This is a genomic window from Pseudomonas imperatae, from assembly GCF_057128625.1.
In genome coordinates this window covers 1-55,990 of record NZ_JBSKHP010000011.1, presented here as the reverse complement: position 1 = coordinate 55,990, position 55,990 = coordinate 1, and the positions used below count along the sequence as shown (strand labels likewise).

52 protein-coding genes and 1 rRNA gene (1 of these 53 cut by a window edge) are annotated in these 55,990 nt (G+C 65.0%); 25 read left to right on the top strand and 28 right to left on the bottom strand.

Going from position 1 to position 55,990, the window contains the following annotated elements; all coding sequences use genetic code 11:
- The 3 genes from ACWKWX_RS15460 to ACWKWX_RS15450 all read left to right on the top strand — a co-directional run.
- Nucleotides 1–765, top strand: partial view of a hydrogen peroxide-inducible genes activator gene (locus ACWKWX_RS15460; RefSeq protein ID WP_416421813.1) — the 3' portion only. The gene continues 168 nt to the left of window position 1, outside the view; the window shows 765 of its 933 coding nt (coding positions 169–933); its start codon lies off the left edge, out of view; the stop codon is at nt 763–765.
- Nucleotides 762–2,837, top strand: coding sequence for an ATP-dependent DNA helicase RecG (recG, locus tag ACWKWX_RS15455; protein ID WP_473005049.1), 2,076 nt, complete (start codon nt 762–764; stop codon nt 2,835–2,837). Before ACWKWX_RS15460 ends, recG begins: the two co-directional genes overlap by 4 nt.
- A 128-nt stretch (nt 2,838–2,965) precedes the next feature.
- Nucleotides 2,966–4,366 (top strand): aminoacyl-tRNA deacylase and HDOD domain-containing protein, encoded by a 1,401-nt coding sequence (locus tag ACWKWX_RS15450; protein WP_416421811.1) that lies wholly within the window; start codon nt 2,966–2,968, stop codon nt 4,364–4,366.
- A 34-nt stretch (nt 4,367–4,400) separates the two neighbouring features.
- On the opposite strand, the gene ACWKWX_RS15445 is transcribed toward ACWKWX_RS15450, so the two are convergent.
- On the bottom strand, nt 4,401–4,772 hold the full coding sequence (locus ACWKWX_RS15445; protein ID WP_416421810.1) for a helicase: 372 nt from the start codon (nt 4,770–4,772) through the stop codon (nt 4,401–4,403).
- Between the two features lie 357 nt (nt 4,773–5,129).
- Between ACWKWX_RS15445 and ACWKWX_RS15440 the strand changes: the two genes are divergently transcribed.
- The 9 genes from ACWKWX_RS15440 to ACWKWX_RS15400 all read left to right on the top strand — a co-directional run bounded on the left by ACWKWX_RS15440 (nt 5,130) and on the right by ACWKWX_RS15400 (nt 16,945).
- Entirely contained in the window at nt 5,130–5,819 is a 690-nt protein-coding gene (locus ACWKWX_RS15440) for a GntR family transcriptional regulator (RefSeq protein WP_483828242.1), read from the top strand.
- 74 nt (nt 5,820–5,893) lie between these two features.
- A complete protein-coding gene (locus ACWKWX_RS15435) occupies nt 5,894–6,649 on the top strand; it encodes a thioesterase II family protein (RefSeq protein ID WP_483828241.1) in 756 nt (251 codons plus the stop codon).
- Between the two features lie 532 nt (nt 6,650–7,181).
- Nucleotides 7,182–7,955 (top strand): DUF3050 domain-containing protein, encoded by a 774-nt coding sequence (locus ACWKWX_RS15430; protein WP_483828240.1) that lies wholly within the window; start codon nt 7,182–7,184, stop codon nt 7,953–7,955.
- A complete protein-coding gene (locus ACWKWX_RS15425; RefSeq protein ID WP_483828239.1) occupies nt 7,952–8,881 on the top strand; it encodes a diiron oxygenase in 930 nt (309 codons plus the stop codon). Before ACWKWX_RS15430 ends, ACWKWX_RS15425 begins: the two co-directional genes overlap by 4 nt.
- Nucleotides 8,882–8,896: 15 nt before the next feature.
- Complete coding sequence (locus ACWKWX_RS15420; RefSeq protein WP_483828238.1) at nt 8,897–12,286, top strand: amino acid adenylation domain-containing protein; 3,390 nt, start codon at nt 8,897–8,899, stop codon at nt 12,284–12,286.
- A 27-nt stretch (nt 12,287–12,313) separates the two neighbouring features.
- Nucleotides 12,314–12,784, top strand: a complete 471-nt coding sequence (locus ACWKWX_RS15415) for an SRPBCC family protein (protein ID WP_483828237.1) — start codon at nt 12,314–12,316, stop codon at nt 12,782–12,784.
- Between the two features lie 169 nt (nt 12,785–12,953).
- On the top strand, nt 12,954–13,454 hold the full coding sequence (locus ACWKWX_RS15410; RefSeq protein WP_483828236.1) for a sigma-70 family RNA polymerase sigma factor: 501 nt from the start codon (nt 12,954–12,956) through the stop codon (nt 13,452–13,454).
- Nucleotides 13,444–14,406 (top strand): FecR domain-containing protein, encoded by a 963-nt coding sequence (locus ACWKWX_RS15405; RefSeq protein ID WP_483828235.1) that lies wholly within the window; start codon nt 13,444–13,446, stop codon nt 14,404–14,406. Before ACWKWX_RS15410 ends, ACWKWX_RS15405 begins: the two co-directional genes overlap by 11 nt.
- Nucleotides 14,407–14,491: 85 nt before the next feature.
- A complete protein-coding gene (locus tag ACWKWX_RS15400) occupies nt 14,492–16,945 on the top strand; it encodes a TonB-dependent siderophore receptor (protein ID WP_483828234.1) in 2,454 nt (817 codons plus the stop codon).
- A gap of 81 nt (nt 16,946–17,026) precedes the next feature.
- On the opposite strand, the gene ACWKWX_RS15395 is transcribed toward ACWKWX_RS15400, so the two are convergent.
- Nucleotides 17,027–17,665 (bottom strand): NADH:ubiquinone oxidoreductase subunit N, encoded by a 639-nt coding sequence (locus ACWKWX_RS15395; RefSeq protein ID WP_473005040.1) that lies wholly within the window; start codon nt 17,663–17,665, stop codon nt 17,027–17,029.
- A gap of 174 nt (nt 17,666–17,839) precedes the next feature.
- Complete coding sequence (locus ACWKWX_RS15390) at nt 17,840–18,079, bottom strand: DUF2789 domain-containing protein (protein WP_027980809.1); 240 nt, start codon at nt 18,077–18,079, stop codon at nt 17,840–17,842.
- A gap of 80 nt (nt 18,080–18,159) precedes the next feature.
- Between ACWKWX_RS15390 and ACWKWX_RS15385 the strand changes: the two genes are divergently transcribed.
- Together ACWKWX_RS15385 and ACWKWX_RS15380 are read left to right on the top strand one after the other, a co-directional pair.
- Nucleotides 18,160–18,645, top strand: a complete 486-nt coding sequence (locus tag ACWKWX_RS15385; protein WP_473005039.1) for an NfeD family protein — start codon at nt 18,160–18,162, stop codon at nt 18,643–18,645.
- Nucleotides 18,646–18,648: 3 nt separating this feature from the next.
- Nucleotides 18,649–19,407 carry a slipin family protein gene (locus ACWKWX_RS15380; protein WP_416421798.1) on the top strand — a complete coding sequence of 253 codons (759 nt, stop codon included), beginning with the start codon at nt 18,649–18,651 and terminating at the stop codon, nt 19,405–19,407.
- A gap of 84 nt (nt 19,408–19,491) precedes the next feature.
- On the opposite strand, the gene ACWKWX_RS15375 is transcribed toward ACWKWX_RS15380, so the two are convergent.
- From ACWKWX_RS15375 to iolG, 6 genes are all read right to left on the bottom strand, one after another.
- Complete coding sequence (locus ACWKWX_RS15375; protein ID WP_483828233.1) at nt 19,492–20,928, bottom strand: efflux transporter outer membrane subunit; 1,437 nt, start codon at nt 20,926–20,928, stop codon at nt 19,492–19,494.
- Entirely contained in the window at nt 20,925–21,818 is an 894-nt protein-coding gene (locus ACWKWX_RS15370; protein WP_416421796.1) for an efflux RND transporter periplasmic adaptor subunit, read from the bottom strand. The genes ACWKWX_RS15375 and ACWKWX_RS15370 overlap by 4 nt, the downstream gene beginning before the upstream one ends.
- A complete protein-coding gene (locus ACWKWX_RS15365; RefSeq protein WP_416421795.1) occupies nt 21,815–22,024 on the bottom strand; it encodes a DUF1656 domain-containing protein in 210 nt (69 codons plus the stop codon). The genes ACWKWX_RS15370 and ACWKWX_RS15365 overlap by 4 nt, the downstream gene beginning before the upstream one ends.
- Nucleotides 22,021–24,108 carry an FUSC family protein gene (locus ACWKWX_RS15360; RefSeq protein WP_473005037.1) on the bottom strand — a complete coding sequence of 696 codons (2,088 nt, stop codon included), beginning with the start codon at nt 24,106–24,108 and terminating at the stop codon, nt 22,021–22,023. The genes ACWKWX_RS15365 and ACWKWX_RS15360 overlap by 4 nt, the downstream gene beginning before the upstream one ends.
- Nucleotides 24,105–24,557 (bottom strand): MarR family winged helix-turn-helix transcriptional regulator, encoded by a 453-nt coding sequence (locus tag ACWKWX_RS15355; RefSeq protein ID WP_416421793.1) that lies wholly within the window; start codon nt 24,555–24,557, stop codon nt 24,105–24,107. The genes ACWKWX_RS15360 and ACWKWX_RS15355 overlap by 4 nt, the downstream gene beginning before the upstream one ends.
- A gap of 310 nt (nt 24,558–24,867) precedes the next feature.
- The gene (iolG, locus tag ACWKWX_RS15350; RefSeq protein ID WP_473005036.1) at nt 24,868–25,881 is read right to left on the bottom strand and encodes a bifunctional inositol 2-dehydrogenase/D-chiro-inositol 1-dehydrogenase; all 1,014 of its coding nucleotides are present in this window, start codon (nt 25,879–25,881) and stop codon (nt 24,868–24,870) included.
- Between the two features lie 215 nt (nt 25,882–26,096).
- On the opposite strand from iolG, the gene ACWKWX_RS15345 reads away from it, so the two are divergent.
- From ACWKWX_RS15345 to ACWKWX_RS15335, 3 genes are all read left to right on the top strand, one after another.
- Entirely contained in the window at nt 26,097–28,265 is a 2,169-nt protein-coding gene (locus tag ACWKWX_RS15345; RefSeq protein ID WP_483828232.1) for a PA5441 family protein, read from the top strand.
- Nucleotides 28,235–28,987, top strand: a complete 753-nt coding sequence (locus ACWKWX_RS15340) for a DUF3142 domain-containing protein (protein WP_483828300.1) — start codon at nt 28,235–28,237, stop codon at nt 28,985–28,987. Before ACWKWX_RS15345 ends, ACWKWX_RS15340 begins: the two co-directional genes overlap by 31 nt.
- 101 nt (nt 28,988–29,088) lie before the next feature.
- Nucleotides 29,089–29,424, top strand: coding sequence for a tryptophan synthase subunit beta (locus ACWKWX_RS15335; protein WP_416421789.1), 336 nt, complete (start codon nt 29,089–29,091; stop codon nt 29,422–29,424).
- A 172-nt stretch (nt 29,425–29,596) separates the two neighbouring features.
- Here ACWKWX_RS15335 and ACWKWX_RS15330 read toward each other — a convergent pair whose 3' ends face one another.
- The 3 genes from ACWKWX_RS15330 to ACWKWX_RS15320 all read right to left on the bottom strand — a co-directional run bounded on the left by ACWKWX_RS15330 (nt 29,597) and on the right by ACWKWX_RS15320 (nt 31,405).
- Complete coding sequence (locus tag ACWKWX_RS15330; RefSeq protein ID WP_008366879.1) at nt 29,597–29,872, bottom strand: HU family DNA-binding protein; 276 nt, start codon at nt 29,870–29,872, stop codon at nt 29,597–29,599.
- A 188-nt stretch (nt 29,873–30,060) separates the two neighbouring features.
- On the bottom strand, nt 30,061–31,209 hold the full coding sequence (locus tag ACWKWX_RS15325) for an NAD(P)/FAD-dependent oxidoreductase (RefSeq protein ID WP_483828231.1): 1,149 nt from the start codon (nt 31,207–31,209) through the stop codon (nt 30,061–30,063).
- A gap of 28 nt (nt 31,210–31,237) precedes the next feature.
- Entirely contained in the window at nt 31,238–31,405 is a 168-nt protein-coding gene (locus tag ACWKWX_RS15320) for a rubredoxin (RefSeq protein ID WP_027616797.1), read from the bottom strand.
- 111 nt (nt 31,406–31,516) lie between these two features.
- Here ACWKWX_RS15320 and ACWKWX_RS15315 point away from each other — a divergent pair, with 111 nt between their 5' ends.
- Together ACWKWX_RS15315 and ubiA are read left to right on the top strand one after the other, a co-directional pair.
- A complete protein-coding gene (locus tag ACWKWX_RS15315) occupies nt 31,517–32,116 on the top strand; it encodes a chorismate--pyruvate lyase family protein (protein ID WP_483828230.1) in 600 nt (199 codons plus the stop codon).
- Nucleotides 32,116–33,006: a 4-hydroxybenzoate octaprenyltransferase gene (gene ubiA, locus ACWKWX_RS15310; protein WP_483828229.1), complete on the top strand. Its 891-nt coding sequence runs from the start codon at nt 32,116–32,118 to the stop codon at nt 33,004–33,006. The genes ACWKWX_RS15315 and ubiA overlap by 1 nt, the downstream gene beginning before the upstream one ends.
- 126 nt (nt 33,007–33,132) lie before the next feature.
- On the opposite strand, the gene ACWKWX_RS15305 is transcribed toward ubiA, so the two are convergent.
- Nucleotides 33,133–33,525: a COG4315 family predicted lipoprotein gene (locus ACWKWX_RS15305; RefSeq protein ID WP_416421785.1), complete on the bottom strand. Its 393-nt coding sequence runs from the start codon at nt 33,523–33,525 to the stop codon at nt 33,133–33,135.
- A 149-nt stretch (nt 33,526–33,674) separates the two neighbouring features.
- Between ACWKWX_RS15305 and phoB the strand changes: the two genes are divergently transcribed.
- The 3 genes from phoB to ACWKWX_RS15290 all read left to right on the top strand — a co-directional run bounded on the left by phoB (nt 33,675) and on the right by ACWKWX_RS15290 (nt 37,170).
- Nucleotides 33,675–34,364: a phosphate regulon transcriptional regulator PhoB gene (gene phoB, locus ACWKWX_RS15300; RefSeq protein ID WP_008366891.1), complete on the top strand. Its 690-nt coding sequence runs from the start codon at nt 33,675–33,677 to the stop codon at nt 34,362–34,364.
- Nucleotides 34,365–34,442: 78 nt separating this feature from the next.
- Entirely contained in the window at nt 34,443–35,729 is a 1,287-nt protein-coding gene (gene phoR / locus ACWKWX_RS15295; protein WP_483828299.1) for a phosphate regulon sensor histidine kinase PhoR, read from the top strand.
- Nucleotides 35,730–35,829: 100 nt separating this feature from the next.
- Nucleotides 35,830–37,170 (top strand): hemolysin family protein, encoded by a 1,341-nt coding sequence (locus ACWKWX_RS15290; protein ID WP_416421784.1) that lies wholly within the window; start codon nt 35,830–35,832, stop codon nt 37,168–37,170.
- Between the two features lie 14 nt (nt 37,171–37,184).
- Here the strand turns inward: ACWKWX_RS15290 and ACWKWX_RS15285 are convergent, their stop codons facing one another.
- The 9 genes from ACWKWX_RS15285 to ACWKWX_RS15245 all read right to left on the bottom strand — a co-directional run bounded on the left by ACWKWX_RS15285 (nt 37,185) and on the right by ACWKWX_RS15245 (nt 48,113).
- On the bottom strand, nt 37,185–38,081 hold the full coding sequence (locus tag ACWKWX_RS15285) for a peptidoglycan DD-metalloendopeptidase family protein (RefSeq protein ID WP_416421783.1): 897 nt from the start codon (nt 38,079–38,081) through the stop codon (nt 37,185–37,187).
- Between the two features lie 33 nt (nt 38,082–38,114).
- Nucleotides 38,115–38,456, bottom strand: a complete 342-nt coding sequence (locus ACWKWX_RS15280) for a hypothetical protein (protein ID WP_483828228.1) — start codon at nt 38,454–38,456, stop codon at nt 38,115–38,117.
- Nucleotides 38,457–38,619: 163 nt separating this feature from the next.
- Entirely contained in the window at nt 38,620–39,531 is a 912-nt protein-coding gene (locus ACWKWX_RS15275) for a response regulator (RefSeq protein ID WP_483828227.1), read from the bottom strand.
- 162 nt (nt 39,532–39,693) lie between these two features.
- Nucleotides 39,694–40,452, bottom strand: coding sequence for a phosphate signaling complex protein PhoU (gene phoU, locus ACWKWX_RS15270; protein ID WP_416421780.1), 759 nt, complete (start codon nt 40,450–40,452; stop codon nt 39,694–39,696).
- Between the two features lie 123 nt (nt 40,453–40,575).
- The gene (pstB, locus tag ACWKWX_RS15265; RefSeq protein WP_483828226.1) at nt 40,576–41,412 is read right to left on the bottom strand and encodes a phosphate ABC transporter ATP-binding protein PstB; all 837 of its coding nucleotides are present in this window, start codon (nt 41,410–41,412) and stop codon (nt 40,576–40,578) included.
- A gap of 84 nt (nt 41,413–41,496) precedes the next feature.
- Nucleotides 41,497–43,167, bottom strand: a complete 1,671-nt coding sequence (gene pstA, locus ACWKWX_RS15260) for a phosphate ABC transporter permease PstA (RefSeq protein WP_416421778.1) — start codon at nt 43,165–43,167, stop codon at nt 41,497–41,499.
- A gap of 17 nt (nt 43,168–43,184) precedes the next feature.
- Nucleotides 43,185–45,218 carry an ABC transporter permease subunit gene (locus tag ACWKWX_RS15255; RefSeq protein ID WP_483828298.1) on the bottom strand — a complete coding sequence of 678 codons (2,034 nt, stop codon included), beginning with the start codon at nt 45,216–45,218 and terminating at the stop codon, nt 43,185–43,187.
- A 391-nt stretch (nt 45,219–45,609) separates the two neighbouring features.
- Nucleotides 45,610–46,596: a phosphate ABC transporter substrate-binding protein PstS gene (locus ACWKWX_RS15250; RefSeq protein WP_483828225.1), complete on the bottom strand. Its 987-nt coding sequence runs from the start codon at nt 46,594–46,596 to the stop codon at nt 45,610–45,612.
- Between the two features lie 227 nt (nt 46,597–46,823).
- Complete coding sequence (locus tag ACWKWX_RS15245; protein WP_416421776.1) at nt 46,824–48,113, bottom strand: MFS transporter; 1,290 nt, start codon at nt 48,111–48,113, stop codon at nt 46,824–46,826.
- Between the two features lie 366 nt (nt 48,114–48,479).
- Here ACWKWX_RS15245 and ACWKWX_RS15240 point away from each other — a divergent pair, with 366 nt between their 5' ends.
- Nucleotides 48,480–48,881 (top strand): acyl-CoA thioesterase, encoded by a 402-nt coding sequence (locus tag ACWKWX_RS15240; protein ID WP_008366910.1) that lies wholly within the window; start codon nt 48,480–48,482, stop codon nt 48,879–48,881.
- Between the two features lie 69 nt (nt 48,882–48,950).
- Nucleotides 48,951–49,850, top strand: coding sequence for a D-hexose-6-phosphate mutarotase (locus ACWKWX_RS15235; protein ID WP_416421775.1), 900 nt, complete (start codon nt 48,951–48,953; stop codon nt 49,848–49,850).
- An 83-nt stretch (nt 49,851–49,933) separates the two neighbouring features.
- Here the strand turns inward: ACWKWX_RS15235 and ACWKWX_RS15230 are convergent, their stop codons facing one another.
- The 5 genes from ACWKWX_RS15230 to ACWKWX_RS15210 form a co-directional block, all read right to left on the bottom strand.
- Nucleotides 49,934–50,473 carry a DUF3299 domain-containing protein gene (locus tag ACWKWX_RS15230; RefSeq protein ID WP_416421774.1) on the bottom strand — a complete coding sequence of 180 codons (540 nt, stop codon included), beginning with the start codon at nt 50,471–50,473 and terminating at the stop codon, nt 49,934–49,936.
- Nucleotides 50,474–50,549: 76 nt separating this feature from the next.
- The gene (locus ACWKWX_RS15225) at nt 50,550–50,798 is read right to left on the bottom strand and encodes a GlsB/YeaQ/YmgE family stress response membrane protein (RefSeq protein ID WP_416427510.1); all 249 of its coding nucleotides are present in this window, start codon (nt 50,796–50,798) and stop codon (nt 50,550–50,552) included.
- Between the two features lie 91 nt (nt 50,799–50,889).
- Nucleotides 50,890–51,972 (bottom strand): 5-(carboxyamino)imidazole ribonucleotide synthase, encoded by a 1,083-nt coding sequence (locus ACWKWX_RS15220; protein ID WP_027980846.1) that lies wholly within the window; start codon nt 51,970–51,972, stop codon nt 50,890–50,892.
- A 9-nt stretch (nt 51,973–51,981) separates the two neighbouring features.
- Nucleotides 51,982–52,473: a 5-(carboxyamino)imidazole ribonucleotide mutase gene (gene purE / locus ACWKWX_RS15215; RefSeq protein WP_416421773.1), complete on the bottom strand. Its 492-nt coding sequence runs from the start codon at nt 52,471–52,473 to the stop codon at nt 51,982–51,984.
- A 264-nt stretch (nt 52,474–52,737) separates the two neighbouring features.
- Nucleotides 52,738–53,646: a LysR substrate-binding domain-containing protein gene (locus ACWKWX_RS15210; RefSeq protein WP_483828224.1), complete on the bottom strand. Its 909-nt coding sequence runs from the start codon at nt 53,644–53,646 to the stop codon at nt 52,738–52,740.
- A gap of 168 nt (nt 53,647–53,814) precedes the next feature.
- Here ACWKWX_RS15210 and ACWKWX_RS15205 point away from each other — a divergent pair, with 168 nt between their 5' ends.
- Nucleotides 53,815–55,239 (top strand): aspartate ammonia-lyase, encoded by a 1,425-nt coding sequence (locus ACWKWX_RS15205; protein ID WP_416421770.1) that lies wholly within the window; start codon nt 53,815–53,817, stop codon nt 55,237–55,239.
- 676 nt (nt 55,240–55,915) lie between these two features.
- Here ACWKWX_RS15205 and rrf read toward each other — a convergent pair.
- Nucleotides 55,916–55,990: ribosomal RNA gene (rrf, locus tag ACWKWX_RS15200) — 5S ribosomal RNA — on the bottom strand; the annotation flags it as partial.

The window sequence follows — 55,990 nt, the reverse complement described above, 5'->3', positions numbered from 1 at the left end:
CTGACCCCGGTTGGCGAGGGCATCGTCGCCCAGGCCCAGAAGGTCCTTGAACAGGCCCAGGGCATCCGCGAGCTGGCCCAGGCCGGCAAGAACCAGCTGACCGCGCCCCTGAAGGTCGGTGCCATCTACACCGTCGGCCCGTACCTGTTCCCGCACCTCATCCCGCAACTGCACCGGGTCGCCCCGCAGATGCCGTTGTACATCGAGGAAAACTTCACCCACATCCTGCGCGACAAGCTGCGCAATGGCGAACTGGACGCAGTGATCATCGCCCTGCCGTTCAACGAGGCCGATGTGCTGACGCTGCCGCTGTACGACGAGCCGTTCTACGTGCTGATGCCCGCTGGCCACCCGTGGACGCAGAAAGAGACCATCGACTCGTCGCTGCTCAACGACAAGAGCCTGCTGTTGCTGGGCGAAGGCCACTGCTTCCGCGACCAGGTGCTCGAAGCCTGCCCGACCCTGGTGAAGGGCACCGAAGGCGCCAAGCACACCACGGTGGAATCCAGCTCGCTGGAAACCATCCGCCACATGGTCGCGTCCGGCCTGGGCGTGTCGATCCTGCCGTTGTCGGCGGTGCACAGCCACCACTACGCCCCCGGCGTGATCGACGTGCGCCCGCTCACCCCGCCGTCGCCGTTCCGCACCGTGGCCATCGCCTGGCGCGCCAGCTTCCCGCGGCCCAAGGCCATCGAGATCCTCGCTGACTCCATCCGCCTGTGCTCCGTGGCCAAGCCGACGCCGTTGAGCAAAGTCGCCACATGACCGAGCTGTCCAAGGTAGCGGTCACCGCCCTCAAGGGCATTGGCGAGGCCATGGCCGAAAAGCTCACCAAGGTGGGCCTGGAAAATCTTCAGGACGTGCTGTTCCACCTGCCCCTGCGCTATCAGGACCGCACCCGCGTAGTCCCCATCGGGGCCCTGCGCCCGGGCCAGGACGCAGTGATCGAAGGCGTGGTCAGCGGCGCCGACGTGGCCATGGGCAAGCGCCGCAGCCTGCTGGTGCGCCTGGGTGACGGCACCGGTTCGCTGAGCCTGCGCTTCTACCATTTCAGCAACGCGCAGAAAGAAGCCCTGAAGCGCGGCACCCACCTGCGCTGCTACGGCGAAGCCAGGCCTGGTGCCTCGGGGCTGGAGATCTACCACCCCGAATACCGCGCCCTTACCGGCGACGAGCCGGCGCCGGTGGAACAGACGCTGACGCCCATCTACCCCACCACCGAAGGCCTGACCCAGGCCCGGCTGCGGCAGCTGTCGCAACAGGCCCTGGCCATGCTCGGCCCGCGCAGCCTGCCCGACTGGCTGCCCGCCGAGCTTGCCCGCGAGCACCAACTGGCGCCGCTGGACGAGGCCATCCGCTACCTGCACCACCCGCCGCCCGATGCCGACCTGGAAGAGCTGGCCGTGGGGCACCATTGGGCCCAGCACCGCCTGGCCTTCGAGGAACTGCTGACCCACCAGCTGTCCCAGGCACGCCTGCGTGACAGCCTGCGGGCCCTGCGCGCGCCCGCGCTGCCCGTGGCCAAGCGGCTGCCCAAGCAGTACCTGGCCAACCTGGGCTTCGCCCCTACCGGCGCGCAGCAACGGGTGGGCAAGGAAATCGCCTACGACCTCAGCCAGCGCGAGCCCATGCTGCGCCTGGTGCAGGGTGACGTGGGCGCGGGCAAGACCGTGGTCGCGGCGCTGGCCGCCTTGCAGGCGCTGGAAGCCGGTTACCAGGTGGCGCTGATGGCCCCCACGGAAATCCTTGCCGAACAGCATTTCATCACCTTCAAGCGCTGGCTCGAACCGCTGGGCATCGAAGTGGCCTGGCTAGCCGGCAAGCTCAAGGGCAAGGCGCGGGTCGCCGCCCTGGAACAGATCGCGGCCGGTGCGCCCATGGTGGTCGGCACCCACGCGCTGTTCCAGGACGAGGTGAAGTTTGCCAACCTGGCGCTGGTGATCATCGACGAACAGCACCGCTTTGGCGTGCAGCAGCGCCTGGCCCTGCGCCAGAAGGGCGTGGGCGGGCGCATGTGCCCGCACCAGCTGATCATGACCGCCACGCCCATCCCGCGCACCCTGGCCATGAGCGCCTATGCCGACCTGGACACCTCGGTGCTCGACGAACTGCCACCCGGCCGCACCCCGGTGAACACCGTGCTGGTGGCCGACAGCCGGCGCCTGGAAGTGGTCGAACGGGTACGCGCTGCCTGCGCCGAAGGCCGCCAGGCGTATTGGGTGTGCACCCTGATCGAAGAGTCCGAGGAGCTGACCTGCCAGGCGGCCGAAACTACTTTCGAAGAACTGACCAGCGCCCTGGGCGAATTGCGCGTGGGGCTGATCCACGGGCGCATGAAACCGGCGGAAAAAGCCGAGATCATGGCGCAGTTCAAGGCCGGCGAGCTGCAATTGCTGGTGGCTACCACGGTGATCGAGGTCGGCGTGGACGTGCCTAACTCCAGCCTGATGATCATCGAGAACCCCGAGCGTCTGGGCCTGGCGCAATTGCACCAGCTGCGCGGCCGGGTAGGCCGTGGCAGCGCAGTCAGTCACTGCGTGCTGCTGTATCACCCGCCCCTGTCGCAGATCGGCCGCGAGCGCCTGGGTATCATGCGCGAAACAAACGATGGCTTCGTCATCGCCGAGAAAGACCTGCAGCTGCGCGGGCCCGGCGAGATGCTCGGTACCCGCCAGACCGGTTTGCTACAGTTCAAGGTGGCGGACCTGATGCGTGATGCCGACCTGCTGCCAGCCGTACGGGATGCGGCCCAGACCTTGCTTGCGCAATGGCCTGCGCACGTCGACCCGCTACTGGAACGCTGGCTGAGGCACGGCCAGCAATACGGACAGGTTTAGGAACGCGTCCACCGCGGCTATTTCGCCGCGGTTGCGACGTAACGCTCAAAAAAGACTTGGCACGATGGATCCAGCAGCGCCTGCAAGCTGGGTATACTGTCGGCCATGTAGGAATATGGATACAGACCATGACTGAAGTTGCCCTGGACACCGCAACCCCCCACACCCCGTCTGTCATTCACGATATGCTGGGAAAGCTGGTCATCAGCTATCGCGAGGTGCTCGACCACCCGCAGCTGGACCCTGCGCGCAAGGTCCAGGCAGTGCTGCTCAACGATGCCGTTGGCGCGCTCATGGTGCTGTTCCCGCAGAACCAGCTGCTGGACCTGAACCGTCTGGCCGAGTTGACCGGGCGCCGGCTCACCGCCGTGCCGCTTGATCGCCTGGACAAGATGCTGGCCAAGCACGACCTCAAGCAGCTGCCCGGCCTGCCGGCACTCACCAGCTCGCCTTGCTTGTACGACGAACGGCTGCTGGACGCCAGCGACCTGCTGATCAATTCAGGCCAGCCGGGCCTGCTGCTGGAAATCACGCGCGACGATTTCCGCAAGATGCTCAACAAGGCCAGCGCCGGCAACTTCGGCGAGCCGCTGGGCAGCATCCGCCCCAACCTCGACCGCCCCCACGACGACCGCCAGGAAATCACCCAGGCGGTGCAGGCGTTTACCGCGCGGCGCATCCAGCAACGCCTGGAAGCCACCATCGAGATCCCGCCGCTGGCGGAAACCGCGCAGAAAATCATCAAGCTGCGCGTGGACCCCAACGCCACCATCGACGACATCACCGGCGTAGTGGAGACCGACCCGGCCCTGGCCGCGCAAGTGGTCAGCTGGGCGGCTTCGCCGTACTACGCGTCGCCGGGCAAGATCCGCTCGGTGGAAGACGCCATCGTGCGCGTGCTGGGCTTCGACCTGGTGATCAACCTGGCGCTGGGCCTGGCCCTGGGCAAGACCCTGAGCCTGCCCAAGGACCAGCCGCAACACGCTACGCCATACTGGCAGCAGTCGATCTACACCGCTGCGGTGATCGAAGGCCTGACCCGCGCCATCCCGCGGGCGCAGCGCCCCGAAACCGGGCTGACCTACCTGGCCGGCCTGCTGCACAACTTCGGCTACCTGCTGCTGGCCCACGTGTTCCCGCCGCACTTCTCGCTGATCTGCCGCCACCTGGAGGTCAACCCGCACCTGTGCCACAGCTACGTGGAACAGCACCTGCTGGGCATCACCCGCGAGCAGATCGGCGCCTGGCTGATGCGCTTCTGGGACATGCCCGAGGAACTGGCCAGCGCCCTGCGCTTCCAGCACGACCCCAGCTACGACGGTGATTACGCCCAGTACCCGAACCTGGTGTGCCTGGCAGTGCGCCTGCTGCGCAGCCGCGGCATCGGCTCGGGCGCCGACGAAGGCATTCCCGACGAGCTGCTGGAGCGCCTGGGGCTGAGCCGCGAAAAGGCCGAGGAAGTGGTCAGCAAGGTGCTGGACGCCGAGGTACTGCTGCGCGAACTGGCTTCGCAGTTCAACCACCACTGACCGCGGGGGAGCCGGCTTGCCGGCTCCCCCGGGCTTATTTCTTCTTCGGTTTCAGGTATTTCATGATGCCCTGGAACCAGATCACCAGCGCCGGGTTGCCCTTGATCTGGATGGTCTTGTCCTGGATACCCTGCATGAACGCCAGCTGCTTGTTCTTGGCCTGCAGGGTCTCATAGCCGAAGGCGGCGTCCTTGAAGGCGATGGCGAACGCCGGGTCGGCCACGGTGCCGCCCTTGCTGGTCACGCGCATGTCCTTGACGATGAAATGCCGGGCCACCTTGCCGTCCAGGGTCTGCAGCTGGAACACCAAGTCGCGGTCCTTGAGCTGCTGGCTGAAAGCGGGGTTGGTGCGGCTGGCCCGGGCCATCAACATGCCCATGGCCCAGAGCAGAAAGCGAAACTTCATGTACGCGCCTCGGAAAAATCATCAATAGGGTACGCAGCAGTGTACCGCTATCGCCGCACGGCACCACTACAAAATCATTTTTTAACGATTTTGCCCGCCAAACAAGGTTTTTAGACGCCATATCGGCGAATTATCGGGCTGTCTAAGCAGGCAACACACTGGGCGATTCGCCACCTTTCAAAGTCGAGAAAACTCCGTCACGATAACAAACTAGAACGTGACGGTACGTTTTCAGCCTGTACGAATCAGACCGTACAAAAAAACCATCTGGCCACTCGTTTGACAGCAACACCGGGGCCCACTAGCTTCTATTGGATCCTTTACACATTGCGTTACATTTATGCAGGTAGCCCGATCGTGACAGCCAAAAAGTCGTTGAGCTCCATTCTGGGCACCGAGCAGGTTCCAGCCCACCTGGCTCGGTCAGTTATCGAGGAGAAGCTGCGCAGCGCCATATTGGACGGCCGACTACCCGCGGGCATGGCAGTACGCCAACAGGAGCTGGCCACGCTGTTCGGCGTCAGCCGCATGCCGGTGCGTGAAGCCTTGCGCCAGCTGGAAGCGCAGTCACTGCTCAAGGTGGTCATGCACAAGGGTGCAGTGGTGGCGCCACTGATCGGCGAAGACGCCGTGGACACCTACAACCTGCGCCTGCTGCTGGAAACCGAGGCACTGCGCCAGTCGGTGCCCAACCTGACCGAAGCGCACATCGCCGAAGCGCGCCATTACATCGATCAGCTCGACACTGAGACCAACCTCAGCGAGCTGGGCCGCCTGAACCGCCTGTTTCACCTCTCCTTGTATGCCGGCTCCAGCAACCGCAAGCTGCTGCGGCTGATTGAGCAGGAGCTGAACGAGGAAGAACGTTTCCTGCGCTTCCACCTGTCGTCCATGGGTTTGGGCAAACCCACCCAGGATGATCACATTGAACTGGTGGATGCCGTGCAGGACCGCGACGTCGAACGTGCGATCACCGTGCTGCAACGGCACCTGAACAACGCATCCGCAACCATCCGGCATTATCTCGACACTCGCCAGCCGGATTGAACGGGCGCCGCGCCCAGGGAGGCGGCGCGGCCCCGGTAAGACATGCCCGGCACGGCCCGGGTGGGGGAAAGGCCGTGCACGTTCAAAACAACCCATGGTTGATGGTCGCCAATTCCGGGCAGCCCACGCTGATGCGCCTGATCTGCTTCTCATGCGCGGGCGCCGACCCGGCGCAGCTGTTGCAGTTGGCCGAGGACCTCGAAGACCACATCGAGCTGGTCACGGTTTGCCTGCCCGGCCACGGCGCACGGGCCGACGAACCGGCCCTGGAAGACTGGCCGCGGTTGCTTGAACAGACCTTCGCCCAGCTCAAGCCGCTGCTGGCCGAGCCCCACGCCATGTTCGGCCATTGCCTGGGCGGCAGCATCGCCTACGAAATCGCCAAGCGGGCCATCCGCGCCTTCCCTCGCCAGACCCGCCACCTGTTCATCGCCGCCTGCCGCAGCCCCGATACTTCCCCACGCACTCCGTTGCTGCATCAATTGCCTGGCCGGCAATTATTCCAGGCCCTCGAAGCCCTGAACGCCATTACCTCCCAACAATCGTCCGACCCTCACTTTGTCGCCCAGGTCGAACCCATGCTGCGCCGCGACCTGCAACTGGCTGAATCCTGGTCGGACACGGTCGGGCATTCGCTGCAAGTGCCACTGACGGCCCTGTACGGCAGTGAAGACCCATTGGAACCCATGGCCAACATGCTGCCGTGGCAAGGTTTTACCGCGCGCGAATTCGAGCTGATCGAGCTGCCGGGCGACCATTTCTTCGTACACAGCCAGCGCCAGCGTCTGCTACATATCATCAATACCCATCTGGGCCTGCTCAGCGCCTGACTCTCCGCTTGCTTACCTCCTGTAATCGCCCCCTGATGGCAATCTGACCATTTAACGCCACTCTTTGCCTTGGCCCCAGGGCCGTGACCAGCCCATACAAACTATGGGCCGCCGACAGTCACCCATGCAGGAGCAACGCGCGCCGGGCTTGTCCCTCGACTAAATAAATCCCCCCATCTCAAAACTTAGAGTGCTCCGAGTGATGCATTCACTCGCTGTTATTGATTTTGACCGTAAAACGTTGAAAGGGGAGCGCTTGCGCCTCTAAAACTGGCGACGCCGGTTTTAGCGCAACCCTATTGTTTTTAAAATCATAACCAGTTGTTTTTTAACGATTTTATTTGAACAAAAACAACTTCATGGTCTAGCGTTGAAAGGACTGAAGGGCAGCATTCAACAGCACCCATTTAGCCAATAACAATATTTTACATTTACCCACGAAAACAAAGGAGATATTCAGCCGCTTTCGAGTTGACTGCCGCAGACAAAGTTAATTCCGTTGACGACCTGTTCGAAACAGTGAGGAAGTGCCATGACCTTTCAAAACGTTGTGCTTGAACAAAAGAAAAACGAACTGGGTGCCCATCCGATCTTTGCCGAGATCAACTCGTTGCCCATATTGCAGCGTTTCATGGAAACCCATGTATTTGCGGTATGGGATTTCATGTCCCTGACCAAGCGCCTGCAACGTGAACTGACCTGCGTCAGCCTGCCCTGGCTGCCACCTCGAGACCCCAAGGCCGCCAGGCTGATCAACGAGATCGTGCTGGGGGAAGAAACCGACGACCACCTACTCGAAGGCCACTACAGCCACTTCGAACTGTACCTGGACGCCATGCGCGAGATTGGTGCCGATACCGGGCCTATCGAGCGCTTCGTGCAGCTGCAGGCCGAAGGCGTCAACTACCTGACCGCCCTGCACAGCGTCAACGCCGCCCCGGCGGCGGTACGCTTTGTCTGCAACACCCTGGACACCGCCCTGCACGCGCCGGCCCACATGGTCGCGGCGGCGTTCCTGCATGGCCGCGAGAGCGTCATTCCGCAGATGTTCCAGCAGCTGCTGGACGACTGGCAAATACCTCGAGAGCAGGCACCCACCCTGCACTACTACCTGCAGCGGCACATCGAAGTCGACTCGGACGACCACGGCCCGGCTGCGCAGTCGCTGCTGGACCGCCTGGTAGACGATGACCCGCAGCGCCAACAGGAAGTGCACGAGGCGGCGCTGGCGGCCATCGAAAGCCGCATGGCGTTGTGGAACGGGCTGCGGGCGACCCTGCACGCCCGCGCCGGGGTGAGCGCATGAACGCCGCCGACTACCGCTCGTTCGCCGACGCCTGGGAGAGCCGGGCGACCATCCGCACCCGGCCGCGACGGCGGGTGGAGGACGACCAGCGGCTGATCTACCCGGTCAGCCGCCAGCCGCTGGTGCTCAGCGCCACCTTTGAGCGCGAGTGCCCGCAGTTGCGCGACTTCGCCCTGGTGCAGAGCTTGTACAAATTCATCCACGACGTGGTGATTTTCGAGACCGAGATCGTCAACCACACCGCCGGCGCCATCGCTCGCGGCCGGTTCGCCATGGCGCTGCCCTTTGCCTGCCGTTACGACGCCATGACCGTGGTGGTGGACGAGGACTACCACGCCCTGGTGGCCATGGATTTCATGCAGCAGACCATCGAGCTGACAGGCATAGAGCCCATCGGCCTGCCCAGTGAAATCGAACTGAGCCGGGCCATCCCGGCGGCACTGGCGCAACTGCCCGAAGGGCTGCGCCAGGCCGGCGAGCTGATCTGCGTGGCGATCGCTGAAAACACCCTGACCAACGACGTGGCCGCGTTCGCCCGCGACGCCACGGTGAAAGACTCGATCAAGGGGCTGATGGCTGACCACCTGCTGGACGAAGGCCGGCACTCGACGTTCTGGACCCGCCTGGTGCGCATCTACTGGCAAGCGGCGCCCGCCGCCGACCAGGCGCACCTGGCGCAGATGCTGCCGACCTTCATCGAGCGCTACCTGACCAACGATATCCAGAAGGCCTTCGACCTCAGCCTGATCGAGCACCTGCACGCCGATGCCGGCGTGCGTCGGGCCCTGGCCGAGGAGGTGCAGGCCCTGGCCTACCCGATCAACCACCAGCACCCGTTGCTGGCCAACATCCTGCGGTTTTTCCAGGGCAGCTCGATGCTCGACAGCCCCTGCGTGCGCGATGCCCTGGCCGCTTACCTGAGCTGATTCAAGGAGAAGATCATGAGACGTCTGCAGATCATCTTGTGCGGTTCCAGCCGGGCCTTGCGGGCCTTGGGCGCCGCCTTGCGCGAGTACGGGCACCAGGTGGACGAAGCCGGCGGCCCCGCCGACCTGCTGATCGAGGACGGCAGCGCCCCCGTGCCCGCTGACGCCCGCTGCCTGTACCTGGGCCTGCGCGTCAGCCTCGCCAACGGTGTAGCGCCACTGCCCAGCGTGCAGTGGCAGTGCTGGGCGGGCAGCGCCCAGGCCCAGCGGCTGATCATCTGCCAGGCACTGGCAACGCCGCCCAGCGGCAACGGTGCCATGCTCGGCGCGCAGGTCATCGACAGCCTGGTGGAGCGGCTAACCCTGGAGGTCAGCCGCCTGTCCCGCGACCCACAGCACTTTGCCCGCTGGCCGGCCTGCGACGCCGCGGGGCTGGCCGGCCAGCAGGGGTTGCAGGCCCTTGAAGTGCTGGCCTACCAACACGCCTTCAACCAGACCCGACAACCGCAATGGCTGGACAGCGCGCAGCCGGCACTGGTGGAACAGCTACAGGCCAGCCTGCTACGCCATGCGCGCCAGCCAGCGTTGCTGTGGAGCGATGGCAGCCTGAGCTACGGGCAACTGCATGCCCAGGCGTTGGCGATACGCAGTGCCCTGCAACCCTGGCTGGACCGCGCCCAGCCCCCAGTGATCGGCGTGTGCCTGGGCAAGTCGCCGGCACTGTATGCCGCGCTGCTGGCGGTGCTTGGTAGCGGCGCCGTGTTCCTGCCCATGGACCCCAGCCACCCGCCCCGGCGGCTGCAGGCGATCGCCGAAAACGCCGGCGCCGCCCTGTTGCTGCACAGCGGCAGCGCTCCGTTTCAAGCGCAAGGCATGGCCTACCTGGGGGTTGAGGGACTGCCAGCGGCCACGCGCACTTTGTTGCTCGATCAAACGCCGGGCAGCGAGGCGCCCGCGGTGGCCATTTACACCTCCGGCACCACCGGGCAGCCCAAGGGCGTGCTGCTCAGCCACGCCAACCTTAACCACTTCCAGGCCTGGTACCGCCAACATGTAGCGCTGGGCAGCCACAGCCGGGTGCTGCAGTTTTCCACCATCGGCTTCGACGCCTCGCTGCTCGACATCCTGCCCACCTTCATCGCCGGGGCAACCCTGGTGCTGCCCAGCGAAGACCAGCGCCGCGACCCCGAGCAACTGGTGGCGCTCATCAATGGCCTGGAGGTCAGCCACGCGTTCCTGCCGCCCGCGCTGCTGAGCATCCTGCCCGCCGACCGGCCGCTGGCGTTGCAGCACCTGGTCACCGGCGGCGACGTGTGCGAGCCGGCGGTGCTGGCCAACTTCGCCGGCCGCTGCCAACTGCACAATATCTACGGCCCCACGGAAACCACGATCCTGGCGACCACCCGCCGCATGCAGCCGGGGGATAACCCGCGCCTGCTGGGCCAGCCTATCGCCAACACGCAGGTGCTGATCCTCGACGAGGACGGCCAGCCGGTCGCCGACAACACCCCCGGCGAGTTGTACATCGCGGGCGCCGGCACCGGCCTGGGCTACCTGAACAACCCGGCCTTGAGCGCGGAGCGTTTCGTCAGCCTGGCGCTGCCCGATGGCCAGCGGCTGGCCGCCTACCGCACCGGCGATATCGGCCAGTGGTGCGACGACGGCATTGCCCTGGCCGGGCGGCGGGACAACCAGGTGAAGATCCGCGGCTTCCGCGTCGAGCCCGAGGAGGTCGAGCACTGCCTGCGCGCCAGCGGCCAGTTCGGCCAGGTGGCCGTGGTGGTGGACGCGCAGAAGCGCCTGCTGGCGTTCGTTGCACAGCCGCGCCAGGCCGACGCGCTGGCGCACCTGACCGCTCACGCCCAGGCCCACCTGGCCGACTACATGCGCCCGCTGCACTACAGCGAACTGGCCGTGCTGCCAGCCACCCCGAACGGCAAGGTCGACCGCCGTGCGCTGCTGGCGATACCCCAGGCCGCGGCCCGCGACAAGCCACGGCAAGCGCCCGCCAACGCCGCCGAGGCGAAGCTGCTGGCGTTGTGGAGCGAATTGCTGGAACTGCCTGGCGAGCAGATCTGCACCCAGGACAGCTTCTTCAACCTGGGTGGCCATTCCATCCTGCTGTCGCAGATGCTGCTGCAGATTCGCGAGCGCTTCGGCACGGGCATTTCCATCAACCGCTTCATCGAACAACCGACCCTGCAGCGCCTGGCCGAACTGGTGGCCGGCGTGCAGGACCAGGTGCGCCAGGTCAGCCCCCAGGCCTTGAGCGACGCCTTCCGCGAACTGGATATCCACGCCCTGCCCATGGACCGCCTGGGCGACGTGCACAAGGTGGTGGTCACCGGCGCCAACAGTTTCCTCGGCGTGCACATCGTCGAGGCGCTGCTGGCCTGGGGCGCCACCGAGGTGGCGTGCCTGGTGCGTGCGCAGCCCGGCGCCAGCGCCAGCGAACGCTTCCAGCAGGCGCTGGAGGAGAACCGCCTGCAGCACCTGGACCTCAGCCGCGTGCGCGTGCACGCCGCCGACATCACCCAGCCAAAACTGGGCTTGAACGATGCGGTGTACGCGGATATCGACCAGCGCTACGGCGCACTTATCCACAATGCCGCGGTGGTCAACCACGTGCTCGACTACGAGGCGCTGGCGGCCAGCAACGTCGAACCGGTGTTCCACTGCCTGCGCCTGTGCGAAGGGCGCAGCAAGAAAATCTTCAATTTCGTCTCCACCCTGTCGGCCTCCAGCGTCATCGACGCCGACGGCAACGTGCGCGAGGAACCGCCGGCCGACACCCCGCCCATCTACATCCGCAACGGCTACAACCTGTCCAAGTGGGTGGCCGAACGCATCCTCCAGCGCGCCCGCGAGCAAGGGGTGTGGGCCAACCTCTACCGCCCCGGCAATATCACCTTCAACAGTCGCACCGGGGTGTGCCAGCCGCACCGCAACCGGCTGATGCTGATGCTCAAGGGCTCGCTGCAACTGGGCCAGGTGCCGGCACTGAGCCTCAACTTCGACCTGATGCCGGTGGACTTCCTGGCGCGCTTCCTGGCCTTCCACAGCAGCCGCTACCAGGCACGCCACGCGGTGTTCAACCTGCACAACCCCGAACCATTGAGCTGGGCCAGCTACGTGGCGGCGTTCCGCGAGGCGGGGCGCGACTTCGAGCTGGTCAGCGTGGCCCAGTGGCAACAGCAGCTGGGCCGGGTGGACGCCGACAACGCGCTGTTCGGCGTGCTGGGCTTCTACCTCGACGGCTTCGAAGAAGACATCGGCGACATCTCGCGCATCGACCACGGCAACGCCCGCGACGGCGTGCAGCGCATGGGCGAGCGCTACCCCAGCAAGACCCCGGCGCTGCTGCGCAAGGGTTGCGCGTACCTGAAGGAAATCCAGTTCATCTGAGTCATCCCCACCCCAAGGAGAAGCACCATGAACGCACTCGTACCCGATACCCTGATCCGTCACCCCCAGGGCTGCACCGTCAGCGCTGAAGTGGTCATTAACGCCGACGCCGATGCGGTGTGGGCGCTGGTTGGCAACTTTGCCGGTTTCAACAAGTTCATCCCGGCGCTGGCGCGCATCGACATGCTCGGCGAAGGGCCGCGCTCGTTGCGCATCAAGCACTTCGCCGATGGCGAGAACATTGTCGTCGAGCAACTCAACAGCCATGACAGCCAGGCGCGGCGCATGACCTGGAGCCTGATCTACACCACCCTGGACATCGGCAACCTGTGGGCCTCCATGGAGGTATTCGCCGATGGCCCGGGCAGGTCCCGGGCGTTGTGGACCATCCAGGGGGAGCCTGCGAAGGGCGGTGCCGAGGCCCTGCCTGGGTTCAAGCAGTTCCTGCAGGGCTTTGCCGATGACGCCATGGGTAACGCCCGCAAGCTGTTCGAATAACCTGTGTTTTGTGGGAGCTGGCTTGCCAGCGAGTTTTTCGCGCCTCAACAGCTCGCTGGCAAGCCAGCTCCCACAACCGCTGCCCAACGTCCGGGTTGTTGCAAAATGTGCAAAGCTTCATGAAAATAAGACTAATTATCATTCATGCAGTTTCGCGCAGCGCATCCTCATGCCCTCCCAAGAAAATGCCGTGCACTCGCTCTACCATCACCATCACGGCTGGCTCAACGCCTGGCTACGCAGCCGGCTGGGCAACGCCGCCGATGCCGCGGACCTGGCCCAGGACACCTTCCTGCGCCTGCTGCAGCGCACCGAACGCCTGGAGCTGAGCGCGCCGCGCGCGTTCCTGCGCACCATCGCCCGGGGCCTGGTGATTGACCACTGGCGCCGCGAGGAACTGCATCGCGCCTACCTGGAAACCATCGCCCACCTGCCCGCCGCCCAGGTGCCGTGCCTGGAAACCCGCGCGCTGCTGCTGGAGCTGCTGGAAGGCATCGCGCGCCTGCTCGACGGCCTGAAACCCAAGGTGCGCAAGGCGTTCCTGCTGTCCCAGTGCGAAGGCATGCACCACCAGGACATCGCCGTACAAATGGGCATTTCCCTGCGCTCGGTGGAGCGCTACGTGGCTGATGCGCTCTACCACTGCTACGTGCTGCGCTATGAACACTGAGCCGGGCGCCGCGCCCGACCCGCAGATGGTGCGCCAGGCCATCGACTGGATGCTGCGCATGGGCAGCGAACGCGCCAGCCCGCGCCTGCAACGCCAGTGCGCCGACTGGCGCGCCGCCGACCAGCGCCACGAACTGGCCTGGCAGCGCATCCAGGCCATGAGCCAGGAAGTGGCCAGCCACTACCGCGCCGTGCCAGGTGCCGGCCAGGCACTGGAAGCCAGCGCCCAGCGCCTGGGCCGGCGCCAGGCGCTGAAGCTGCTGGGCGTGGTGGCGCTGCTGGGCAGCGCCGGCTGGTTGGGCCGCGACCTTGAGCAGTGGCAACAATGGTCATCGGACTTCGCCACCGGCGTCGGCGAGCAACGCCGCTTCAACCTGCCCGATGGCTCGCAGCTGCAGCTCAACACCCACAGCGCCGCCGACCTGCGCTTCAACGCCCGGCAACGGCTGGTCAGCCTCAGGCATGGCGAAATAATGATCAGCTGCCAGCCCGACTCGCGCCCGTTCCAGGTGAGCAACCGCGACGGCCTGTTCGAAACCGCGCAAGGGCGTTTCAGCGTGCGCCAGCAGGACACCTGCACGCGCCTGAGCGTGACCAGCGGCAAGGTCGCGATCTACCCGGCCCAGGGCGGCGCGCTGACCTGGGCCCAGGCGGGCCAGAGCTGGCAGCTGGACCACCAGGGCCTGCGCCTCATCGCCCGCCCGGACATGGACATGGGTGCCTGGGCCGACGGCCTGATCGTCACCCGCGACATGCGCCTGCAGGCGTTCCTCGAGGAAGTGGGGCGCTACCGCCACGGCTACCTGGGCTGCGCCAGCGGGATCGCCGACCTGCGCCTGTCCGGCGTCTTCCGCCTGGCCGACACCGACGCGCTGCTGGCCCTGCTGCCACAGACCCTGCCGGTACAGGTGCGCACCCGCACGCGGTTCTGGGTGCAGCTGGAACCGGCGTGAGCGGCGGAAAATTTTTTGGCGGGTTTTGCCGCGCCAACCGGCTTGGACAGTAATCAACCTGTTCATGCCCCTTTGGAACCGCACCATGACCGGCAAAACCCCCGCACTCTCCCTGCTGCTGTCCACCGCCATGGGCCTGGCCGCCCTGCCCCTGGCGGTCCACGCCGCCGCTGTCGACACCCCCCAGGCCGCCAACCGCAGCTATGACATCGCCGCCGGCAACCTGGGCGATGCGCTGAACCAGTTCGCCCGCCAGGCCGGCATCACCCTGGCCGCCACCCCGGCGCAGACCCAGGGCAAGCAAAGCCCTGGGCTGCATGGCAGCTACGATATCGAACAGGGCTTGAGCACCTTGCTGGCCGGCAGCGGCCTGCGCGCCAGCAGCGCCGACGGTGCCAGCTTCATCCTGCAAGCCACCCAGGACCAGGCCATGACCCTGCCCAGCACCGACGTCCGTGGCTTTGCCCTGGGCAACGCGCTGGGCAGCATGGACGGCTACAACGCCACCCACAGCCAGGTGGCCACCAAGACTAGCACCGCCCTGCTGGAAACCTCGCAAAGCGTGTCGGTGGTCACCCGCCAGCAAATGGACGACCAGGGCGCGCAGACCGTGTCACAGACCATGCGCTACACCCCCGGCGTGCTGACCAACCCCTACGGCGCCACGCACCGCTACGACTACGTGGCCATGCGCGGCTTCAACGACGGCTCGGTGGACAACATCTACATCGATGGCCTCAAGTCCATGGGCGACAGCGGCACCTACAGCACCATGCAGATCGACCCGTATTTCCTGGAACGGGTCGACATTCTGAAAGGGCCATCGTCGGTGCTCTACGGCCGCAGCTCGCCCGGCGGCCTGGTGGCGCTGACCACCAAGAAGCCGCTGTACGAGGCCTACCACGAAATCCAGGCCACCGTCGGCACCCAAGGCCAGCACGGCGTGGGCTTCGACTTCAGCGGCCCGCTGGATGACGACAAGCGCATTGCCTACCGCGTCACCGGCCTTACTCACGAGGCCGACACTCAGTTCGACCACAACGAAGAAAAGCGCTACGCCATCGCGCCCACCCTGAGCATCGACTTCGACGAAGACACCTCGCTGACCCTGCAGGCCTACCTGCAGCACGACCCCGAGGGCGGCTACCACGGCGGCCTGCCTGCCGACGGCCTGCTGCACCAGCACAATGGCCAGCGCATCTCCGAGCACTTCTTCGAGGGCGAACCTGGGGTGGATCATTACAGCCGCGACCAGCAGTCGTTCGGCTACCAGTTCGAGCATCGCTTCAACGACGTCTTCACCGCGCGGCAGAACTTCCGCTACCTGGACTCCAAGGTCGACCTGGCCCAGGTCTACGGCTACGGCTGGGTGTCGCCCAGCAGCAACGAGCTGAACCGCTACTACTCGGGTGCCAGCGAGAAACTGCACTCGTTCATCATCGACAACATGCTGCAGGCCGAGTACTTCACCGGCGCCGCCAAGCACACCACCCTGCTGGGCCTGGACTATCAACGGCGCAAGACCGTGGTCGACTGGACCAGCGGCTCGCTGGCGCCCATCGATGCGTTCAACCCGGTGTACGGCAATTCCACCATCAGCTACTACAGCCCCACCAGCTACCTGCGCCGCCTGCAGCAGACCGGCGTGTACCTGCAGGACCTGATCGAGCTGGACAAATGGCGTTTCTCCCTGGGCGTGCGCCAGGACTGGGTGAAGACCTCGGATGAAAACCGCATCGCCGAATACAACCGCCCGCTGGGCACCACCATCAGCGACGAGCGCAGCAAGCTGACCACCCGCGCCGGCGTGCTCTACCTGTTCGACAACGGCATCGCGCCGTACCTCAGCTACTCGGAGTCGTTCAACCCCAACTCCTACTCCGACGCCAGCGGCAACCCGCTGCCACCCACCGACGGCACCCAGTGGGAAGCCGGCCTGAAGTACCAACCGCCGGGCTCGGACAACCTCTACACCGCCTCGGTGTTCCGTATCGACCAGGAAAACCTGGCCACCAAGCTGCCCCAGGAAAACTTCTACCGCGCCATCGGCGCCGTGCGTTCCCAGGGCGTGGAGCTGGAAGCGCACCTGCAACTCACCGACAACCTGAAACTGCTGGGCAGCTACACCTTCACCGACCTCAAGTACACCAAGTCGATGATCAGCACCCTGAGCACCGCCGACAACCTCATCGAGAACAAGGGCAACTCGCCCACCCAGGCGCCGCGGCAGATGGCGTCGATGTGGGCGGACTACAAATTCAGCGAAGGCGCGCTGGATGGCCTGCGCCTGGGTGCTGGCGTGCGGTACGTGGGGTACAGCTGGGCCGATGCCGAGAACACCACGAAGGTGCCGGCCTATACCCTCTACGATGCCTCGGTGGGCTACGACCTGGGCAAGCTGGGCCTCAAGGGCCTGGACCTGCGGGTGAACGCCAACAACCTGACCAACGAGAAGTACGTGGCCACCTGTGCCAGCCTGAACTTCTGCTACGTGGGCGAGGAGCGCAACGTGGCGGCGACCTTGAGTTATCGGTTCTGAACCCCGGACGCGGCCTGCGGCCGCTGCTACAAACCTTCGGCACCGTCGCTCTGTAGCAGCGGCCGAAGGCCGCGTCAGGCATCACACGTTATATTCGGTCTCAAGCTCATCGAGCTGGTGATCGAACGCACGCAACCGGGCCGACCAGGTGTACACCAGGGTCTCCATCTCGCGGTCCACCACCGCACCACCCTTGATGGTGGTGCGCGGGTCGCAGAAGTCCAACAGGTAGCGCTGGCGCGCCAGCGCCGTGGCCACGGTGGACAGCTCGCGGGCGTTGTCCAGCCAGTGCCATTGGCTGTCGTGGATCTCTTCGTCGAGCCCCTCGCACTGGCGCTTCAGCGCCTCCAGGGATTTCTCCAGCGGCGTGCCCGCCAGGTCACCCATCACCTCCTGGAAGGTGCGCCCGGGTTGCCAGTAGCTGCCCCAGAAATAACGGTCGAACACGGTCTCGACCTTGCGCAGGGCAACCTTGGTGTCCCAGATGCGTACCAGGGTGTGGCCCTGGGTTTCTCGTCGTTTTTTCAGCTGGGCGTTTTCGTGCGCCGACCAGGCCAGTACCGCCATCGCCAGCACGCCGATCAGGCCCAGCGCGCTATTGAAGAACACCAGGGCCTGCTCGATTTGATGGGCCTGGACGACCCCGTAGAAGTAGGTGGCAGTGATCAATCCGAGCGCCGTGGTGGCGCACCAGAAGCCAGGAGCATAGGAATCTTTCATAGTTATTATCATCCCATTGACCCGGGGCCAGTGATGACTGAAAGAATCCGCGTGAGTACCGCCGCGCGGTCATGAACAGACCACAGGAACCCGATAAATCAGAGCATAGGACAGCTTGCGGCGAGTGTTGCCTGCAAAAGTCAAAAGCACGGCGGCAGCGGATAAGCGGCAAGGTCAGCGCACTTTGTGCAGCAGTTCGTTGAGCTGGTCGATGACTTCCGCCCAGTCGGCGTCCTCGAGGATTTCGTCGCGCAGGAAGGCGGCCTGGGCAGGTGTCCAGAAGAACGCCTCATGCAGTTTCAGGCCGGGCTTGAGGGGCGAGTGGCTGGTGACGAAACGCTCGATTTCCACCGGCGAGGACGCCAGGCCCAGCTGATCGAACAGGGCCGGCAGGCTATGGCTGGGCGATTCCATGTGGGTACCCTCGGGGTCAACTAAACTCTTATTAAAGGTAACTTTGACGCTGGCGTCGAGGGGCAACCCCGGAGGTTCATGTGGGCGCTGTGATTGTGCTGACCGTCAACCAGGCGGCAGTCGGGTTGATCCTTTTCGGCCTGGTCATGCTGGCCATCGAAGCGCTGCTGCCGACCTATGGCGTGCTGGGCGTGGGTGGCCTGGTGGTGCTGTTGCTGGGCGTGGTGGTGCTGGTGGATGCCCAGGGGCCGGATATCGCGGTGTCGGGCACACTGTTGTTGGCCATGGCGGCCGTGGCGGTGGTGCTGGTGATCACGGTGCTGGCCATGGCCATCAGCGCGGCACGGCGGCGGCCGGTGGGTGGCGACAGCGAACTGGTGGGCCAGGTGACGCCGGTGTCGGCGCTGCAATCGGACAACCCCTGCGCCGGCTGGGTGCAGCTGCAAGGCGAGCAATGGCAGGTACGCTGCGAGGCCCCACTGCAACAGGGCGAGCCCGTGAAGGTGCTGGCCCGCCGCGGCGTGCAGCTGGAAGTGGCCGCGGCGAAACCGCCCACGGGAGCGTGAACCATGTTCATCGAAATCGGCTACACCGCCGTGCTGGTGGTGCTGTTCCTGCTGGCGCTGTCCACCTTTCGGATATTGCGTGAATACGAGCGCGGCGTGGTGTTCCAGCTGGGGCGCTTCTGGCAGGTGAAAGGCCCGGGGCTGATCATCCTGATTCCAGTGGTGCAACAGATGGTGCGCGTCGACCTGCGCACCGTGGTGCTGGACGTGCCGCCCCAGGATGTCATCACCCGCGACAACGTGTCGGTGAAGGTCAACGCCGTGCTGTACTTCCGCGTGCTGGACCCACAGAAGGCGATCATCCAGGTCGAGGACTTCCTGATGGCCACCAGCCAACTGGCGCAGACCACCTTGCGTGCGGTGCTGGGCAAGCATGAGCTGGACGAGTTGCTGGCCGAACGTGAACGGCTGAACATGGACATCCAGCAGGTGCTGGACGCGCAGACCGACGTGTGGGGCATCAAAGTGGCCAACGTCGAGATCAAGCACGTGGACCTCAACGAATCCATGGTACGCGCCATCGCCAAACAGGCCGAAGCCGAGCGCGAGCGCCGCGCCAAGGTAATCCACGCCGAGGGCGAGCTGCAGGCCTCGGAGAAACTCGCCCAGGCCGCCGAAATGCTCGGCCGCCAGCCGGGCGCCATGCAGCTGCGCTACATGCAGACCCTGAGCGCCATCGCCGGCGACAAGACCTCGACCATCGTCTTCCCGCTGCCCATCGAACTGCTCAAGGGCATGGCCGACCTGTCCGCCAAACCCTGACACCCCACCACCCCGTAGCAGCTGCCTAAGGCTGCGTCCGGCAGCGCCACGGTGCAAGCCCGGGACGCCGCCTGGCGGCGGCTGCTACGGGGTGGTTTGATGCTGCTGGGTTTCCCAACCGCCACCCAACGCCAGGAACACGTTGATCTGCTGCATCGCCACCTGGGTGTTGGCGGCGGACAGCTGGGCGGTCACGTCGGTGTAGGTCTTGGTGGCCTGCAGGTCGGCCAGGAAGGATTCGCGGCCGGCCAGGAAGAAGCGGTGGGTCTGGTCGGCAGCCTGGCGGGCCGATTGCTCGGCGTCGGCCAGGGCGTCGCGGCGCTCCAGCAGGGCGGTGTATTGGGCAAGGCCGGTCTGGGCTTCGCGCACGGCATTCAGTACCACGCCATCGAAGTGCGCCAGGGCCGCCTGGGTGGCCACCTCGGATTCACGCACGCGGGCGCGGGCCTGGTTGCCCGGGATGGTCCAGGTGATCAGCGGGCCGAAGCCCCAGCGGTTGGCGGTGTCTTCGCCCAGGTCCTTGAGGAAGCCCACCGAACCCACGGTGGCACCGAAGCTGATGTTGGGGTACAGCTGGCCGGTAGCCACGCCGATCTCGGCGGTGGCGGCGGCCAGTTTGCGCTCGGCCTGGCGCACGTCAGGGCGGCGCTTGAGCAGCGCGGCGCCGTCACCCACGGGCATCACCTGGGCGATCTTCGGCAGCTCGGCGCAGTCGGCGATGCCCGCCGGCAGCTGGTTGACCGGTTTGGCCAGCAGCATGGCCAGGGTGTACAACCCGGCCTGGCGCTGGGCCTCGAACTTGGGCAGGTCGGCACGCAACGACTTGAACTGCGTCTGGGTGCGCGTCACCTGGGTTTCATCACCACGGCCAGCGTCACGCAGCCGTTGGGTCAACTGCACGCCCTGCATCTGCAGGTCCAAAGACTTCTGGGCAATATGCCGTTCTTCGTTGGCAGCGCAGATTTGCGTGTAGGAACGCACCACTTCCGCCACCAGGGTAATGCGCGCGGTGTCGGCGGCGGCCTGGGCCGCGTCGGCGTTGGCCTGGGAGGCCTCGACGCCGCGCTTCAAGGTGCCCCACAGGTCAAACTGATAGGAGGTGGTCAACGCCAGGCTGCCGACGTTGGCCACCGGGATCTTCACGCCCTGCAGGTAGGATTCGGCAGACTCCTGCAAGCGCTGCGCCCCCGCCTCGGCGGTCGTGGTGAAGCCACCGGCGTTCTGCGCTTCCTCGATTTGCACGCGGGCGCGGCTGAGGTTGGCGGCCGCGATGCGCAGGTCGGTGCTGGACACCAGCGCGTCCCCCACCAACTGGTCCAGGCGCGGGTCGTTGTACAGCTTCCACCAGTCCTGCGGCACCGGTGCCGACACCACGTTGCTGTCGCCCGTGGCCAGGCTGCCTTGCAGGTCGGGGCGGTTGATCGCGCCGTCCTTGGGCCGGTGGTAGTCCGGCCCCACCATCTGGCAGGCCGACAGCAGCAGCCCCAGGGCCACCGCCGAAAGACGCACGCAGTGGTTCATCGAGCGGCCTCCGCGGAGTGGCCGGTCTCATCGACGATGGACACCGTGGCGGTACGCCCGGCGATCATGCGGAAGTGCTCCGGCACGTCGTCGAAGGCAATGCGCACGGGAATCCGCTGGGCCAGGCGCACCCAGCTGAACGCCGGGTTGATGTTGGGCAACAGGTTGGAACCGCTGCTGCGGTCGCGGTCTTCGATGCCGGCGACGATGCTCTGCACATGGCCGGTGAGGCGGGCGTTGTCACCCATCACGCGGATGTCGACCTTCTGCCCCACTTCGATCAGCGGCAGCTTGGTTTCCTCGAAGTAACCGTCGACGTGGAACGAGCTGCTATCCACCACCGACAGCACCGGGTGGCCGGCCGCCACGAACTCGTGGGCACGCGGCGCACGGTCGTTGAGGTAGCCATCCACCGGGCTCTTGATCACCGAACGGTCCAGGTTCAGCTGGGCAGTGTCCACGGCCACCTGGGCCTCGGCCAGGGCGGCCTGGGCGCGGGCCAGCTTGGAGTCGCTCTCCTCCAGTTGTTCCTTGGCCACCAGGTTGCCCAGGCCCTTGTTACGGCGCGCCTCGCGTTGCGCCTGGGCCATGGTTTCCTGGCGGTCGGCCAGGGCGGCTTTCGCCTGGCGCAGGGCCAGGCTGAAGCGGTCCTGGTCGATGGTGAACAGCACCTGGCCACGCTTGACCACTTCGTTGTCGTGCACCGCCACGTCCTGGATCAGCCCGGAGACGTCAGGCGATACCTGGATCACGTCGGCACGGATGTGGCCGTCGCGGGTCCAGGGCGCGAACATGTAGTACATCACCATGCGGTAGACCACCACGGTGGCAAGGACCACCACCAGCAGGGTCAGGAGAAGGCGGCCAACGGTCAACAAGGGTTTTTTCATGTCATCAGGTTTCGGCAGAGTGCGTCCACCGCGCCTAGCATCAGCGCGTACAGACCGACGTTGAACAAGGCCCGGTGCCAGACCAGGCGATAAAAGTGCAGGCGATTGAGCACGCCGTGCACTATCAGGAACAGCACATAGGTGATAGCCATCATCACCAGCAGCGTGGGCAGGAAGATCCCGCTTACATCAATTTCACCGATCATAACGGAGCTCCATCCAGGCCTTGAGTCGGCGGCTCTGGGGCTGCGCTCGGCTCGATCACCACTTCCACACCCGGCAGCAGCGCCAGGCGCAGGCCGCTCAGCGAGTGCAGCATCTGCACCCGTGCCTCGGCCTCGTCACCCACATGCTGCTGGGCCAGCGCCCGGCGCGCCCGGTCCATGGTCATGAGGATAGACATGGGCGCGGGCAACCGTTCGCGGGCCTTCAGGCAGTTGCGGAAATAACCGCCCACCTCGTCCACCACCTGGCGCACCTGGGCGCGCGGGCCCACCGGAATGCGCGGCATGTAGGCCAGCAGGTCGAGCATGTTCAGCGCCACGCGCAGGTCGCGCAGCGCGCCGCCGGTGTCCTGGCCGGTCTGGGCCAGCCGCGGCAGGTGCTGCATCAGCCGGTCGAGCATCTGCACGCCCATGGCGCGGTGCTCGGCCAGGGTGGCCTGTTCGCTGAGGCTGACAATGTCGCGCCAGCTGAAGCGGGTCATGCGCTTGGCCGCCAGCTCAGTGCCGAACGGCCGCACCATCAGGGTCCACAGGAACGCGAACAGCAGGCCCGCAGGCCCCGCGATGTTGGAGTTCAGGAAGGACAGGAAGTTGGCGTCGTAGGCGGTGTCCAGGCTGATGAAGGTGGCGCCGTTGACCAGCGTCAGCATCATGCCCAGGTTGAAGCGCGGCTGCAGGGTCAGGGTGGCCGCGGTAATGAACGGCACCGCGAACGCCAGCGCCAGCATGGGGAAGTCATGCAGGTTGGGCAGAATCAGGAACAGGTAGAGGCTGGACATCACCACCGCGATCAGGGTCCAGAAGAAGAACCGGTAGATCTGCGGCGCCGGGTCGTCCATGGCAGCGAAGAAGCTGCAGGCCACGGCCGCGAGGATCACCCCGCCACCGCCATCGGCCCAGCCGGTGAAGATCCAGATCATCGACGCCACGACGATGGCCATGATGGTGGTGAACGCCGAGTACATCATCATGCCGCGGTCGAAGAACGGCGACAGCCGGCCCAGGCGCCAGTGACGGTACACGGCGCGCCATTGCGACTGGTCCTCAGTCTCGATGGCCAGTTGCAAGGTGCGCATGTCCTGCCACAGGTCCACCCACTCGCCCAGGCGGTACAGGGCGTTGGACAGCAGCAGGTTGCGACGGTCGTCGAGGGCTTCGGGCTCGGGCTGCAGCTCGGCCAGGCGCGCGTGCAGTTGGGTCCACAACGCCGGCGAGGCGTTCTCCCTGGTTTCCTTGAGCCACTGGCGCACGTCTTCGAGCACCGGCGCCAGGATGGCGATCAGCTCGGTGCGGCGCTCCACGGCGATCAGCGCGTCGTCCAGGGCGTCGATGGTGGGCAGCAGGTGGATCATGCGCCCGCGCAGTTCCTTGATGTTGCGCACGGTCTGCGGCAGCGCGCCTTCGTGGGGGATCTGGCCAATCATCAACTCCAGGGAGTTGAAGGTGGCGACCATGGACGCGCGCAGGGTGCCTACTTCGGTGGCGGTGATTTCCCGCGACAGGAAGCGATCGCTGTAGGTGGTGGCTTCCACGAACCACTTGCGCGTGGCGTCGCCGAGCACCGGCGCCAGGCGCCGTGGCCAGAAGATCGAGCCGATGACGGCGGCGCTGATCAGCCCCAGGCAAATTTCCTGGAAGCGCGCCGAGGCGATGTCGAACACCAGCGTCGGGTTGTCCACTACCGGCAGCGCGATCAGCGGCATGGTGTAGCCGGCCAGCATCAGCGCGTAGCTGTTGGCCGTGCGCAGGTGCAGGGACAGGAACAGCAGGGTGCCGGTCCAGGCCGCGACGATCAGCGCCAGCAGGAACGGCGTCTGCACGAACATGGGCACGAACAGCACCGCCGCGGCGGCGCCGACGAAGGTACCGATGCCCCGGTACAGCGCCTTGGACGTGGTAGGGCCGACGAACGGGCTGGAAACGATGTAGACGGTGGCCATGGCCCAGTAGGGGCGTGGCATTTCCAGCTTCATGGCCACGTACAGCGCCACCATCGAGGCGATGAAGGTACGCACACCGTAGAACCAGTCCCGCAGCGGCGGGACATCACTGAAAAAGGCTTTCAAGACGGCGACACCGCCGTGCCCTGCCCGGCTTCCTCGAACGCCCGCACTACGCGCAAGGCGGCTTCCAGGTCAGCGGGAGCGATGTCGTGCAGCACCTCGCGGCGCAGGCGCACCAGCTCGCCTTCGATGGCTTCGGCCAGCTCGCGGCCGGTGGCGGTCAGGCTCAGGGCCTTGGCGCGACGGTCGGTAGGGTCTTCAGTGCGAATGACGAAGCCTGACGAGCACAGCTGGTCGAGCAGGCGCACCAGGGACGGGCTCTCAAGCCCGGCGGCATGGGCCACGGTAACCTGGCGCACGCCGTCGCCCAGGCGCACGATCAGCAGCAGCGGCACCGCGCAGGCTTCGGAAATACCGTAGTTGGCCAGGGTGGTCTGGCAGATGCGGCGCCAGTGGCGGGCGGCCGTGACCATGCCACTACTGATATTGAGGTGGAGCTTGTCGAGATTCATTTGGACAGGAACACACCGATATTCATAGTTTGCTAACTATCTATATTCGGGCAAGGAATCCCCCTCCGTCAATAGTGGCGGCGAGACATTTCGCGGCGTGGCGCAAATGCCTGGCTGCCTTGTTGTTATAGACGCAACAGTGCCGTTGCGCGCGTTACAGCAGCGTTTCCGCAGGCGAAAAAATCCCCGTAACCGCGCTTACGGGGCTGCTGTCGTGGGAGCGGGTTCTACCCGCGAAGATAACGCCACGGTCTGACTGAGACTGCGCGGTGCGGCTTTCGCGGGCAGAGCCCGCTCCCACGGCCAGGGTTCAGTCGGCGTAGAAGGCGGGGCGTGGTGGCAGGTCGATGGGTTCGATGTTGCCGCTGGTCTGCGCCAGGATGCAGGCGTCGGCGGCCACGGCGGCGGCCAGGCCGTTCCAGGCCGAGGGGCCGCCCAGGTGGCCGCTGGTCACGCCCTTGATGAACGCTTGCAGCTCCACGTCGTAGGCATCGATGAAGCGGTCTTTCCAGTCCATCAGGATGCCGGTGGAAAGCTTGGCATCGCTGCGCATCTGCACGCTGGTGGGCTCGGGCAGCTTGGCGATGCCCTGCTCGCCCACCACTTCGCACTGGATGTCGTAGCCGTATTTGCAGTTGACGAAAATTTCGACGTCGATGCGCACGCCACGGGCGGTCTCCAGCAGCACGATCTGCGGGTCGCGCAGGGCGGCATGGGTGTTGCGGGTGCTGCGCGGGAACACCACCTGGGCCGAGACGTAGTCGTCGTCGACCAACCAGCGCAGCACGTCCAGCTCATGGATCAGCGTGTCGGTGATAGCCATGCTGGTGCCATAGGCCGTCGGCACCTCGGGGTTGCGGTGGGCGCAGTGCAGCATCAGCGGCTCGCCGATGGCGCCGCTGTCGATCACTTCCTTCAGCGCGCGGTAGCCCTGGTCGAATGGGCGCATGAAGCCGACCTGCACCAGGCGGGTGCCGTGGGCCATTTCCGCCTCGACGATGCGCCGGCAGCCTTCGGCCGTGACCGCCAGGGGTTTCTCGCAGAACACCGGCTTGCCGGCGGCGATGGCGGCCAGCACGAACTCTTCGTGGCTGGGGCCCCAGGACGTCACCAGCACCGCCTGCACGTTGGCCGCGTTGATGAGGTCCTGGCCGCTGGCATACACCTCGGCCTCAATGCCCAACTGGGTGACGACGCCGCGCGCCTGCTCGGCATTGATGTCGTTGACCGCCACCACCCGCGCGCCGGCGAGGGCGAAGCTCAGGCGACGGATGTGTTCGCGGCCGATTGCGCCGGTCCCGATGACACCGATGTTCAAAGTCATGATGGCTCCTGATTTGTTGTTGTGGGCCGCTTGATCAGGCTTTCGGGAGGAAAGCCGTTCGAGTGATCTCAGGCTAGAACGGCGCCCTGGCGAAATCAATTATTTTTCTATAAATAATTTATTTGGAATTTTTGTTTTATTACCGGATTTTGCCGCACTCGCCGATGGCGGTTGTATCATCACCGCCACCCAGAACCTGCGATTAAGGACGATCAATGCGCACCCGCCTGCTAGCCCCACTTGCCCTGGCCATCAGCGCCGGCTTCGCCACCCAGGCCTTCGCCAGCGGCGACGATTCCTGCTACCCGGCCTGGGTGCTCAACGTGAACGGCTTCGCCGGTGGCTGCAACAGCCTGCCCTTCCTGTCGCCGGGCAACGACAGCCAGGTGAACCTGCGCCTGCTGCTGGCCGACAAGGGCGCACTGCCCCTGCCCGACATGGGCATCACTGACCAGGAGCGCCAGGAAGGTTACGGCCCGGTGCCCTTCGACATGGCGCGCCTGACGCCAGCCAGCCCGCCAGCACCAGCGCCGGACGCCACGGCGGCGCCAGCCCCGCGTGCCCTGGACCAGTTGACCAGCCAGCTGGGCCTGCCCGCCGCCCCGCAAACCCTGGCCGGCGACAACTTCCTGGGCGGCGAAGGCAGCCGGTGCCGCAGCAACGCCGAAGCCAGCGCCAGCGAGTTCTTGAAACAACTGCAGGACCTGCCGGCAGACGAACGCCAGGCCCTGGGCAAGGCGCGGCTGGCCATGCTGGGCGCCTGTGACTGGAGTGACAGCGACCTGGCCGCCCTGCTGCCCACCGTGCAGTCGCCCCAGGGGCAAACCTTCGCCAGCTACCTGCAAGCCGCCGCCAACTTCTACCGTGGCCATTTCGACCAGGCCCAGGCGCAGTTCGCCGCACTGGCCAGCAGCCCGGCGCAATGGGTGAAGGAAACGGCGCTGTACATGAGCGCCCGCACCGCGCTGAACGCCGCCCAAGCCAACGCCTTCGACGAATACGGCATGGTGGCCCTGGCGAAAGTCGACACTGCCGCCCTGCAGCAGGCCGGCGCTGGCTTCAATCATTACCTGGAAACTTATCCACAGGGCGAGTACGCCACCTCGGCCCGCGGCCTGCTGCGCCGGGTGCACTGGCTGGCGGGCGACCAGCAGGCGCTGGCCGCCGATTTCGCCTGGCAGCTGACCCAGGCCACGCCGCAGCAACGCAACACCGACCTGAACCAGCTGATCACCGAAGCCGACGCCAAGCTGTTGGTCGGCGCCAAGCCTGGGCAGGTGCGAGACCCGCTGGTACTGGCGGTGGTGGACCTGATGCAGCTGCGCGGCAAGCCCCTGCCCACCCTGACGCTGGCCGAACTGCAGGCGCAGAAGCCGCTGTTTGCCGAGCAACCGGGCCTGCATGACTATCTGCTGGGCGTGTACCAGCTGTACATCACCAACGACCCGGACGCGACCCTGGCCGCCGTGCCCATCGACGTGCCGGCCAAGCTCGACTACCTGGCGTTCAGCCAGCAGACCCTGCGCGGCCTGGCCCTGGAGCAGAAGAAGGACTACCCCGGCGCGGCGCAGCTGTGGCTGAAGCTGCTACCCGCCGCCCAGCAACCGCTGCAACGCGACCAGCTGGAGATGGCCCTGGCGCTCAATTACCAGGCCAGCGGCCAGCTGGACAAGGTGTTTGCCGACGACTCGCCGATCAAGGCCGCGCAGCTGCGCAACATCATGCTGTACAGCAGCGCCAGCGCCGACCTGCTGCGCCGCCAGGTCAGCAAGGGCCTGGACCAGACCGAGCGTGACACCGCACTGTTCGTGTTGCTGTACAAGGACCTGACCCGTGGCCTGTACGCCGACTTCGGCAAGGACATGAGCCTGCTGCCAGCGCAAACGTCCCCTGAGCAAAAATTGACCAACAGCCTGGGCTTCGTCTACGGCGATGGTCGCAGCCTGGCCATGTTCCGCTGGCAGGGCGACCAGGCTGCTTCGGGCTACAGCTGCCCGGCCATCGCCGACACCGCCGCAGCGCTGCAAAAGGCCGCCAATGACCCCAAGGCGCTCAACTGCCTGGGTGAATTCATGCTGCGCAACAGCCTGGACTCGCTGCCCATGGACCAGCGCGCCGCCAAGGCCAAGGGCAAGCCAGGCAGTTTCAACGGCCCGGCCTACTCGCGCCTCGACGGCTACCAGCAGGTGATCGCCAACAAGCAGGCCGGCCATACCGACCGCGCCTACGCCCTGTACCGCGCCATCAACTGCTATGCGCCCAGCGGCTACAACAGCTGCGGCAGCCAGGACATTGCCCCGGCCCTGCGCAAGAAATGGTTCCGCGAGCTGAAGGCCGGGTACGCCGACACCACCTGGGGCAAGACCCTGCAGTACTACTGGTGAAGCACTGGTGCCTGGCCCTGTGGCTACTGGCGGCAACCGCCAGCGCCCAGGCCGCCGTTGACGCCGCCGACCACGACGCCTTCTGGGTGTGGGGCGGGGTGGCCAGCCAGCCGGCGCTGGCCCACGCCCGCACGCTGTACATCCTGCAGGGCCAGGTGGCCACGCCCCGGCGCAATCGCCAGGCGCCAGCGCAACTGATCGCCCAGGGCATGGCCATGCCCCGGCTGGGCGCCGGCCAGGTGTGGCTGGCGTACCGGGTCGATACCCTGCACTGGCCGGACCAGGTGTACCGGCAGCTGTTCGGCCAGGTGCAACGCTGGGTGACAGCGGGCAACCCGGTGGTGGGCATCCAGATCGATTTCGACGCCCGCACCCGCTACCTCGACGAATACGTGGCCTTCCTGCGCGACCTGCGCCAGCGCCTTCCCGCCCACTACCGCCTGAGCATCACCGGCCTGATGGACTGGAGCAGCAACGCCGATGCCCAGGTCATCGGCCAACTGCGCGGCGTGGTGGATGAAGTGGTGGTGCAGACCTACCAGGGCCGTCACAGCATTCCCGACTACGCCGCCTATCTGCCCAGGCTTAGCCGCCTGGGCCTGCCGTTCAAGGTCGGGCTGATCCAGGGCGGCGACTGGCAGACGCCCGATTTCCTGAGCAGTAGCCCTTGGTTCCAGGGGTACGTGGTGTTTTTGCAGAACCCGGCGGCCGCGCAAAAATAGTTGCCGCCCCCGGCGCTGGCCCATGGCAATGCAGACCGGCTTTGGGCAAGCTAGCCTAAGCTGCTTGTTGAACGTTACCGGTTACCTCAAGGAGGGCCCCCATGTACTACGTGCAACGCAATGCACTCGGTCACATCATCCGCGCCGAGAAGACTGCCTACCCTCAGGCGGAAGATTTCCTCGTCGAAGACCACCCCGACGTGCTGGCCTGGCAGGCCCGCGGCACCATCGAGGGGCGTTTGCAGCAGCTGCGCCAGAGCGACATGGACATGATCCGCGTGCTCGACGACCTGATCCAGGTGCTGACCAGCAAGGGCGTGATCCGCATCACCGACCTGCCCGAGGCGGCGCTGGCCAAGCTCAAGACCCGCGACGCGGTGCGCGGCGAGCTGGGCGGGCTGGACCACCTGCTGGACGATGGCGACAAGTTGCTGTAACGCCCTGTAGCCGCTGCCGACAGGCTGCGCTGGCCCTCGAGTACCCTGAAGATCTCCAGCGTGGGCAAGGGCCAGCGCAGCCTTCGGCAGCGGCTACGGCGTTCAACGCGCCACGGGGTTCGGTAGCAACGAAAAAAGGGCCCCGCAGGGCCCTTTTTTTACGCGCTCCCGTTTACGGGTTGACGCTGTCCTTGAGGAATTTGCCAGGTTTGAACGCCACGGTGTTGCTGGCCTTGATCTTGACCGGCTCACCGGTCTGCGGGTTCTTGCCAGTGCGGGCGCCGCGATGGCGCTGCAGGAAGGTGCCAAAACCGACCAGCGTGACGCTGTCTTTCTTGTGCAGTGCGTTGGTGATTTCTTCCAGCACCGCGTTGAGCACGCGGTTGGCTTGTTCCTTGGTGAGATCTGCTTTTTCGGCGATAGCGGCGGCGAGTTCTGGTTTGCGCATAGTGAAGCCCCTTTGACGGTTTTTTGTTGTTATTGCCCGGGCTGTTCTTCCGGAACAGCGCCGAAGGCGCCGCAGGCTCTACGCTGCGGCAGACCGAGTGAGAATGGCACGGCACAAGAGGCTGCGCCAGTCTCCTCCAGGGGTTTGTAGCGACAAAAATCGGGTTAATCCGACAGAAAGACCGTTATTTACGCCAGCAACGACGGGAGCTGCCGGTTCAGTGCCAGTTTCTCCCCGACCGCCGCCCCGGTAAGGGCGTAGCCCAGCAGGTTGCCGGCCACATCACGGCACAACGCCTTGATGTCGGCGCCCTGCCCTTCGACCTGCCATTGGCCTTCCAGGCCCCGTGGCACAGGCGATACCACCAGCGGGCAGACCGGGGTCTTGACGGTGATGGGCATGGGGCCATAACTGACGGCCGTGGGGTTGCCGGCCAGGGTCTGCGCCAGGGCACGGGCGCAGCTCATCAGCGGCATCACGTACAGCAGGTTGAGGCCATCCACCTCGGCGCAGTCGCCCAGCGCATGGATGTTGGCGTGGGAGGTCTTCAGCGCGCGGTCGACGACGATGCCACGGTTCACCTCCAGGCCGGCCGCGGCGGCCAGGTCCACCCGCGGGCGCAGGCCGATGGCCGACACCACCAGGTCGCAGCCCAGCACGGTGCCGTCGGACAGGTGCGCTTGCAGGCCGTCGCCCACGCGCTCCAGGCGGTTGAGCACCGGGCCCAGGTAGAACCGCGCGCCCAGGCCTTCCAGCCCGGCCTGCACGGCGGCAGCCGCCGCGGGGTGCAGCAGGGTCGGCATCACCTGTTCGCACGGTGCCACCAGTTGCACCTCGAAACCACCAGCAATCAGGTCGTTGGCGAATTCGCAGCCAATCAGGCCAGCGCCCAATATAAGCACGTGCTTCTTGCCCTGGGCGGCGGCGCGAAAGCGCGCGTAGTCCTCCAGGTCATTGATGGGGTACACGGCGTCGGCGCCATCGCCCTGGACCGGCACGCTGACCGTCTGCGCGCCCCAGGCCAGCACCAGGTCGCGATACGGCACGGCTTCCTCGCCGATCCACAATTGCTTGTGCCCCGGGTCAATGCCGGTGACCCGCGTGTGCGTGCGGATCTCGGCCTTGAGCTGGTCAGCCATGGCGCCGGGCTCGGCCATGCTCAGGCCGTCGGCGTCCTTGTTCTTGCCGAAGCCGGTGGAGAGCATCGGCTTGGAGTACGAACGACCGTCATCGGCGGTGATCAACAGCAGCGGCGTCTCGCCGTCCAGCTTGCGAAATTCCCGCGCCAGGTTGTAGCCGGCCAGGCCGGTGCCCACGATCACCACAGGTGCTGTCATTTAGGTACTCCTTGCAGGGAAGAATCGATCAAGCGATCTCGATCATCTCGAAATCCATTTTGCCCACGCCACAATCGGGGCACAGCCAGTCTTCCGGCACGTCCTGCCACAGGGTGCCAGGGGCGATGCCGTCATCGGGCCAGCCGTCCGCTTCGTTGTAGATCAGGCCGCATACCACGCACTGCCACTTTTTCATTTGCCGGTTTCCTCATTGCTCAGGCTCAAGGCTCGGTCGATCGATGTTTGTTGCGCTGCCGACCGGCTCAGCCGGTTTTGTACTGGGGGTTGTGCACAGATGCAAGCGTGAATGCATGCTAAGCTCGGCGGCTTCTTCGCTTGCAGACAGCTGCTTACCGTGACAGATGCATTCACCTTTGCGCCGGCATGGCTGGCGCAGGCGCCATCAGGCGCCGATGCCACCACCCGCGACTGGTTGTTCGACCAGGGCTCGCTGACCCGCCGCCTGACCCGCCTGTCCCACGACCACTTCAGTGTCACACCCCTGCACGAGCAATGGCAGGTACTGCGCGCCGATGAATGTCAGGCCCTTGGCCTGGCCGATGGCAGCAGCGGCTGGGTGCGCGAGGTGTACCTGCGCGGCCATGGCACGCCGTGGGTGTTCGCCCGCAGTGTAGCCGGGCGCCAGGCCCTGGAAGCCGACGGCCTGGCGCTGGACGCCCTGGGCAGCCGCTCGCTGGGCGAACTGCTGTTCACCACGCCGGCGTTCCAGCGCCAGCCCATCGAGGTATGCCACTACCCCGCCCCCTGGCTGCCCGCCGAGCAGGCCTGCGAAGGGCTGTGGGCGCGCCGCTCGCGCTTTGACCGCGGCGCGCTGAAGGTGCTGGTGGCCGAAGTCTTCCTGCCGGCACTGTGGCCGGCCGCTCAACTCGACGCGGAGAACCCTTGATGTTCCAGAGCCTGCTCAAATCCCTGAACCGGGTGCACCCGCGCGCCTGGGACTTCGTCCAGCTGACGCGCATGGACAAGCCCATCGGCATTTACCTGCTGCTGTGGCCGACGCTGTGGGCGCTGTGGATCGCCGGCGAAGGCAAGCCGTCCCTCGCTAACCTGGTGATCTTCGTGCTGGGCGTGGTGCTGATGCGCGGCGCCGGCTGCGTGATCAACGACTTCGCCGACCGCAAGGTCGACGGCCACGTGAAACGCACCGAGCAGCGGCCGCTGGTCAGCGGGCGCATCAGCTCGCGCGAGGCGCTGGTGTTCTTCGCCGTGCTGGTGGGCATCAGCTTCGCCCTGGTGCTGTGCACCAACGCCACCACCATCGGCCTGTCGTTCGGCGGCCTGCTGCTGGCGGCCACCTACCCGTTCATGAAGCGCTACACCTATTACCCGCAGGTGGTGCTGGGCGCAGCGTTCTCCTGGGGCATGCCCATGGCGTTCACCGCCGAGACCGGGCACCTGCCCGCTGCGGCCTGGCTGCTGTACATCGCCAACCTGCTGTGGACGGTGGGGTATGACACCTATTACGCCATGACCGACCGCGACGACGACCTGCGCATCGGGGTCAAGTCCACGGCTATTCTGTTTGGCGACGCCGACCGGCTGATCATCGTGCTGCTGCAGGGCCTGGCGTTGCTGTGCCTGCTGCTGGCCGGCGGCCAGTTCGGCCTGGACGGCTGGTTCCACCTGGGGCTGCTGGCGGCGGCGGCGTGCTTTGCCTGGGAATGGCACAGCACCCGCGACCGCGAGCGCATGAAATGCTTCAAGGCGTTCCTGCACAACCACTGGGCGGGCCTGGCGATTTTCGTCGGCATCGTCGCCGACTACGCCTTGCGCTAACGACTCAATTATCGTGGGAGCGGGCTCTGCCCGCGAAGATGGCACCGCAAGTCGCCTGGCACAACGCGGTGTTCTTTTCGCGGGCAGAGCCCGCTCCCACAGATCGCAGGTCGCGGGTACTCGCTATCAATCGGCGTCGGCGTCGGTGGGCACTACGTGCCAGACGTCCATCTTGCCGTCACCCATCTTGTCGCCGGCCTTCTTGTCCATCTTGAAGGTGTACACCGGCTTGCCGCCGAACGCCCATTGCATCTTGCCGTCATCACGCTTGACCACGGTCCAGTCGCCGTCGTCCTTGGCCCCGCTTTCGGCCATCAGCGGCGGCCAGTTCTCGGCGCACTTGTCGTTGCAGTTGGATTTGCCGTCACCGTCCTTGTCGTAGGTGTAGAGGGTCATGCCGTGGTGGTCCACCAGCATGCCGTCCTTGGCCATCGCAGGCTCTGCCGCTTGGGACAGGGCAGGGGCGGCCAGGGCGAAGGCGCCGACCAAGGCCATCCAGTTCAGCGTATGTCGTGTCATTGGATCTACCTCATTGTTATTCGTGGTAACGGAATTTCAGCTTAGCTCAGCGTCCGGAACTTGGTACGCTGGCGGCAACCTGTCACACGACTGCAATAATTCCGTTATCTAATGCGCCCCAAGACACTTCAATGACAAGAGGTTTGAGCATGGTTGGCAGGAACATTCTGATCGTTGACGACGAAGCGCCCATTCGCGAAATGATCGCCGTCGCGTTGGAAATGGCTGGCTATGACTGCCTCGAAGCAGAAAACTCCCAGCAGGCCCACGCCATCATCGTCGACCGCAAGCCTGACCTGATCCTGCTCGACTGGATGCTGCCCGGCACCTCGGGTATCGAGCTGGCCCGCCGCCTCAAGCGTGACGAGCTGACCGGCGACATCCCGATCATCATGCTCACCGCCAAGGGTGAGGAAGACAACAAGATCCAGGGCCTGGAAGTGGGCGCCGACGACTACATCACCAAGCCGTTCTCGCCCCGCGAGCTGGTGGCGCGCCTCAAGGCCGTGCTGCGCCGCGCCGGCCCCAGCGACGGCGAGGCGCCGATCGAAGTGGGCGGCCTGCTGCTGGACCCCATCAGCCACCGCGTGACCATCGATGGCCGTCCGGCCGAGATGGGCCCCACCGAATACCGCCTGCTGCAGTTCTTCATGACCCACCAGGAACGCGCCTACACCCGTGGCCAGCTGCTGGACCAGGTGTGGGGCGGCAACGTCTATGTCGAGGAGCGTACCGTCGATGTGCATATCCGCCGCCTGCGCAAGGCACTCGGCATCGCCTACGAGAATCTGGTACAAACCGTGCGCGGCACCGGCTATCGCTTTTCCACCAAGAGCTGAAGCCCCCTCGCCAGGCCATAACTCGAAAGGACGCGACGTTAATTGAACCAGAACTGGCACAGCATCCTGATCAGGCACATGCTGATATTGGTCACGCTTTGCCTGTTGGCAGGGCTGGTCAGCGGTTATTACGGCTGGTGCCTGGCCACGGGCCTGGCCCTGTACCTGGGCTGGACCCTCAAGCAACTGCTGCGCCTGCACCGCTGGCTCAACCAGCACCAACCCGACGAGGCACCACCCGATGGCTACGGCCTGTGGGGCGACGTGTTCGACAGCATCTACCACCTGCAACGCCGCGACCAGCGCGTGCGCGGGCGCCTGCAAGCGGTGATCGACCGCGTGCAGGAATCCACCGCGGCCCTGCGCGATGCGGTGATCATGCTCGACAGCGAAGGCAACCTTGAGTGGTGGAACCGCGCCGCCGAGACCCTGCTGGGCCTCAAGACGCCCCAGGACGGCGGCCAGCCAGTGACCAACCTGGTGCGCCACCCGCGCTTCAAGGAATATTTCGAGGCCGAGAACTACGCCGAGCCGCTGGAAATCCCCTCGCCCATCAATGACCGCATGCGCGTGCAGATGCTGATCACCCGCTACGGCAACAACGAGCACCTGATGCTGGTGCGCGACGTGACCCGTATCCACCAGCTGGAGCAGATGCGCAAGGATTTCATCGCCAACGTCTCCCACGAACTGCGCACGCCGCTGACGGTGATCGCCGGCTACCTGGAAACCCTGCTGGACAACGTCGAGGACGTGAACCCGCGCTGGGCCAGGGCCCTGCAACAGATGCAGCAGCAGGGCGGGCGCATGCAAACGCTGCTCAACGACCTGCTGTTGCTGGCCAAGCTGGAGGCCACCGACTACCCCTCCGACACCCAGCCGGTGGCGGTCTACGCCCTGCTGCAGTCGATCAAGAGCGACGCCCAGGCGCTGTCCGGGCAGCGCAACCAGCGCATTACCCTGGAAGCCGACGACAACATCCGCCTCAAGGGCAGCGAGTCGGAGCTGCGCAGCGCGTTTTCCAACCTGATCTTCAACGCGGTGAAGTACACCCCCGCCGAGGGCAACATCCATATCCGCTGGTGGGGCGACGGCAAGATGGCCTACATGAGCGTGCAGGATTCGGGCATCGGCATCGACGCCAAGCACCTGCCGCGGCTGACCGAGCGCTTCTACCGCGTGGACTCCAGCCGCGCGTCGGCCACCGGCGGCACCGGCCTGGGCCTGGCCATCGTCAAGCATGTGCTGCTGCGCCACCGCGGGCACCTGGAGATCAGCAGCACGCCGGGCCAGGGCAGCACCTTCACCTGCATTTTCGCCCCGCAGCAGCTGGTGATGCAGGCGCAAGGCCTGAAGGTCCTCTAGGCAAGCGCCCCTTCAGCCGCTACATTGATAGTCTTGTGCCTGCATTTCAGGCACCGCTGCCACCCCCTTTTTCTGAAGACGGAACCCGTAAAACTCCATCATGGACCCTTCCCCTGGCTTTACCCTCGCTTCACTCTTCGCCGACTTCGGCATGATTCTTTTCGCTGTGCTGCTGGTGTTGCTCAACGGCTTTTTCGTAGCCGCCGAGTTCGCCATGGTCAAGCTGCGCTCCACCCGCGTGGAATCCATCGCCGAGAAAAACGGCTGGCGCGGGCAGATCCTGCGCACCGTGCACAGCCAGCTCGATGCCTACCTCTCCGCCTGCCAGCTGGGTATCACCCTGGCCTCCCTGGGCCTGGGCTGGGTGGGTGAACCGGCCTTCGCGCACCTGCTGGAGCCGCTGCTGGAAGCGGTGGGCGTACAGTCGCCGGAAGTGGCCAAGGGTATCTCCTTCTTCAGCGCCTTCTTCGTCATCTCCTACCTGCACATCGTGGTGGGCGAGCTGGCACCCAAGTCCTGGGCCATCCGCAAGCCCGAGTTGCTGTCCATGTGGACGGCGGTGCCGCTGTACCTGTTCTACTGGACCATGTACCCGGCCATCTACCTGCTCAACGCCAGCGCCAACGCCATCCTGCGCATCGCCGGCCAGGGCGAGCCTGGCCCGCACCACGAGCACCACTACAGCCGCGACGAGCTGAAACTGATCCTGCACTCCAGCCGTGGCCAGGACCCCAGCGACCAGGGCATGCGCGTGCTGGCCTCGGCCGTGGAAATGGGCGAGCTGGAAGTGGTGGACTGGGCCAACTCCCGCGAGGACATGGTCAGCCTGGACTTCAACGCCCCGCTGAAGGAAATCCTCGCGCTGTTCCGCCGCCACAAGTTCAGCCGCTACCCGGTGTATGACGCCCAGCGCAACGAATTCGTCGGCTTGCTGCACATCAAGGACCTGCTGCTGGAACTGGCGGACCTGGACCATATTCCCGAGTCGTTCAACCTGGCCGAGCTGATTCGCCCGCTGGAGCGCGTGTCCCGGCACATGCCGCTGTCGCGCCTGCTGGAGCAGTTCCGCAAGGGCGGCGCGCACTTCGCCCTGGTGGAAGAAGCCGACGGCAAGGTGATTGGCTACCTGACCATGGAAGACGTGCTGGAAGTACTGGTTGGCGACATCCAGGACGAACACCGCAAGGCCGAGCGCGGCATCCTGGCGTACCAGCCGGGCAAGCTGCTGGTGCGTGGCGACACGCCGCTGTTCAAGGTGGAACGCCTGCTGGGCGTGGACCTGGACCACATCGAGGCGGAAACCCTGGCCGGCCTGATCTACGACAGCCTCAAGCGCGTGCCTGAAGAGGAAGAAGTGCTGGAGGTCGAAGGCCTGCGCATCATCATCAAGAAGATGAAAGGCCCCAAGATCGTCCTGGCGAAAGTGCTGCGCCTGGAGTAATCAGCCCCTTCTGGTTATTTATTGCCCAACGCAAAGTTGGGCAACGTACCCACCGGTTGGTTGAACTGGAAGGGTATGGACTCCAGCCCCAGGCCCACGTTGCGCTGCACCACGAAGTGCAGGTGCGGCCCGGTGCTGTTGCCGGTATTGCCCGAACGCGCCAGCGGCGTGCCCACCGCCACGTGCTGGCCTTCGCGCACACTCACCGAACCTTGCATCAGGTGCAGATAAACACCCATCGTGCCGTCATCGTGCAGTATCCGCACGAAATTGCCGGACGGGTTGTTGCCACCGCTGCCCTGGTCGTTTTCCACTTTCACCACCGTGCCGCCCCGGGCGGCGATGATCGGCGTACCCACGGGCATGGCGATGTCCATGGCGTAGCGGCTCTTGGGCCCGAAGTGGCTGAAGGTGCCGTTGGGGCCCTGGGTCAGGCGAAAGGGGCCACCCACCCAAGGTAGGGGGTAGCGGTAGCCCATGGGGGCGGTCGAAGGGTTGCCCAGTGAGTAGCGAAACTTCTGCGAAAACCGTAGCGCCTGCCCCGGCTTCTGCGCCACCAGGGTGGCCAGGTCGATGGTCGAGCGTGCCGGCAGCACCCGCCGTACCAAGGACGGCGCGCCAGCGCGCACGTTGCCCAGGTTGGCCAGGCGCAGCTCCACTTCCACGGGTGCGTACAGTTCGTTGCGGGCGGTGAAGGTGGTCACGCCCAGCTGCTTGCGCACGTCCAGGTGCACCTGCTGGTCCAGCCGCTCGGTCATGCGGTCGGCGAACACCAGCACCTTGGCGTTGCGGGTGGGCCGGTCCGTGTAGGACGTCACGCCATAGGCGTCGGTGTACTTGTAGATGGTGGTGGCTGCCGCGTGGCCGCTGCTTAGCGCCAGCGCGCAGAGGAGAAAGGTACGAAGCTGCATGATGGCATTCTGCAATATGGGCCTCGGCCAAGATTAGCAGGTGTGCCTGCGCCTTGCGCAAGCCGCATGGCGGATGACCGGGTAAGCGGGGTCGCAGGCGACCGGACGGTAGGTGCCGGGTTCCAGGCGCACCAGTTCATAGCGCACGCTGCCATTGCCATCCACTCGTTGCAAGGCTACCCAGGGCTGGCCCCAGGCGTCGAAATGGTCGATGGGCCAGGCCAGGCGGGCGTCCTTGAGCAGGCGGTAGCCCTTGAGGTCCATGTTTGCCAGGCCGGCGGGCACGTCGGTGACCCACACGTTGTAGTCAAGCCAGACCAGTTCGTCACCGGGGTTGAGGGGGTCGTGCAAGGGCTGGCAAAGGTCGCAGGGCATGGTCGGGGGGCACTCCGTGAGGGAGCTGCAAGCATGCGCGCGAAGCCCTGGGAGGGGCAGCGTAACGATTCCCAAAGTTGTGTAGGAAGTTGCTCCCTGTGGGGCCTTGGACGCAGCCTTCGGCAGCTGCTACGGGTTGTGTAGCAGCGGCCGGCAGGCCGCGTCAGGCGCCAGGGACGAAGTGTTTCTGGGCGGTGCCGCGGGCGATCAAGCGCGAGATGTAGTCGAGCTTCTGCGCGTCCTGGTCGACGAAACGGAAGGTCAGCTGCAGCCACTCGCTGTCCGGCTTGGGCTCGTGGGCGACCACGGCGTGCAGGTAACCGTTGAGGCGTGCCACTTCGGCGTTGTCGCCCTGCTCCAGGTCGAGCACGGCGTTCTCCAGCACCTGGGGCAGCACTTCCCCACGGCGCACCACCAGCAGCGCCTCCTTGAGGCTCAGGCCCTTGATCACGCATTGCTGGGTGCCGCTGGCCAGGCGCAGCTGGCCCTGGCCACGGTTGCCGCTCGGCGCCGCCGGGGTTGCGCCAGGGCGCGGGGCGTTGTTGAGCAGGCCGCCACGCGGGGCCGCTGCCGGTGCAGCGGCCGCGACCGGGCGCGCCACTTCGGCCTTGCCGCCGGTCAGGGCGCTGAGCGAGTCATTGGCGAAAGCAGAACCGGCGCGGGACGGCCCCGTGGCCATTACCGCCTCCAGCTTGCCGATCTTGGTCAGGGCTTTCTTCACCTTGGTCAGCAGCTGTTCGTTGGTGAAGGGCTTGCCGATGAAGTCGGAAACGCCGGCCTGGATGGCCTGCACCACGTTTTCCTTGTCGCCGCGGCTGGTCACCATGATGAACGGCATGGCCTTGAGGTTATCCTGCTCGCGGCACCAGGTCAGCAGCTCCAGGCCCGACATTTCCGGCATCTCCCAGTCGCACAGCACCAGGTCGAAATTGTCCTTGATCAGCATCGCCTGGGCCTTGCGGCCGTTCACGGCGTCTTCGATGACCATGCCCGGGAAGTAGTTGCGCAAGCACTTTTTCACCAGGTCACGGATGAAGGGCGCATCATCCACAACCAGCACACTGACCTTACTCATTGACCACTCCTAAGATTACCCGGCAAGCATAGCGCTGACTGATGGCCATTTGCCAAAACTAATGAGTCACGCCGGGACTCTCTGTTCACGGGTGCCATTTCTTTTCACGGCCCGCAAACGAAAATGCCCGGCGCTAGGCCGGGCATTTGTAGTCGGGCAGTCTTACTTATCGTCCGAAACACCCGGAACATTAGCGCGATCGGCACGGCCCTGGACTTCCTCGCGCATGCGCGCCAGGCCCAGGTGACGCACGTCGGTGCCGCGCACCAGGTAGATCACCAGCTCCGAGATGTTGCGCGCGTGGTCGCCGATGCGCTCCAGCGAACGCAGGGCCCAGATCACGTTCAGCACTTGGGAGATGGAGCGCGGGTCTTCCATCATGTAGGTGACCAGCGCGCGCAGCGCGGTCTTGTACTCGCGGTCGATGGTCTTGTCGTACTGGGCCACCGACAGGGCCAGGTCGGCGTCGAAGCGGGCGAAGGCGTCCAGCGCCTCGCGGACCATGCGGCGCACCTGGTCGCCGATGTGGCGCACTTCCTCGTAGCCCAGCGGCGACTGGCCTTCCTCACACAGCTGGATGGCGCGACGGGCGATCTTGGTCGATTCGTCGCCGATGCGCTCCAGGTCGATCACCGACTTGGAGATGCTGATGATCAGGCGCAGGTCGGAAGCGGCCGGCTGGCGACGGGCGAGGATGCGCAGGCATTCCTCGTCGATGTTGCGTTCCATCTGGTTGATCTGCTCGTCAACGTCACGCACTTGCTGGGCCAGGCCCGAGTCGGCGTCGATCAGCGCGGTGACCGCGTCGTTGACCTGCTTCTCTACCAGGCCGCCCATGGCCAGCAGGTGGCTGCGGACTTCTTCCAGCTCGGCGTTGAACTGCTGGGAGATGTGGTGGGTAAGGCTATCTTTATCAATCATGGGTCGCTCCGCGACAGCTTTGAGACTTAAAGCTGCAATCTACAAGTGGTTAAGTGGTAATCCAGAACACAAACGCAGTACCGCTTCTGCTTGCCGCGTGAAACTGCAAGCTTGCAGCTACCTCTAGCCATACCGACCGGTGATGTAGTCTTCGGTCTGTTTTTTCGCAGGGTTGGTGAACAGAGTGTCGGTGTCGCCGAACTCCACCAGCTTGCCCATGTACATGAACGCCGTGTAATCGGACACCCGGGCAGCCTGCTGCATGTTGTGTGTCACGATCACAATGGTGTATTTGGATTTCAGTTCGTAGATCAGTTCCTCAACTTTCAACGTTGAAATCGGATCAAGTGCCGAACAAGGCTCATCGAGCAACAATACCTGCGGCTCCACCGCAATGGTACGGGCGATCACCAGGCGCTGCTGCTGGCCGCCGGACAGGCCCAGGGCCGACTCGTGCAGGCGGTCCTTGACCTCGTCCCACAGCGCCGAGGCCTTCAGCGCCCACTCCACCGCCTCGTCGAGCACGCGCTTCTTGTTCACGCCCTGGATGCGCAGGCCGTAGACCACGTTCTCGTAGATGGTCTTGGGGAATGGGTTGGGCTTCTGGAACACCATGCCCACGCGGCGGCGCAACTCGGCCACGTCCTCGCCCTTGCGGTAGATGTTGTGGCCGTCGAGGTTGATCTCACCTTCCACGCGGCAGCCGTCCACCAGGTCATTCATGCGGTTGAAGGTGCGCAGCAAGGTTGACTTGCCGCAGCCCGACGGGCCGATGAAGGCGGTGACGCGCTGCTTGGGAATGTCCAGGGAGACGTCGAACAGCGCCTGCTTGTTGCCGTAGAACAGGTTCAGGCCGGGCACCTGGATGGCCACCGTCTCGTTGGCCATGGTCAGGCCCTGGCGCTTGCGGCCGATGGCGGAAAGGCTGATGCCACCGGGGGTGTTGGGGTCTTGCTGCATGGGTGGCTCCCTACGCGTTCAGTGCGTTGGTTGAGCCGCCCGCCTCGCATCGAGGGGGCGGCTGGCGAGTGCCAAGGGGGACGGTCAGTTGTCCAGCGCCTTGTACTTCTCGCGCAAGTGGTTACGAAGGGCGACGGCCGACAGGTTCAGCGCGGCAATCACCAGCACCAGCAGCAACGCCGTGGCATACACCAGCGGGCGTGCGGCCTCGACGTTGGGGCTCTGGAAGCCGACGTCGTAAATATGGAAGCCCAGGTGCATGATCTTCTGGTCCAGGTGCAGGTACGGGTACACCCCGTTCAACGGCAGCGACGGCGCCATCTTCACCACACCCACCAGCATCAGCGGGGCTACTTCGCCTGCGGCGCGGGCCACGGCCAGGATCATGCCGGTCATCATCGCCGGGCTGGCCATGGGCAGCACGATCTTCCACAGCGTCTCGGCCTTGGTGGCGCCCAGCGCCAGCGAACCTTCGCGCAGGCTCAACGGAATGCGCGCCAGGCCTTCCTCAGTGGCCACGATGACCACCGGCACGGCCAGCAGCGCCAGGGTCAGCGAGGCCCACAGCAGGCCGGGCGTACCGAAGGTCGGCGCCGGCAGTGCCTCGGGGAAGAACAGGCGGTCCAGGGAGCCACCCAGCACGTAGACGAAGAAGCCCAGGCCAAACACACCGTAAACGATAGCCGGTACGCCGGCCAGGTTGTTCACGGCAATGCGGATGAGCCGGGTCATGGGCCCCTGGCGCGCATACTCACGCAGGTACACTGCCGCCAGCACGCCGAACGGGGTAACGATCATGGCCATGATCAGGGTCATCATCACCGTGCCGAAGATGGCCGGGAATACGCCGCCTTCGGTGTTGGCCTCGCGCGGGTCCTGGGTCAGGAACTCCCAGACCTTCATGCCGTAGTAATACAGTTTCTTGAACAGGCCCATGTTGTTCGGCTGGTAGGCGTGCAGCACCTTGCCCATGCTGATTTCCAGGACCTTGCCGTTGACGTCGCGCACGGTGATGCTGTCGCGCTCGATGGCCTGGTGCAGGTCACCCAGGCGCGATTCGATGTCCTGGTACTGGCCCTTGAGCGCGGCACGCTCGGCGTCCATGTCGGCCTGGGCGGTGGCGTCCAGGCGGTGCTCCAGCTCCAGCTTGCGGCCATGCAGGCGGATGCGCTCGAGCTGGGCATTGATGGAGCCGATCTCGCCCTTCTCCAGGCGGTTGAGCTGGCGCGCCAGGTCTTTCACGCGGTCCAGGCGCGGGTAGAACTCATTGAACACGGCGTCGCCCTCGGCGACCACCTTGCCGTTCTCCTTGACGTCCAGCAGGTAGCCGATGAAGTTGCCCCACTCGCGGCGCTCGACGCTCACCAGCTCCGGCGGCTTGCTCTGGTCCTGCAGCCAGTCGCCCACCACCCACATGAAGTCAGCGCCGTTGATGTCGCGGTTGCCGACCTTGATCAGCTCGCGGGTCATGAACTCCGGGCCTTCCTTGGGCACCGGCAGGCCGGCGCCGGCCAGTTGCGCGCGGGGCACTTCGTCGCGCTGCACCACTTCGCCAATCAGCAACTGGGGCGGCTGGCCGGGCACGTTGTAGCTGGCGCGCACCAGGTCGGCCGGCCAGAAGTGGCCCAGGCCGCGCACGGCCAGCACCGAGAGCAGGCCGACGGTCATGATCACGGCGATGGACACCGCGCCACCGCTGAGCCAGACGCCGGGCGAGCCACTCTTGAACCAGCCCTTGAGAGAATCCTTTTTCACGGATCGCTACCTTTTTACTAAAGCGACGAGTATTTCTTGCGAAGACGCTGGCGAATCAGCTCGGCCAGGGTATTCATCACGAAGGTGAACATCAGCAGCACCAATGCGGCCAGGAACAGCACGCGGTAGTGGCTGCTACCCACCTCCGACTCGGGCATTTCCACCGCCACGTTGGCGGCCAGGGTGCGCATCCCCTCGAACAGGTTCATCTCCATCACCGGCGTGTTGCCGGTGGCCATCAGCACGATCATGGTCTCGCCCACGGCGCGGCCCATGCCGATCATCAGCGCCGAGAAGATACCGGGGCTGGCGGTGAGCAACACCACGCGCGTCAGGGTCTGCCAGGGCGTGGCGCCCAGCGCCAGCGAGCCCAGGGTGAGGCTGCGCGGCACGCTGAACACGGCGTCCTCGGCGATGGAGTAGATGTTGGGGATCACCGCGAAGCCCATGGCCAGGCCCACCACCAGAGCGTTGCGCTGGTCATAGGTAATGCCCAGGTCGTTGCTGATCCACAGGCGCATGTCGCCGCCGAAGAACCAGGCTTCCAGGTGCGGGCTCATGGCCAGCGAGCCCCAGCCCACCAGCAGGATGACCGGCACCAGGATCGCGCTTTCCCAGCCATCGGGCACCCGCAAGCGAATGGACTCCGGCAGGCGGCTCCAGGCGAAACCGGCCACCAGGATACCGATGGGCGTGAGCATCAGCAGGCTGAAGATGCCCGGCAGGTGCCCTTCCAGGTACGGCGCCAGGAACAGCCCGGCGAAGAAGCCGAGGATCACCGTAGGCATGGCCTCCATCAGCTCGATCACCGGCTTGACCTTGCGGCGCAGGCCCGGGGCCATGAAATAGGCGGTGTAGATCGCGGCGGCGACGGCCAGCGGCGCGGCCAGGAACATGGCGTAGAACGCCGCCTTCAGGGTGCCGAAGGTCAGCGGCGACAGGCTCAGCTTGGGCTCGAAGTCCGACGTGGCGGCAGTGGACTGCCAGACGTACTTGGGCTCGTCATAGTTTTCGTACCAGACCTTTTCCCACAGCGCGCTCCAGGACACCTCCGGGTGCGGGTTGAGCAGAACCATGGGCACCAGGCGCCCGCCCTCCTCGACCATGATGCGGTTGGCACGCGGCGACAGCGCCAGCACGCCCGGGCCCTGTGCCACCTGCTGGACCAGCAGGGTGCGGTGCGCGGTGCTGTGGAACACGCCCAGCTGGCCCACCGCGTTGACGGCGATGAAGCCCTTGCGGCGCTGCTCGGCGGTGATATCGACGATAGGCGCGCTGCCCATCTGGAAGTCGCGGATGTGCTTGAGGCGCGGCTCGCCATCAGGGTCGCGGGCCATGAACCACTGCGCCAGGCCGCCCTTGGAGGTGCCGACGATCAGCGAGATGCCGCCCACCAGCTGGGTGCTGGCGGTGATTTCGGCGTTGGCGTCTTCCAACAGCTTGTAGCGGCCATTGAGGCTCTTGTCGCGCAGGCTGAACACGTCGGCCTGGGCACGGCCATTGATCACGTACAGCCACTGCTGGCGCGGGTCGACGAAGATGGCCTTGACCTGCTCGGTCATCTGCGGGAGTTCAATGGTGGCTTGAGTAGTCTCGGTGTCGCCGGTCAGCATGTTCTCCGACTTGGTCAGCGACAGCACATGCAACTGCGGGCCGGTGGAACCGGCGACGATCAGGGTGTCGTCGGTGGCACTGAGGTTGACGTGCTCCAGGGCCCGGCCCTGGTCGTCCAGGGTCAGCAGCGTCGGGCCGTAGGGAAACTCGATGTTCGGGGTGATGGTCTTGTGGCCGTCGGGGTACGTCACCTTGTAGGTGTGACGGAAGATCATCGACTGGCCGTTGGACAGGCCCAGGATCACCAGCGAGCTGCCGGGCTGGTCTTCGCCGATGGAAGCCACGGTGACGCCGGGCGGCAACGGCAGGTCCACGCGCTTGAGTTCGCTGCCGTCGCGGGTGCTGAAGAACAGCGCCTGGCCGCGATCGGAAACGCGCATGCCCACCTGGTTCTGTTCTTCCAGGGCAATCATCAGCGGCTTGCCGGCGTCCTGCATCCAGGCGGGGGCGATCGGCGCCTTCACCGTCAGTTCGGCGCCCTTGAACAGCGGCAGCACCACGTAGGCGAGGTAGAAGAAAATCAGGGTGATGGCCGCGAGCACGGCCAAGCCGCCCACCAGTACAAACCAGCGGGAAAGGTGGTCCTTGAGCGCCCGCAGCTTGCGCTTGCGCACCAGCTCCGGGGTGTTGAAGTCAATGCGCTCCGGGGGTTTGCGCGGGGTCATTGGAGAGTTGGCCAGATCATTCATGCGCACACCCTAGCGGCCTCGTATTACAGAAACATGACAGTGAATTGACGCAACAAGGTCTACCGCCCAGGCAGGCTGGGCAGTACACCAGGTGAATCGTTAAGCGAGCCCTCTAGAACGGGCCCGCCAGACATTCTACTTACTTTGCGCCTTCACTCAGCCCCAGATCTGCCAATGCTTTGGCAGCGACCTTGGCTGGTAACGGGATGTAACCATCTTTTACCACGACTTGCTGACCGGATTGTGACAGCACCAGCTTGACGAATTCGGCTTCCATGGGCGGCAAGGGCTTGTTCGGCGCCTTGTTGACGTACAGGAACAGGAAGCGCGACAGCGGGTATTTGCCGTTCAGGGCGTTCTCCTCGGTGTCCTCGACGAAGTTGGTGGTGCCTTTCTTGGCCAGGGCCACGGTCTTCACGCTGGCAGTCTTGTAGCCGATGCCCGAATAGCCGATGCCGTTGAGCGAGCTGCTGATGGACTGCACCACCGAGGCCGAGCCGGGCTGCTCGTTGACGTTGGGCTTGTAGTCACCCTTGCACAGCGCCTCTTCCTTGAAGTAACCGTAGGTGCCTGACACCGAGTTGCGGCCGAACAGCTGCACCGGCTTGGTGGCCAGGTCCCCGGCCACGCCCAGGTCACCCCAGGTTTTCACGTCGGCCTTGGCGCCGCACAGGCGGGTGGCGGAGAAAATCGCGTCCACCTGCTCCATGGTCAGGTGCTCGATGGGGTTGTCCTTGTGCACGAACACCGCCAGGGCATCCACCGCAACCGGAATAGCCGTGGGCTTGTAGCCGTACTTCTGTTCGAAGGCCTGCAGTTCAACATCCTTCATGCGACGGCTCATGGGGCCGAAGTTGGCGGTGCCCTCGGTCAGCGCGGGTGGCGCGGTGGACGAGCCGGCGGCCTGGATCTGGATGTTCAGGTTGGGGTATTCCTTCTTGAACGCCTCGGCCCACAGGGTCATGAGGTTGGCCAGGGTGTCGGAGCCGACGCTGGACAGGTTGCCCGAGACGCCGGTGGTCTTCACGTAGGCAGGAATCGCAGGGTCGACGGCGGCATGGGCCTGGACGGTGACGGCACCCGCGGCGACGAAGCTGATCGCGGCCATCAAACGCTTGATTGTCATGGGGTGAGTCCTGGAAATAGGTTGTTCGAATGGGGTCGGGCGCAGTATCGGTAGCCCATATGAACATTCTATGTACGGATTATGACAGCCGGATGACTGGCCATTACCGCATGTTGCAGGGCGCAACCCCGTAGCAGCGGCCCGTAGGCCGCGTCCAGCGTCCCAGCGCCGAGCCTGCACCTGCGCGGCGCCTGGGACGCGGCCTAGGGGCCGCTGCTACGGGAAGTTCAGCGTTTTTTTGCCAGGAGGTAGAGGCCAACGAAGAGGCCGATCATGCAAATCCCTGCAACATAATAAGCCGGGCCCATGGGGTCGGATTTCAGCAGCAGCGTCACGATCATCGGCGTCAGGCCACCGAAGATGGCGTACGCCAGGTTGTAGGAGAACGACAAGCCGGTAAAACGCACCACCGCCGGGAACGCCTTGACCATCACGTAGGGCACGGCGCCGATGGTGCCCACGAACAGGCCGGTCAGCGCGTACAGCGGGAACAGCCACTCGGGGTGCGCGTGCAGGCTGTGGTAGAACACCCAGGAGCTGGCCAGCAGCGCCAGGCTGCCGCCCACGAACACCCGGCCGGCGCCCAGGCGGTCGGCCAGGGCGCCGGCGCACACGCAGCCGATGCTGAGGAAGACGATGGCCAGGCTGTTGGCCTGCAGCGCCACCGAAGGCGAGAACCCGTACACGGTCTGCAGCACGGTGGGGGTCATCAGGATCACCACCACGATGCCGGCCGACAGCAGCCAGGTCAGCAGCATCGACACGGCGATGGCGCCGCGGTGGTCGCGCAGCACCGCGCGCAGGGGAATTTCCTCGGCCAGCGCCTTGCGCTGCTGCAGCTCGGCGAACACCGGGGTTTCGTGCAGCCAGCGGCGCAGGTACACCGACATCAGGCCGAATACACCGCCCAGCAGGAACGGAATGCGCCAGGCGTAGTCCGAGACTTCGGCAGCGCTGTAGAGGCTGTTGATCAGGGTGGCCACCAGGGAGCCGAGCAGGATACCCGCCGTCAGGCCCGAGGTCAGGGTGCCGCAGGCGTAGCCCACGTGGCGCGCCGGCACGTGTTCGGAAACGAACACCCAGGCCCCGGGCACTTCGCCGCCAATGGCCGCGCCCTGGATGACGCGCATCAACAGCAGCAGGATGGGCGCCCACAGGCCGATCTGCGCGTAGGTAGGGAGCAGGCCCATGATCAGGGTCGGCACGGCCATCATGAAGATGCTCAGGGTGAACATCTTCTTGCGGCCCAGCAGGTCACCGAAGTGCGCCATGACAATGCCGCCCAGGGGGCGTGCCAGGTAGCCAGCGGCGAAAATGCCGAAGGTCTGCATCAGGCGTAGCCATTCGGGCATGTCGGCGGGGAAGAATAATTTGCCCACCACGGTGGCGAAGAACACGAAAATAATGAAATCGTAGAACTCCAGCGCACCGCCCAGGGCGGAAAGCGACAAGGTCTTGTAGTCGTTGCGGGTCAAGGGGCGCGCCGGTTGCGCGTGACTCGATGGCACGGAGGTCATGTCTATGGCTTCTCTTATGGGCATTACGGCAACCCTCACCAGGGCTGCTTGCGGCTGGCAGGTGGGGCACGATAGCAAATTGCTCGAAAAAGCACATTGATCGTGGTTTTCCAGCGCCAAATGAGACTTGGACGGTCGTCGCTACTGTTATCGCGCTATATACTGCGCGTCTGTAGGAATTTTCTGTTTGGTTACAAGGTATTTGTGCGAAAACGTCGCTATATGCGGTAGCCGATTTCGCAGAGTTACCCTTGGAGCGCCTCTACCGGCGAAAGCAGCGTAGTATGAAGCTGAATCGTTTTATATGAGGCGTCATCGTATTACGCCAACGCTATTGAGAGTTTTTGGGTCAGAGGCACCCCAGGCATGATTGAACTCGAACAAGAAGATCCTATCCCACAAGGCGATCTCGCCTTGCAGATCACCGCATTGCCCCGTGAAACCAACGGTTTCGGCGATATCTTCGGTGGCTGGCTGGTCGCGCAGATGGACCTGGCCGGCACCGCCATGGCCAGCAAGGTCGCCGGTGGCCGCGTGGCTACCGTGGCCATCGACCGCATGGCCTTCCTGGTACCCGTTGCAGTGGGCGCGCAATTGTCTTTCTATACCCAGACCCTGGAGATCGGCCGCAGCTCGATCCAGATGATGGTCGAGGTGTGGAGCGACGATCCGCTGTCCAGCGAATGGCGCAAGGTAACCGAGGCAGTATTCGTGTTCGTGGCCATCGACGGCAGCGGGCGTACCCGTTCGGTACCGCCGCGGCGCTGAGTGCCGGAAAACTCGGCGGCTGTTTCAGGGTCAACTGCATATCTATTGGATTGGAAGCGAGAACTGCGCATGTCTACCCCCCAGGTCGAGTCGGTCAAACTGGATGAATTGAACTGCTGGCGCATCAGCCACAGCGGTGCCGAACTGCTGGTCGCCCAACAGGGCGCGCAGATCCTCAGTTATCAACGCGATGGCGAACAGCCGCTGATATGGCTCAACGACAAGGCGGTATTCAAGCACGGCACGCCCGTGCGCGCCGGCGTGCCGGTGTGCTGGCCGTGGTTCGGCATCTTCGCCCGCAACCCGCAGTCGGTGCAGGCCATGTACAAGGCCGAGCCCGCGCCCACCCACGGCCTGGTGCGGGCCATGGACTGGCAGCTACACGGCATCGACAGCGCCACCGATGACAACCTGCGCATCGACTTCACCCTGCCCGAGGCCGAAGGCAAGCTGCCGGGCTGGCCGCACAAGGTGGCGTTGAAGCTGAGCATCGTGCTGGGCGACCACCTGGGCATCAGCCTGACCAGCACCAACCTGGGCGACGAGCCCGTCACCATCAGCCAGGCGCTGCACAGCTACTTCGCCGTGAGTGACGTGCGCGACGTGCATGTGGAAGGCGTGGCGGGCCTGAAGTACATCGAGACCCTGGAAGACTGGCAGGTACGCGAGCAGGCCAGCGAGTTGCGCTTTGCCGGCGAAACCGACCGCATCTACCAGCAGGTGCCGGCGCAGCTGACCATCGTCGACCCGGTCTGGAAGCGTCGCGTGCGCCTGACCAGCAGCGGCTCGAACGCTGCGGTCATCTGGAACCCGTGGATCGATCGCGCGCTGAAGCTCGACGACATGGCCGACGACGGCTGGCAGCGCATGCTGTGCATCGAGACCGCCAACGTGATGGATGACGTGGTGGTGTTGCTGCCAGGTGCCGAGCACACCCTGGGCGTCACCGTGGTCAGCGAAAAGCTCTAACACCTCTACCGTAGCAGCTGCCGCAGGCGGCGTCCGGCCCCGACCGTGGTGCCCGGGACGCAGCCTGCGGCAGCTGCTACGGGTTAGAGGTCGGACTCTACGACTACTCGCACTTTTGATGCATCCATCGCGTAGGCCGCGTCGGCCATATCGTTACTGACCTTCTCCACTTTCAGCGTGCCGATCGCCCACAGCGGCGTGTAGATGTCATCCAGCTTCAACCCCTTGGGGTAGCGAATCAGGATCATCTGGTTCGGCGGCGGTGGCGGCACGTGGATGCAGGCGCCCGGGTATGGCACCAGGAAGAACGCCGTGGCACGGCCCTTGGCGTCGGTCTCCAGGGGCACGGGGTAGCCGCCGATGCGGATGTTCTTGCCATCCATCTCGGGCACGGTCTTGGTCGAATACATCACCGCCGGCAAGCCCTTGCTCTGCTTCAGGCCGCCCTTGTGGGTGAAGTTGCCGTCGCCCTCTGGGGTGTTGTGGGTGATCTCCGGCATGGCCTCCAGGGCCTTCTGGTCCGACTTGGGCATGAGCGACAGCCAGTCGGTTTCCGGGAGTTTTTCCGCGGCGTGAACAAGGCCGCTGAAGACGAGCAAGGTGGCAAGAAGAATACGGCGCATGAAGGGCCTCGACACAAAATGAGTCGGGCATTCTAGCCCTCTCCAGGTGCCAGCGGAGAGGGCCATTGGGCGATTGTCAGTCGTTTTTCTTGATCATGCCGTAAATCACCAGCAGGACGATCGCGCCGATCACCGCACCGATGAAGCCCGCTGCCTGACCCGCCTGGTAGATGCCCAGCGCCTGGCCGCCATAGGTGGCTACCAGGGAGCCGCCAATGCCCAGCAGGATGGTCATGATCCAGCCCATGCTGTCGTCGCCAGGCTTGAGGAAGCGTGCCAGCAAGCCAACGATGAGGCCGATGAAGATGGTGCCGATAATGCCCATGTGAAACCCTCTGATTGACTGCATTAGCCAAAGCCTAGTTGCGCTTTGGCTTCCTGCAATCAGAGGGCTCACCGGGGAGGATGGTTCCCTGTCAGGCGCCGATCAGGGCTTCGACTGCCTTGATCTGTTGCTGCAGGGTGGCCATGTCGGCGCTACGCAGGGTGGCGTGGCCCACCTTGCGGCCAGCCTTGAAGGCCTTGCCGTAGTGATGCAGGTGGCAGTCGTCGATGGCGATGACCTTATCCACAGGCGGCACTTCACCGATGAAGTTGAGCATGGCGCTTTCGCCGACCTTGGCGGTCGAGCCCAGCGGCAGGCCGGCCACGGCGCGCAGGTGGTTCTCGAACTGGCTGCACTCGGCGCCCTCGATGGTCCAGTGCCCGGAGTTGTGCACGCGCGGGGCGATCTCGTTGGCCTTCAGGCCACCGTCCACCTCGAAGAACTCGAAGGCCAGCACGCCGACGTAGTCCAGGTGCTTGAGCACGCGCCCGGCATAGTCTTCGGCCAAAGCCTGCAACGGGTGGTCGGTGCTGGCCACGGACAGGCGCAGGATGCCGCTGTCGTGGGTGTTGTGCACCAGCGGGTAGAAGCGGGTCTCGCCGTCGCGGGCGCGCACGGCAATCAGCGACACTTCGCCGGTGAACGGCACGAAGCCTTCCAGCAGGCATGGCACGCTGCCCAGCTCGGCGAAGGTACCTTCGACGTCAGCCTGGCTGCGCAGCACTTTCTGGCCCTTGCCGTCGTAACCCAGGGTGCGGGTCTTGAGCACGGCAGGCAGGCCGATGCTGGCCACGGCCGCGTCAAGGTCGGCTTGCGACTGGATGTCGGCGAACGTCGGCGTAGGCACGCCCAGGTCCTTGAACATGCTCTTTTCGAACCAGCGGTCGCGGGCGATGCGCAGGGCGTTGGCGCTCGGGTATACCGGCACGAACTGCGACAGGAACGCCACGGTCTCGGCCGGCACGCTTTCGAACTCGAAGGTCACCAGGTCGACTTCGTCAGCCAGCTGGCGCAGGTGGTCCTGGTCGCCGTAGTCGGCACGCAGGTGCTCGCCCAGGGGCGCGGCGCAGGCGTCCGGCGCCGGGTCCAGGAAAGCGAAGTTCATACCCAGCGGCGTACCCGCCAGGGCCAACATGCGGCCCAGCTGGCCGCCACCGATAACACCGATCTTCATGAAAGAGCCTCAGGCCTGACGCGGGTCTGGATTTTCCAGCACGCTATCTGTCTGTTCAGTGCGGAATTGCTTGAGCACGGCGTGGAATTGCGGGTGCTTGGCGCCCAGGATGCTGGCCGACAGCAGCGCGGCGTTGATCGCGCCGGCCTTGCCGATGGCCAGGGTGGCGACCGGGACGCCGGCCGGCATCTGCACGATGGACAGCAGCGAATCGACGCCCGAGAGCATGGAGGACTGCACCGGTACGCCCAGCACCGGCAGGTGGGTCTTGGCCGCGCACATGCCTGGCAGGTGGGCAGCGCCACCGGCACCGGCGATGATCACTTCGATTCCGCGGCCTTCCGCTTCCTCGGCATACTGGAACAGCAAATCGGGCGTACGGTGGGCCGAGACCACGGTGACTTCGTACGGAATACCGAGCTTGTCCAGCATATCGGCGGTGTGGCTAAGGGTGGACCAATCGGACTTGGAGCCCATGATCACGCCAACCAGTGCACTCATCGTCGAGCCTCTTCTCTTGGGCGCCCGCAGGCGCGTCAAAAAACAACAAGCCACGCAGGAAAACCGGCGTGGCTTGTTATGCGAATTATGGCCGGCAAAACCGACCGAAGGCCGCGCAGTATACCGCAAAGATCGCGGATAAATAGACCTTCTATCAGCGCTGAAAACCGCGGTTTTACTGACTTTGAAGTCAGCCCGTAGCAGCTGCCGAAGGCTGCGTCCCTGCGGCATCGAGGCGCCGGTGACGCGGCCTTGCGGCCGCTGCTACGTGGATGATGCCGCGCCACCCTCCAGCTTGCGCCACAGCAGGCGCACATTGGCCTTCCTTACCAGTGCGCAGCGGTACAGGCGAATCTCCAGTGGCACGTGCCACTGCGGGCCGCCGCACACTACCAGCTCGCCACGCTTGAGCTCGGCCTTGGCGCTCAGGTGCGGCACCCAGGCAATGCCCAGGCCTTCCAGGGCCATGCTCTTGAGGCTATCGGCCATGGCGGTCTCATACACCGTGGTGTAGCGCAGGTTGCGCTGGCGCAGCAGCAGGTTCACCGAGCGGCCCAGGAAGGCGCCGGCGCTGTAACCCAATAGAGGAAAACTGATGTCGTGTTCCAGGTCGTACAGCGGCTTGCCATCCGGCCCCACGGCGCAGACCGGGATCATTTCGGTGTGCCCCAGGTGCAACGACGGGAAAATCTCGGCGTCCATCTGTAACGCGGCGTCCGGGTCATAGAAGGCCAGCATCAGGTCGCAGCCACCTTCGCGCAAAGCGTGCACGGCGTCACCGACGTTGGTGGCCACCAGCCGCGTCGCGATGTTCAGGCCTTCATTACGCAGCTGCGCGATCCAACTGGGGAAGAAGCCCAGGGCCAGGGAGTGGGCGGCAGCCACCTGCATGACCTCGCCCTGCCCGCCCTCCAAGTGATGCAAATGACGCAAGACTTCGCCCAATTGTTCCACCACGGTTCTCGCGGTCACCAGGAACAGCTGGCCAGCCGCCGTCAGCTCGATGGGCGTGCGCGAGCGGTTGACCAATTGCAGCCCCAGGGCAGCCTCAAGGCTGCGGATTCTGCGGCTAAACGCGGGCTGCGTGACAAAACGGCGCTCCGCAGCCTGGGAAAAGCTGCGGGTGGCGGCCAGGGCACTGAAGTCCTCCAGCCATTTACTCTCAAGATTCATCAGCGACCTCCGGGGCGCCTTACGTTCTGGACGACTGATGCGTCACACGACCTATTATGCCGTTTATGCATAGGGCAGTGTCTAACAGCATTGGCCGACGATTGGTCACAAGCCTAGCATTGGCAGCGTTCCGGCACATGCCGGGTCCACATTGAGATTATCTCTATCATGTCCTCCGCTGCATCACCGCGCATCGAAAAAGACCTGCTTGGCGTTCTCGAAGTCCCCGCTGAAGCGTACTACGGCATCCAGACCCTGCGAGCGGTTACCAACTTCCGCCTCTCGGGCGTTCCGATCTCGCACTACCCCAAGCTGGTCGTGGGCCTGGCCATGGTCAAACAGGCCGCTGCCGACGCCAACCGCGAGCTGGGCCACCTCAGCGATGCCAAGCACGCCGCCATCAGCGAAGCCTGTGCTCGCCTGATCCGCGGTGACTTCCACGAGCAGTTCGTGGTGGACATGATTCAAGGCGGCGCTGGCACTTCGACCAACATGAATGCCAACGAAGTCATCGCCAACATCGCGCTGGAGGCCATGGGCCACAGCAAGGGCGAGTACAAGTACCTGCACCCCAACAACGACGTGAACATGGCGCAGTCGACCAACGACGCCTACCCCACCGCGATCCGCCTGGGCCTGCTGCTGGGTCACGACGCCTTGCTGGCCAGCCTCGACAGCCTGATCCAGGCCTTCTCGGCCAAGGGCCAGGAGTTCTCCCACGTACTGAAGATGGGCCGTACCCAGCTGCAGGACGCGGTACCGATGACCCTGGGCCAGGAATTCCACGCGTTCGCCACCACGCTGACCGAAGACCTCAACCGTCTGCGCAGCCTGGCGCCGGAGCTGCTGACCGAAGTCAACCTGGGCGGTACCGCCATCGGCACCGGCATCAACGCCGACCCGCGCTACCAGGCCCTGGCCGTATCGCGCCTGGCCACCATCAGCGGCCAGCCGCTGGTACCGGCTGCCGACCTGATCGAAGCCACCTCCGACATGGGTGCCTTCGTGCTGTTCTCCGGCATGCTCAAGCGCACCGCGGTGAAGCTGTCGAAGATCTGCAACGACCTGCGCCTGCTGTCCAGCGGCCCGCGCACTGGCATCAACGAGATCAACTTGCCAGCGCGTCAGCCAGGCAGCTCGATCATGCCAGGCAAGGTCAACCCGGTGATCCCGGAGGCCGTGAACATGTGTGCCTTCGAAATCATGGGCAACGACCTGGCCCTGACCATCGCTGCCGAAGGTGGCCAGCTGCAGTTGAACGTGATGGAGCCGCTGATCGCCTACAAGATCTTCGACTCGATCCGCCTGCTGCAACGCGCCATGGACATGCTGCGCGAGCACTGCATCGTCGGCATCACTGCCAACGAAAAGCGCTGCCGCGAACTGGTCGAGCACTCGATCGGCCTGGTCACCGCGCTGAACCCGTACATCGGCTACGAGAACGCCACCCGTATCGCCCGCATCGCGCTGGAAACCGGCCGCGGCGTACTGGAACTGGTGCGTGAGGAAGGCCTGCTGGACGAAGCCAGCCTGGAAGACATCCTGCGCCCAGAAAACATGATTGCTCCACGCCTGGTGCCGCTGAAGGCCTGACCTTCACCACCACGCGCTGCTACACCGCTCACCAGGTCGAGGGACTAGACACCTCTCACCTTTTGAGGGCCCCGGGCTTGTCCCGCGGGCCCTTTTTTTTGCCTGGCGTTTGGGTAAGGGATGGGGCGGCTACTACAGGTGTCGAAGGCTGCGTCCGGGGCCTCTGGGATGTCAGCCATTGCGCGTGGTCCATGACGCGGCCTACGGCCGCTGCTACAGGTGCCGTGTACCCCGTAGCAGCTGCCGAAGGCTGCGTCCGGGGCCTATGGGGTGTCAGCCATTGCGCGGGGGCCATGACGCGGCCTGCGGCCGCTGCTACAGATGCCGTGTACCGCGTAGCAGCTGCCGAAGGCTGCGTCCGGGGCCTATGGGGTGTCAGCCATTGCGCGTGGTCCATGACGCGGCCTGCGGCCGCAGCTACAGGTGCCGCGTACCCCGTAGCAGCTGCCGAAGGCTGCGTCCGGGGCCTATGGGGTGTCAGCCATTGCGCGTGGTCCATGACGCGGCCTGCGGCCGCAGCTACAGGTGCCGTGTACCCCGTAGCAGCTGCCGAAGGCTGCGTCCGGGGCCTATGGGGTGTCAGCCATTGCGCGGGGCCGCTGCTGCGGAAGATTTTGCGCAGGCCATAACGACAAAACCCCCGTCTGCGCTAGCAGACGGGGGTTTCGGAATTCAATCTTGACGATGACCTACTCTCACATGGGGAAACCCCACACTACCATCGGCGATGCATCGTTTCACTGCTGAGTTC

Excerpts from the sequence above, each read along its gene's own strand:
- recG (WP_473005049.1), top strand. The coding sequence starts at position 762 with ATGACCGAGCTGTCCAAGGTAGCGGTCACCGCCCTCAAGGGCATTGGC.
- ACWKWX_RS15450 (WP_416421811.1), top strand. The coding sequence starts at position 2,966 with ATGACTGAAGTTGCCCTGGACACCGCAACCCCCCACACCCCGTCTGTC.
- ACWKWX_RS15445 (WP_416421810.1), bottom strand. The coding sequence starts at position 4,772 with ATGAAGTTTCGCTTTCTGCTCTGGGCCATGGGCATGTTGATGGCCCGG.
- ACWKWX_RS15430 (WP_483828240.1), top strand. The coding sequence starts at position 7,182 with ATGACCTTTCAAAACGTTGTGCTTGAACAAAAGAAAAACGAACTGGGT.
- ACWKWX_RS15425 (WP_483828239.1), top strand. The coding sequence starts at position 7,952 with ATGAACGCCGCCGACTACCGCTCGTTCGCCGACGCCTGGGAGAGCCGG.
- ACWKWX_RS15420 (WP_483828238.1), top strand. The coding sequence starts at position 8,897 with ATGAGACGTCTGCAGATCATCTTGTGCGGTTCCAGCCGGGCCTTGCGG.
- ACWKWX_RS15415 (WP_483828237.1), top strand. The coding sequence starts at position 12,314 with ATGAACGCACTCGTACCCGATACCCTGATCCGTCACCCCCAGGGCTGC.
- ACWKWX_RS15410 (WP_483828236.1), top strand. The coding sequence starts at position 12,954 with ATGCCCTCCCAAGAAAATGCCGTGCACTCGCTCTACCATCACCATCAC.
- ACWKWX_RS15405 (WP_483828235.1), top strand. The coding sequence starts at position 13,444 with ATGAACACTGAGCCGGGCGCCGCGCCCGACCCGCAGATGGTGCGCCAG.
- ACWKWX_RS15400 (WP_483828234.1), top strand. The coding sequence starts at position 14,492 with ATGACCGGCAAAACCCCCGCACTCTCCCTGCTGCTGTCCACCGCCATG.
- ACWKWX_RS15395 (WP_473005040.1), bottom strand. The coding sequence starts at position 17,665 with ATGAAAGATTCCTATGCTCCTGGCTTCTGGTGCGCCACCACGGCGCTC.
- ACWKWX_RS15390 (WP_027980809.1), bottom strand. The coding sequence starts at position 18,079 with ATGGAATCGCCCAGCCATAGCCTGCCGGCCCTGTTCGATCAGCTGGGC.
- ACWKWX_RS15380 (WP_416421798.1), top strand. The coding sequence starts at position 18,649 with ATGTTCATCGAAATCGGCTACACCGCCGTGCTGGTGGTGCTGTTCCTG.
- ACWKWX_RS15375 (WP_483828233.1), bottom strand. The coding sequence starts at position 20,928 with ATGAACCACTGCGTGCGTCTTTCGGCGGTGGCCCTGGGGCTGCTGCTG.
- ACWKWX_RS15370 (WP_416421796.1), bottom strand. The coding sequence starts at position 21,818 with ATGAAAAAACCCTTGTTGACCGTTGGCCGCCTTCTCCTGACCCTGCTG.
- ACWKWX_RS15365 (WP_416421795.1), bottom strand. The coding sequence starts at position 22,024 with ATGATCGGTGAAATTGATGTAAGCGGGATCTTCCTGCCCACGCTGCTG.
- ACWKWX_RS15355 (WP_416421793.1), bottom strand. The coding sequence starts at position 24,557 with ATGAATCTCGACAAGCTCCACCTCAATATCAGTAGTGGCATGGTCACG.
- iolG (WP_473005036.1), bottom strand. The coding sequence starts at position 25,881 with ATGACTTTGAACATCGGTGTCATCGGGACCGGCGCAATCGGCCGCGAA.
- ACWKWX_RS15345 (WP_483828232.1), top strand. The coding sequence starts at position 26,097 with ATGCGCACCCGCCTGCTAGCCCCACTTGCCCTGGCCATCAGCGCCGGC.
- ACWKWX_RS15335 (WP_416421789.1), top strand. The coding sequence starts at position 29,089 with ATGTACTACGTGCAACGCAATGCACTCGGTCACATCATCCGCGCCGAG.
- ACWKWX_RS15330 (WP_008366879.1), bottom strand. The coding sequence starts at position 29,872 with ATGCGCAAACCAGAACTCGCCGCCGCTATCGCCGAAAAAGCAGATCTC.
- ACWKWX_RS15325 (WP_483828231.1), bottom strand. The coding sequence starts at position 31,209 with ATGACAGCACCTGTGGTGATCGTGGGCACCGGCCTGGCCGGCTACAAC.
- ACWKWX_RS15320 (WP_027616797.1), bottom strand. The coding sequence starts at position 31,405 with ATGAAAAAGTGGCAGTGCGTGGTATGCGGCCTGATCTACAACGAAGCG.
- ACWKWX_RS15315 (WP_483828230.1), top strand. The coding sequence starts at position 31,517 with ATGCATGCTAAGCTCGGCGGCTTCTTCGCTTGCAGACAGCTGCTTACC.
- ubiA (WP_483828229.1), top strand. The coding sequence starts at position 32,116 with ATGTTCCAGAGCCTGCTCAAATCCCTGAACCGGGTGCACCCGCGCGCC.
- ACWKWX_RS15305 (WP_416421785.1), bottom strand. The coding sequence starts at position 33,525 with ATGACACGACATACGCTGAACTGGATGGCCTTGGTCGGCGCCTTCGCC.
- phoB (WP_008366891.1), top strand. The coding sequence starts at position 33,675 with ATGGTTGGCAGGAACATTCTGATCGTTGACGACGAAGCGCCCATTCGC.
- phoR (WP_483828299.1), top strand. The coding sequence starts at position 34,443 with ATGCTGATATTGGTCACGCTTTGCCTGTTGGCAGGGCTGGTCAGCGGT.
- ACWKWX_RS15290 (WP_416421784.1), top strand. The coding sequence starts at position 35,830 with ATGGACCCTTCCCCTGGCTTTACCCTCGCTTCACTCTTCGCCGACTTC.
- ACWKWX_RS15285 (WP_416421783.1), bottom strand. The coding sequence starts at position 38,081 with ATGCAGCTTCGTACCTTTCTCCTCTGCGCGCTGGCGCTAAGCAGCGGC.
- ACWKWX_RS15280 (WP_483828228.1), bottom strand. The coding sequence starts at position 38,456 with ATGCCCTGCGACCTTTGCCAGCCCTTGCACGACCCCCTCAACCCCGGT.
- ACWKWX_RS15275 (WP_483828227.1), bottom strand. The coding sequence starts at position 39,531 with ATGAGTAAGGTCAGTGTGCTGGTTGTGGATGATGCGCCCTTCATCCGT.
- phoU (WP_416421780.1), bottom strand. The coding sequence starts at position 40,452 with ATGATTGATAAAGATAGCCTTACCCACCACATCTCCCAGCAGTTCAAC.
- pstB (WP_483828226.1), bottom strand. The coding sequence starts at position 41,412 with ATGCAGCAAGACCCCAACACCCCCGGTGGCATCAGCCTTTCCGCCATC.
- ACWKWX_RS15255 (WP_483828298.1), bottom strand. The coding sequence starts at position 45,218 with ATGCAGGACGCCGGCAAGCCGCTGATGATTGCCCTGGAAGAACAGAAC.
- ACWKWX_RS15250 (WP_483828225.1), bottom strand. The coding sequence starts at position 46,596 with ATGACAATCAAGCGTTTGATGGCCGCGATCAGCTTCGTCGCCGCGGGT.
- ACWKWX_RS15245 (WP_416421776.1), bottom strand. The coding sequence starts at position 48,113 with ATGACCTCCGTGCCATCGAGTCACGCGCAACCGGCGCGCCCCTTGACC.
- ACWKWX_RS15240 (WP_008366910.1), top strand. The coding sequence starts at position 48,480 with ATGATTGAACTCGAACAAGAAGATCCTATCCCACAAGGCGATCTCGCC.
- ACWKWX_RS15235 (WP_416421775.1), top strand. The coding sequence starts at position 48,951 with ATGTCTACCCCCCAGGTCGAGTCGGTCAAACTGGATGAATTGAACTGC.
- ACWKWX_RS15230 (WP_416421774.1), bottom strand. The coding sequence starts at position 50,473 with ATGCGCCGTATTCTTCTTGCCACCTTGCTCGTCTTCAGCGGCCTTGTT.
- ACWKWX_RS15225 (WP_416427510.1), bottom strand. The coding sequence starts at position 50,798 with ATGGGCATTATCGGCACCATCTTCATCGGCCTCATCGTTGGCTTGCTG.
- ACWKWX_RS15220 (WP_027980846.1), bottom strand. The coding sequence starts at position 51,972 with ATGAAGATCGGTGTTATCGGTGGCGGCCAGCTGGGCCGCATGTTGGCC.
- purE (WP_416421773.1), bottom strand. The coding sequence starts at position 52,473 with ATGAGTGCACTGGTTGGCGTGATCATGGGCTCCAAGTCCGATTGGTCC.
- ACWKWX_RS15210 (WP_483828224.1), bottom strand. The coding sequence starts at position 53,646 with ATGAATCTTGAGAGTAAATGGCTGGAGGACTTCAGTGCCCTGGCCGCC.
- ACWKWX_RS15205 (WP_416421770.1), top strand. The coding sequence starts at position 53,815 with ATGTCCTCCGCTGCATCACCGCGCATCGAAAAAGACCTGCTTGGCGTT.